Below are 57,316 nucleotides of genomic sequence, written 5' to 3'. Positions count from 1 at the left end.
GAGCAGGTAGGGGTTTTGTCTTTTGTACGGCATTTTTTGTAAGACCCCTCCTACTTATCAATTCAACATTCAGCTGTCTCTTACAGGCGGGGCAGATCCGGCTGGCTCAACTCGCAAAGCCACATCTGATAAGGTTGAGCCTTGATTCACGCTCACCTCAAGGACTTCGCCCATGTCGGCTGTGTCACCTCTTATCCCCGGTTTCATGGTCGTACACGGCAATCGTCTGGACGAACTGCGCAGCCTTGTCGTGAGCTGGATGCGCCTGTACCCACTGCGTCCTCTGGAAAATGAAATCATCCTGGTGCAGAGCAACGGTATCGCCCAGTGGCTCAAGCTCGCGCTTGCTGCGGACGAAGGCCCGGATGACGAGGGCGGCGTAGGTATTTCTGCGGCGGTAGACGTGCAGTTGCCGGGTAGTTTCATGTGGCAGTTGTATCGAAGCGTACTGGGGCAGGACCAGATCCCGTCGTCCTCGCTGCTCGACAAGGCGCCGCTCACCTGGCGCTTGATGCGTCTTCTGCCGCAACTGATTGACCAGCCCCATTTCGAACCCCTGCAGCGCTTCCTGCTCGACGACAACGACCTGCGTAAGCGCTACCAGTTGTCCGAGCGTCTGGCAGACCTGTTTGATCAATACCAGGTCTATCGCGCGGACTGGCTGCAGGACTGGGCGGAAGGCAAGCATCAGCTGCGCAATGGCAGGGGGCTGAGCAGACCTCTGCCGGCAGGCAATTGTTGGCAGGCGGAGTTATGGCGGGCACTGCTGCAGGATGTAGGCTCCGAAGGCATGGCGCAAAGCCGTGCAGGGGTGCATCAACGTTTCATGGAAGCTGCGGCGGCGCTCGACAAGCCGCCGGCAGCGCTACCTTCGCGGGTCATCGTGTTCGGCATCTCTTCGTTGCCTGCACAGGGTCTGGAGGCACTGGCGGCGCTGGGCAGATTCAGCCAGGTGTTGTTGTGCGTGCACAATCCCTGCAGGCACCACTGGGCAGATATCGTGGCGGACAAAGACCTTCTGCGTCATCAATACAAACGTCAGGCTCGCAAGCAGGGCATGCCAGCGGTGCTGGACACCGACAGCCTTCATCAGCATGCACACCCATTGCTTGCTGCCTGGGGCAAGCAGGGCCGTGACTACATCAATCTGCTCGACAGCTATGATGATCCCGCCAGCTATCAGTCGGCGTTTCGGGATGGTCGCATCGACCTCTTCAGCGAAAGCGAGCCACAGCATCTACTGGGTCAGTTGCAGGACGACATTCTAGAGCTGCGCCCTCTGGGTGAAACGCAATCCACCTGGCCACCCGTGGATATCAAGACCGACAAGAGCATCCGCTTCCACGTCGCGCATGGTGCGCAGCGCGAAGTGGAAATCCTTCACGACCAGTTGTTGGCACGGTTCAGTGCCGATGCCGGACTGCGCCCCCGTGACGTGATCGTGATGGTGCCGGATATCGACAGCTATGCGCCGCACATTCGCGCAGTGTTTGGCCAGCTGGACCGGGAAGACCGCCGATTCATTCCCTTTACGCTGACCGACCAGGGGCAGCGCGGGCGAGATCCTCTGCTCATAGCGGTCGAGCACCTGCTCAAGCTGCCGGACAGCCGCTTCCCCGTGAGCGAGATCCTCGACCTTCTGGACGTACCTGCCCTGCGGCGTCGGTTCGCGATTCAGGAGCGTGATCTGCCGACCTTGCGTCGCTGGATCGAAGGCGCAGGCATTCGCTGGGGCCTTCACGCGGCGCACCGCCAGCACCTGGGCTTGCCGATCGAGCTGGAACAGAACACCTGGCGCTTTGGGCTGCGGCGAATGTTGCTCGGCTATGCCGTCGGAACCGGTGTGGGCTGCAGTGATATCGAGCCCTACGACGAGATCGGCGGCCTGGACGCAGCGCTTATCGGCCCGCTGGCAGCGCTGCTGGATGCCCTGGAAGTAGCCTGCCAGCAACTTGATCGCGCGGCCAGCCCGGCCGAGTGGGGTGTGCGTCTGCATCAGATGCTGCAGTTGTTCTTCACTGCCGACACCGAGCATGACGAGTACTTGCTCAACCAGCTCGAAGAGCTGCGTGAAGAGTGGCTGCAAACCTGCGAAGCCGTGGGACTGGTCGAAGCATTGCCGCTGACGGTGGTGCGTGAAGCCTGGCTCGCGGGGCTGGATCAGGGCCGCTTGAGCCAGCGTTTTCTGGCTGGCTCCGTCAACTTCTGCACCTTGATGCCGATGCGTGCAATTCCATTCAAGATCGTGTGCCTGTTGGGCATGAATGATGGCGATTACCCTCGGGCGCAACCACCGCTCGATTTCGACCTGATGGGCAGCGATTATCGCCCCGGTGACCGTTCGCGGCGCGAGGACGATCGCTATCTGCTACTGGAAGCACTGCTCTCGGCCCGCGAACAGCTGTATATCAGTTGGGTTGGACGCAGTATCAGAGACAACAGCGAGCGGCCGCCATCGGTACTGGTCGGGCAACTGCGAGATCATTTGGCCAATGGCTGGAGGCTGGCGGGCGATGAGGCGCTGGACAACTCGGCAAGCGGGGAGAAGCTATTGCATGCGCTCACGCTGGAGCATCCCCTCCAACCTTTCAGCGCTCGGTATTTTCATCAAGGCAACCCGGCTCTTTTCAGCTTTGCCAGGGAGTGGCAGCACTTGCATGCGCAAGTAGCAGCACCTCATGCGCAGTCGCCTCTGCAGGCTCATCGTCAGGATGAGCCGCTGAGCGTGGCTCAGTTGCAGGACTTTCTGCGCAATCCCGTCAGGCATTTCTTCAGCCAGCGGCTGAAAGTCTTCTTCGAGTCGGCGGAAAAGCCTGTGGCCGACATCGAGCCCTTCGTGCTCGATGCGCTGGAGCGTTACACGCTCAGTGACAGCCTGCTCGGTGCCGGCATGGCCAGTGCCGGCGCCATTGCCGAGACGCTGGAAACCCATGCGCGCAAGTTGCAGGGCAGCGGCCTGTTGCCCATGGCCGAATTCGGCACTCGGTTGCGCGAGGAGTTGATCGAGCCACTGCCCGATCTGCTCGAGCGCTACCGTCAGTTGCTCGTCATGTGGCCGTCGCGACTGGACAGTGCCCTGCCGATCACTTTCCAGGCCCAGGGCGTCGTACTGGAGGGATGGCTGGCGGGTGTCTACCAGCGTGAAGACGGCAGCTACCTCAGCGTTTCAACGATTGCCAACGCCATTGGCGGCGTGCGCTCGCGCAAATGGCATCGGCTGGTACGCCCGTGGGTGTTGCACCTGGCATCCTGCGCCGTTGGATTGCCGCTGACCACTGCGGTAGTTGCCAGTGACGATACCCTGCTGCTCGAGCCACTGCCCCTGGACCAGGCTCGGAACGCCCTGAGCGATCTGCTGCTGGCCTGGCAAGCGGGCATGACCCGGCCCCTGCCGGTAGCCGTGAAAACGGCCGTGGCCTGGCTTTCGCACACCGATGAGGAAAAGGCTTTGGTGGCAGCACGCAAAGCGTACGAGGGCGATGGCGTGACGAGTAATGGCGAGCGTCGGGAGGCGATGGCACTGATGCGCCAGTTCACTGATTTCGATGCCTTGATGGACGGGGAAGAATTCGAAGGCTGGGCGCAAGCCTTGTACCAGCCCATGCTGGAGGCGCCCTGGAGATCGGTCGATGACAGGGAGGCTCGCTCATGACATCGCTCGAACGTCCACTGGCATTGGCTTTTCCGCTGCGTGGCAGCCAATTGATCGAAGCCAGTGCCGGCACCGGCAAGACATTCACCATTTCCGCACTCTATCTGCGTTTGATACTTGGCCATGGTGGAGACATCAACGGCTTCGGACGCGAACTGCTGCCCCCGCAGATCCTGGTAGTGACCTTCACCGATGCCGCAACCAAGGAGCTGCGCGAGCGCATTCGGATCCGTCTGGCCGAAGCCGCGCGGTTTTTCCGAAACGAGATAACGGCACCGGATGCGCTCGTCGAGCAGTTGCGCGACGAATTCGAACTTGGCCAGTGGCCGGCCTGTGCCAGCCGACTGGATATCGCTGCCCAGTGGATGGACGAGGCTGCCGTTTCCACGATTCACAGTTGGTGCCAGCGCATGCTGCGCGAACACGCGTTCGACAGCGGCAGCCTGTTCACCCAGAGTCTGGAAACCGATCACAGCGAATTGCTGGGCGAGGTTGTGCGTGACTATTGGCGGCGGTTCTATTACCCGATGCATGGCGCTGCGCTGGATTGGGTACGCGCTCATCTTGGCGGGCCTGCGGCATTGCTTGGCCGGGTGCGGGGGTTGTTCGCACACGTGCAGGGAGATGTCTCGGGCGATGAGCCCGGCGAGCTGATCGAACGCTGCCTGGCCGAGCGTGAGCGAGCCTTGGTCGAACTCAAGGAACCTTGGCCGCAGTGGGCCACCCAGTTGCGTGAAATCTGCCTGCAGGCGGTGGCGGCCAAGGCAGTCGATGGCCGCAAGATGCAGGCACGCTACTTCGAACCCTGGTTTGAAAAGATCACCGCCTGGGCTACGGATCCAAACCAACACGACCTGGATATCGGTACCGGTTTTACCCGCTTGACCCCCGACGGCATGGCCGAAGCCTGGAAAGGCGATGCGCCGGAGCACGCCGGCTTGCACGCGATGGTCGAGCTGCCTGCGGCACTGGCGGCTTTGCCGACGCCTGAGAGCGCGGTTCTGAGGCATGCAGCGCAGTGGATCGGCGCGCGCTTCGAGGAAGAAAAGCGCCGGCGTGCCGAGATGGGCTTCGACGACATGCTGGTGCGGCTGGACCGGGCCTTGCAGAGCGCTGGTGGTGAACAGTTGGCCGAGCTGGTTCGTGAACAGTTTCCCGTGGCCCTGATCGATGAGTTTCAGGATACCGATCCGGTTCAGTACCGCATCTTCGAACGCATCTACCACATCGAGCGAAACGAGCAGGAGACCGGCCTGTTCCTGATCGGTGACCCCAAGCAGGCGATCTACGCCTTTCGGGGTGCCGATATCCATACCTATCTGCAGGCGCGTCGGGCGACCGAGGGCAGGCTGCATACGTTGGGTACCAACTTCCGCTCTACCCAGGCCATGGTCGGCGCGGTCAACCATATGTTCATGCAGGCCGAGCAGCGTGCGCAGGGGCGAGGTGCATTCCTGTTCCGCCAAGGCGATGACAACCCTGTGCCATTTCTGGATGTGCGGGCCCAGGGGCGCAAGGAGTCCTTGATCGTGGACGGGCAGGCCGTACCGGCCTTGACGCTCTGGCATCTGCCCAGCGACCAGCCCATTTCCGGCGTCGCGTATCGCAAGGCGCTGGCCAGTGCCTGCGCGGCGGAAGTCGTGCGCCTGTTGAATGCGGGGCAAGCCGGGCACGCAGGCTTTCAGGTGGAACAGCGCAGGGTCAGCGGTATTCTGCCGGCGGATATCGCCATTCTTGTGCGCGATGGCAAAGAGGCCCAGGCCGTGCGTGCAGAGTTGACCGACCGGGGGGTCCGCAGTGTGTACCTGTCGGACAAGGACTCGGTATTTGCCGCTCAGGAAGCCCATGACTTGCTCGCCTGGCTGAAGGCGTGCGCCGAGCCTGACTCGGAGCGGCAACTGCGCGCTGCCTTGGCGAGCGTCACACTGAACCGGTCTTTGCACGAGTTGGAGCAATTGAACCTGAGCGAGCTGGAATGGGAAGCGCGGGTCATGCAGTTCCGTGGCTATCGAAACATCTGGCGCACCCAGGGCGTGCTGCCAATGCTGCGCCGCCTGCTGCACGATTTCGACCTGCCATTGGCGCTGATCGGCCGTGACGATGGCGAGCGTATCCTGACCAACCTGCTGCACCTGTGCGAACTGTTGCAGCAGGCGTCCAGCGAGCTGGACGGCGAGCAGGCGCTGATCCGTCATCTGAGCGAACAGCTGGCACTTTCCGGCAGCGCAGCGGAGGAGCATATCCTGCGTCTGGAAAGCGACGAGCAGTTGGTCAAGGTGGTGACTATCCACAAGTCCAAGGGGCTCGAGTACGCACTGGTCTTCCTGCCTTTCATCTGCAGTTGCAAACCGGTCGACGGCAAGCGATTGCCGTTGGTTTACCACGACGCGGCTCACCGCGTGCAATTGACGCTCAACCCTACATCCGAACAGGTGGCCTTGGCCGACGACGAACGTTTGGCCGAGGACCTGCGCTTGCTTTACGTGGCCCTGACCCGGGCTCAGCACGGCTGCTGGCTCGGCATCGCCGAGCTCAAGCGCGGTACGACCAAGGAGTCGGTGTTCCATCGTTCGGCCATCGGGTACCTGCTTGGCGGCGGGCAGCCGCTTGCCGATGCAGGCCAGCTTGCGAGTTGGCTGCAAGCGTCGAGTGCAGGGTGCGCAGACATCGTGAGTGTGCCAGTGCCAGAGGTGGACGATAGCCGTTACGTACCCTTGCGCAGCGACGCCGCGCTGCTCAAGGTGCGCCTGCCAAAGCGCAGTGCGCGGGAGAACTGGTGGATAGCGTCCTACAGCGCGTTGCGCATCAGCGACACGTTGGGCGCGGATGATGACCAGGCGCCCGACAGCGCTCTCGAGCAGAAACTGATGGACGATGAGCGCCTGGACGCGCAGGTGCCGCGCGAGGTGCCGGCCACCAGTGGCGACATTCACCGTTTTCCCCGTGGCCCCGGGCCGGGCACTTTTCTGCACGGCTTGCTGGAATGGGCAGGGCGCGAAGGTTTCGCCAGCGTTGCCGCGGCCCCGGAACGTTTGGCCGATAACGTCGCGCGGCGTTGCAGTCGACGCGGCTGGAGCGGCTGGATCCCTACCCTGGACGACTGGTTGCGGCGCTTCATCGACGAGCCATTGCAGCTTGGGTCCGAACGAGCCCCGGTACGCATGGCCGATCTCGACCAATACCAATACCAGATCGAGATGGAGTTCTGGTTCGCCAGCCACAAGGTCGATGTAAGCCAGCTCGATACCCTGGTGCGCCAGTACACGCATCCCGGCGTGCTTCGAATGCCAGCCGAAGGCGCCATGCTCAACGGCATGTTCAAGGGCTTCATCGACTTGTGTTTCGAGCATCAGGGGCAGTATTACGTTGCCGACTACAAATCCAATTGGCTGGGTCCGGATGATGCCGCCTATACCCACGCTGCGATGACCGAATGCATCCTGGCCAACCGCTACGACCTGCAATACGTGCTGTACCTGCTCGCCTTGCACCGCCAGTTGAAGGCGCGGCTGCCAGGGTACGACTACGACGAACACGTGGGCGGTGCGGCGTTCGTGTTTCTGCGCGGCATTGGGGCGCCCAGCCAGGGCATGTACTTCACCCGGCCACCCCGTGAGCTCATCGAGGAACTCGATGCGCTGTTCAAAGGCGGACGCCGTGATGTCCAGGCCGATCTGTTCGAGGAAAGTGCACCATGACCCGCTCGTTTGCCGACCTGCTGCCCACTCCTCTGGATGCACACAGCTTTGCTCAGCTGCAGCCCCGAACACGCACGCCCGACCTGTTGGCGTTGCTCGAGCGTTGGGTAGAGCGCGGTTGGCTGCGTGCGCTGGACAAAGCCTTCGTAGCGTTTCTTGCCGACCTCGACCCGCAGGGCGACCCTCTCGTACTGCTTGCTGCCGCCCTCGCCAGCCACCAGCTGGGGCATGGGCATGTCTGCCTGGATCTGGCGGCGACGCTGCAGGCACCGGATTTTGCCTTGTCCCTGCCACCCGAGGGCGACTTGCAAGGGGGCGTGGCCCTGCTGCCATCGCAGTTGCTTCAGGGCCTGGGTGCCGAGGCCTGGCTGGCCAGCCTGGCGAACAGCTCCTTGGTGGGGGGCGCCGATGACCCTACAGGCAGCTCACCTCTGGTGCTTTCAAGCCAGCGCCTGTACCTGCGTCGTTACTGGGCGTACGAGCGGCGTATCGGTGATGCGCTGCGTCAGCGGCTGGACGCGCGGGAGCCGGTACCGGAGGACCTTGCACAACGGCTGACGCAATTGTTCGGGGTCACCGACGGGGCTCGGATCGACTGGCAGAAACTGGCTTGCGCGCTGGCCGTGCGGGGTGCTTTCAGTATCGTCACGGGCGGCCCGGGAACGGGTAAGACCACCACGGTTGTGCGCCTGCTGGCTCTCCTGCAAGGGCCCGCGGTGGCCCAGGACAAACCACTGCGTATTCGGCTGGCGGCGCCGACCGGCAAGGCAGCGGCGCGACTGACCGAGTCGATCAGCTTGCAGGTGCAGAGCCTGCAGGTGGACACCGCAATCAAGGCGCGTATTCCGACCGAGGTGACCACGGTTCATCGCCTGCTGGGTAGCCGTCCGGGCACGCGGCATTTTCGTCATGATGCAGCCAACCCTTTGCCCTTGGACGTACTGGTGGTGGACGAAGCCTCGATGATCGACCTCGAGATGATGGCCAATCTGCTCGATGCGCTGCCGGCCCATGCCCGGCTGGTGCTGCTGGGCGACAAGGACCAGTTGGCCTCGGTCGAGGCGGGTGCGGTGCTGGGCGACCTGTGCAGCCAGGCCGAGTCCGGCTACTACAGCCCGGCGACGCGCGCCTGGTTGGAGCAGGTCAGCGGCGAGGACCTCGCACGCAGCGGGCTGCTCGAAGGCAACGAGCATGATCACGCCCTGGCGCAGCAGGTGGTCATGCTGCGGCACTCGCGCCGATTCGGCGAGAACAGCGGCATTGGCCAGCTGGCAGCCAGGGTCAATTTGCAGGACGCCGACGGCGCGCGTGCCTTGCTGCAGGAAGGCCAGTATCCCGATGTTCATTGGCTGCCGCTCAAGGGCGAGCACGATGTGGCGTTGCTGCGCCTGCTGCTGGACGGACACGGTCGCGACGCCGACGGACCACAAGGTTATCGACGTTATCTGGAGCAGATCGGTACCTCTCGGCCGCCGGCCGACACGCGTCTGGAAGATCAAGCCTGGGCCACCTGGGCCCGTGGGTTGCTGAACGCGTTCGATGAGTTCCAGTTGCTGTGCGCCGTGCGCAAGGGGCCTTGGGGTGTGGAAAGCCTGAACGCTCGCGCGACCCAGGCCTTGACCCATGCGCGCCTCATTGAGGGTGGCCAACCCTGGTATGAGGGCAGGCCCGTATTGATGACACGCAACGACTATGGCCTGGGCTTGATGAACGGCGACATCGGCATTGCCCTGATGCTGCCCGAGGGTGGCGAGCGCGATCGAATGGTGCTGCGCGTGGCCTTTCCCCGCAACGACGGGCAGGGCGGCATCCGCTTTGTGCTGCCAAGTCGTTTGAATGACGTGGAAACGGTCTATGCGATGACGGTGCACAAATCCCAAGGGTCGGAGTTCGCGCACACGGCGCTGATCCTGCCTGATGCCTTGAATCCGGTATTGACCAAGGAGCTGATCTATACGGGTATCACGCGGGCCAAGCATTGGTTCACCTTGATCGAAACCCGCAGGGGTGTGTTCGAAGAGGCTGTGCGGCGCAGGGTCAAGAGACTCAGTGGGCTGATGCTCGAGTGGAAGTCGTGAGACGTGTGTGACGCGGCTTGCGCCGCTGCTACAGGGGCTCGGTGGTGCGCGAGTGTCCCATCAGCAGTGCAGCGTTGCGGTCGGTGACGTCACGGATGTAATCCCACAGCAGGATGATCCGCTTGAGTTTCCTCAGGTCCTCTCGGCAGTACATCCAGAACTGCCGAGTGATATCGACTTCTTCGGGCAGGACTTCCACCAGGCGTTCGTCCTGAGCGGCGAGGAAGCACGGCAGTATGACCAGCCCGTGTCCTTGGAGCGCGGCGGTGTATTGGGCGATCACGCTGGTGCTGCGCAGCCCGGCGTTGACGTTGGGCAGCAGTTTGTTCAGGTACAGCAGCTCGGAGCTGAAGGCCAGGTCGTCGACGTAGCTGATGAACCGGTGCTCGCTGAGTTGGGCGCTGCTTTCGATGGGGGGATGACGATCCAGATAGGTCCGCGTGGCATACAGCTTGAGCCGATAGTCGCAGAGTTTGCAGCAGACGTAGGGCCCATGTTCGGGGCGCTCCAGGGCGATGACGATATCGGCTTCGCGTTTGGACAGGCTGATGAAGTGCGGCAGCGGCAGGATATCGACCGAGATGGCCGGGTATGTGTCGACGAAGTGGCTGAGCTGCGGGGTGATGAAGAAGCTGCCGAAGCCTTCGGTGCAGCCCATGCGGATATGCCCTGACAGCGCCACGCCGGACCCGGAAACCTGCTCACAGGCCATGTGCAGGGTGCTTTCAATCGACTCGGCCGAAGCGAGCAGGCGCTGCCCTTCGGCAGTGAGGACGAAGCCTGTGGTCCGCGACTTCTCGAACAGCAGGGTACCCAAGGCATTTTCCAGCGAGCCGATGCGCCGCGATACGGTGGTGTAGTCCACTCCCAGGCGCTTGGCCGCGATGCTGGCCTTGCGCGTACGAGCCACTTCGAGAAAGAACTTGAGATCGTCCCAGTTCAGGCTGCTAAGGTCTTTTTGCATGTTGGACCGGCTTTATTGTGAGTTCTTGTTAGATGTTTGCAGCATCTATACTCCATCGCAGAACCGTCTCGCCACAACAATAAATACGCGGAGGTCATCCATGAACGTGTCCGTTCAACCGAATGCCAGCAAGATCGACGATGTAAAACTGCTGATCGATGGGCAGTGGGTCGCCTCGACCACCCAGGAATGGCGCGACATCGTCAATCCGGCCACCCAGCAAGTGCTGGCGCGGGTGCCCTTCGCCACGACCGACGAGGTCGATGCCGCAGTAGCCGCCGCGCAGCGTGCGTTCAAGACCTGGCGCCTGACGCCACTGGGTGCGCGCATGCGCATCATGCTCAAGCTGCAGGCATTGATCCGGGAACATTCCAAGCGCATTGCGCAGACCTTGAGTGCCGAGCAGGGCAAGACCATTGCCGATGCCGAGGGCGATATCTTCCGCGGCCTGGAAGTGGTCGAGCATGCCTGCTCCATCGGCAGCCTGCAGATGGGCGAGTTCGCCGAGAACGTCGCCGGTGGCGTCGATACCTACACGCTGCGTCAGCCCATCGGTGTGTGCGCGGGAATCACGCCGTTCAACTTCCCGGCGATGATTCCGCTGTGGATGTTCCCCATGGCGATCGTCTGCGGCAACACCTTCGTGCTCAAGCCTTCGGAGCAGGATCCGCTGTCCACGGTCCAGCTGGTGGAGCTGGCATTGGAAGCAGGCGTGCCGCCCGGTGTATTGAACGTGGTGCACGGTGGCAAGGACGTCGTCGATGCGCTGTGCACCCATGCCGACATCAAGGCGGTGTCGTTCGTCGGTTCGACCGCTGTCGGCACCCATGTGTATGACCTGGCCGGCCGGCATGGCAAGCGCGTGCAGTCGATGATGGGCGCGAAGAACCACGCCGTGATATTGCCGGACGCCAACCGCGAGCAAACGCTCAACGCCTTGGTCGGCGCCGCCTTCGGTGCAGCCGGGCAACGTTGCATGGCCACATCGGTCGCCGTGCTGGTGGGCAAGTCGCGCGAGTGGATTCCCGATATGAAGGCGCTGGCGCAGAAGCTCAAGGTCAACGCTGGCAATGAACCGGGCACTGACGTCGGCCCGGTGATTTCCCGCCGTGCGCTGGAGCGCGTGACGGCCTTGATCGACAGTGGCGTCGAGGAAGGCGCGACGTTGGAACTCGACGGTCGCGGTGTGCAGGTGCCTGGCTACGAGCAGGGCAACTTCGTTGGCCCGACCTTGTTCAGCGGTGTCACCACGGACATGCAGATCTATACCCAGGAGATTTTCGGGCCGGTGCTGATCACCCTGGAGGTGGATACCCTCGACGAAGCCATCGCTTTGGTCAATGCCAACCCGTTCGGCAACGGCGTGGGTTTGTTCACCCAGAGCGGCGCTGCGGCGCGCAAGTTCCAGAGCGAGATCGACGTAGGCCAGGTAGGTATCAACATCCCGATTCCCGTGCCGGTGCCGTCGTTCAGCTTCACCGGGTCGCGCGGTTCCAAACTTGGCGACCTGGGGCCCTACGGCAAGCAGGTGGTGCAGTTCTACACGCAGACCAAGACGGTCACGGCGCGCTGGTTCGACGATGACAGCGTGAACGACGGCGTCAACACCACCATCAACTTGAAATAGGGCATTGCCATGAACATTGCTTTCATAGGCCTGGGCAACATGGGCGCGCCCATGGCGCGCAACCTGCTCAAGGCAGGCCACACGCTGCATGTGTTCGATCTGAACCAGGACGTACTGGCGGAATTGGCGCAGTTGGGCGGCCACGTCAGTGCTTCGCCCAAGAACGCCGCTGCCCAGGGCGAACTGGTGATCACCATGTTGCCGGCAGCGGCGCACGTGCGCAGCGTCTACCTGGGTGAGGAAGGCGTGCTTGCTGGCATTCGCGCGGGTACGCCAGCAGTGGATTGCAGCACCATCGATCCGCAGACTGCGCGCGATATCGCTGCCGCAGCCTCCAGGCAGGGCGTTGATCTGGCCGATGCGCCTGTGTCGGGTGGCACCGGTGGCGCTCAGGCAGGTACCTTGACCTTCATGGTCGGTGCGTCGGCGCAATTGTTTGGCCAGCTGCAGCCGGTGCTGGCGCAGATGGGGCGCAACATCGTCCATTGTGGCGAGGTCGGCACCGGACAGATTGCCAAGATCTGCAACAACCTGTTGTTGGGCATTTCCATGGTCGGCGTGTCGGAAGCCATGGCATTGGGCAATGCCCTGGGCATCGACACACAGGTGCTGGCGGGCATCATCAACAGCTCTACCGGGCGTTGCTGGAGTTCGGACACCTATAACCCCTGGCCGGGAGTCGTCGAAACGGCGCCTTCTTCACGTGGATACAGCGGCGGGTTTGGTGCCGACCTGATGCTCAAGGATCTGGGGTTGGCCACGGAAGCGGCCAAGCAGGCACGCCAGCCGGTGATTCTGGGCGCCGTGGCGCAGCAGTTGTATCAGGCGATGAGCCTGCGCGGCGACGGTGGTCTAGATTTTTCGGCGATCATCAAGGCGTATCGAAACTGATGCAAAACGCCTCTCCGTTCAAGTTTTAGGAATCGTCTTATAGGCGTGAAGTCATCAGGCGCGTAGTTTGCCCTCGATGAAACTCAAGCACTTTCTGCACCTGCCGGACTCGACCTTCTCCACACCCAAAGCGGCGCGCAAACTTCTGCAATTGTTTGCCGCCGCGCTGGTGTTGGGGACGTTCATGGGTGCCTACGGTTATCTGCGCGGGGCCTTCAACGATGAGGTCAGCCTGCGCCGCAGCTACATGAACGCAGCTGTTTCCGATGCGCAGAGTTTCTTTGTCAGTCGTCAGGCGTTGCTCAGGTCCTTGGGATTGTCGACGGTACGCAATGTGGTGCAGCCTCTGGCCAATTTCAACGAGGTGCCTACTGAGGAAACCCATATTGCATTGGGTGAAGGCAGCAGCAGTTGGAGCCTGTGGTTGACCAAGCGCATGCTTGCCTACCTTCAGCAGAGCCGGGTAAGTTTGCTGTACGTAGGCCAGGGCAAAGGGGTCGCAGCCGATCGACTTTACAGCGTGAGCGATACACCTTCATCGGTACCTGTTCATATGCTGCAGCGACTCTATGAACTGGACAATGCCGGACAGGCGCAGGGCGAGGCGCTGTGGCTCACTGACTCTCGCATGATGGATTCGCCACTCTATATTTTTACCCGCCTGGACGAGCGCAGCCCGGCCTCGGGCTGGCTGGGCCTCGAGGTGGAAGTACCGGCTCTGATGGACGCGCTGCGTCATGATGAAGCCGGTGACTTCATGCTGCTCGACAGCCAGGGTCAGTTGATCTTTACCAGTGCTTCGGGCCCAGGTACGCGCGAGGCATTCAATCTGGCCCAGGCAGCCAGTGCGTTTGTCTTGACCGGTGCGCAATGGTTTCCAGATCACCTGGCTATCAGAAAACAGCTCGGTTATTCGAATTGGCAGATCGTCTACAGCCTGAATCTGCGCTCGCTGCTGCCCGCGCTAGGCAGCCGCCTGGTGATCTGCCTGCTGGTGTGTCTGGGCGTGTCCGGTTTGATGGGCTGGTTGGTGTACCGCATCGACCGACGCCTGATCGTTCCGGCGGCCAACCGCATCGAGGCGCTGGTGGAAAGCGAGGCGTTCAGCAGCGCGGTGATCCGCATCGCGCCGGTTGCACTGTGCGTCCTGCGCCGCAGCGATGGTCGGCTGGTGTTGCAAAACCGGCTGGCGGAGCAGTGGCTGGGTTTGGCGGCCGAGAGAGAGCAGTTGTGTCACGGTTGGATCCGCCGTGCTTTCGATGAAAATGACGGAAATGACAGCGACGAGATAGAACTGGCTGACGGCCGTCATCTTTACCTCGGTTTTGCGCCTACCCGCTATCAGCGCGAAGAAGTGCTGATCTGTGCCTTCAGTGACATCACTGCACGCAAGCAAGTGGAACGAGCTCTGCACCAGGCGCGGCGCTCGGCCGATGCGGCCAACGAGGCCAAGACGCTGTTCCTTGCCACCATGAGCCACGAAATTCGCACCCCGCTCTACGGCGTGCTGGGTACCTTGGAGTTGTTGGCGCGTACCGAACTCAACGCCCAGCAGCATAACTACCTGCAAGCGATCGAAGGCTCGTCCGCCAACTTACTGCAACTGATTTGCGACGTGCTTGATGTGGCCAAGATCGAAGCCGGTCAGCTGTCTCTGGAACTCACCACGTTTTCGCCCGTGCAACTGGTTCGCGAGGTCATCCACAGCTATGCCGGTGCTGCGCAGGGCAAAGGTCTGCACTTGTACAGCAGCATCGATCCCTCGATCCCGGATTGGCTTAGCGGTGATGTCACGCGTCTACGGCAGGTGTTGAACAATCTCTTGAGCAACGCTTTGAAATTCACGGACAGCGGACGCATCGTGCTCCGCGTGCATGTGGCAAGCAGGGACGATGAGCGCACGTTGCTGCGTTGGCAGATCGTGGACACCGGGAAAGGGATCAGTGCCGATGATCAGAAGTATCTGTTCGATGCGTTCTTTCAGGTCAGCGGCAATGCCAATGTCGTCGCCGGTACGGGGCTTGGCTTGTCGATCTGCAAGCGTCTCATCCATTTGATGAACGGTGACCTGCGGGTGGTGAGTGAGCCGGGTCTGGGTAGCAGCTTTGCCTTTGATGTGCCTCTTGTACGGGTGGATGAGCCTTCGAGCCTGACCCCGTACGTGCCACTGATGGCCCAGAAGATCTATGTTGTTTCCCGTATGCACGATCTGGCCGAGAACATCTGCGGATGGCTTCAACGCTGGGGTGCTCGTGCCCAGGTGGGCGGACCCGCCGCCGGCGAGGTCGCGGCAGGTGCTGTGATGGTTGAGCTGGATGCGGCACTGGAATCCCCTGGCCTGATGCCTTCCTGGCAAGGGCCGCGGGTGATCGTCTGTCCCATGGAACTGACGCTCGATGCGCCGATGTCGGGGATCTGGCAGGCCAACCTGAACAATCTCGAAGAACTCAGGGAGGCGGTGTCCCGTGCCCAGGGACAGCAACGCAGGGAATGCGCTGGTGCAGGTGAAACGCCGCCTGCGCTTGAACTCAATCTGCGCGTGCTGGTGGTAGAGGACAACGTGATCAATCAACTGATTCTACGAGATCAATTGCAGGAGCTCGGCTGCGAAGTCGTGCTGGCCTGTGACGGTCTGGAAGCGCTGGCGTTGTGGCATGCAACGAGTCTCGACCTGGTATTGACCGACGTCAACATGCCACGCATGAACGGCTATGAACTGGCCAGCCAGCTTCGCCAGCGCGAGTGCACGTTGCCGATCATCGGTGCCACTGCCAACGCCATGCGCGAGGAGGGCGATCGCTGTCTGGCGGCAGGTATGGACCAGTTCCTGATCAAGCCGGTCACACTGCGAGCTCTGCATCACGCCCTGCAACCCTATCAGCGGAGAATGGTTTGAACGCCTATCGGGTACTGATCGTGGAAGACCACCCTTTCCAGCATGAGTACCTGTTGAATCTGTTCAAGGAGGTGGGTGGCTTCGAGGTGCACGCGGTCTGGGACGGGTCGGCTGCGCTGCAGTGCCTGGCCACCCATCACTATGACCTGCTGCTCAGCGACTTGATGATGCCGGGTATGGATGGCGTACAGTTGATTCAGCGATTGGCGGGCGTGACCAGGCCACCGGTGCTGGCACTGATGAGTGTCGCGTCGCGCCGTATGCTGGTGGGGGCCGGGTTGGCCGCGCGCAGTATGGGGCTGGACGTCGCCGGGCTGATTTCCAAGCCGGTTCAGGCTCCGGCCGTGCTGCGTCTGCGCGAGCATCTGGATAACAACAGCCAGGACATCGGTAACCACCCCTTGAGCGAGCGTTCCCAGCCGCCAGCGCACAGTCTGGAGACTGTGATGGCGGCGCTGCATCGAGGTCAGATACAAGCCTGGTTCCAGCCCAAGAAAAGCCTGTGTGACGGGCGCATCGTGGGCGCCGAGGCATTGGCACGCTGGCAACATCCCGACTACGGCGTGCTGATGCCGGGTAACTTTATGGGCATCATCGAGGGCTCGGGTCTTGAGGAAGAGCTGTTGTGGTTGACCTTGCGTCACACCCTTCAGGCCCAGCAGCAATGGCGCCTCCAAGGGTATGAGATGCCCGTGTCGATCAACCTGCCAACCCACCTGCTCGATCAGCATGATCTGGCCGATCGCCTGCACGCTTATGTCGTTGCCCGCGATGCCAGGCCACAGCAGATTGTTTTCGAGCTGCTGGAGACCTCGACCACGCGCCAGTTCGGGGATTATTACGCAGGAGCTTGTCGCTTGCGGATGAAAGGCTTCGGCCTGGCTCAGGATGATTTCGGGCAGGGTCTAAGCTCGTATTTCAACCTGGTTTCTACGCCTTTCAGCGAACTCAAGATCGATCGTTCGCTGGTGCATGGCTGTGCTGACAGCGAGCACTTGGCAACGGTGTTGCAGAGCATCATCGAGCTGTGCAGCAAGCTGGGCCTCAATGTCGTGGCCGAAGGTGTGGAGACTCAAGCCGAGCTGGTGCTGCTGCGGCGCATGGGCTGTGCTCAAGTCCAGGGTTTTCTGATTTCACCCGCAGTGGCCGTGGGACGTTTTGCTGCCATGTTGGTGGAGGATGGCCCTCCGCCAGCACTAATCTGACCACAGCGAGTCCGATGTCCATACAGCCTGCTGAAGGGTCGCCTGCTTCAGGCTTTTCTGGTCGTACCCACGACGCGGTCCCATGCCTTGCACCAAGGCTTCGATGGTATTGATGATGAAGCATGCAAGCTTGCGTCTGGGCGCGCTGGCGCTCAGTTCCCAGCGGTTGAACAAAGGCTTGCTGCTATTGGCCGGGCTGACGTTGCTGCTCACCAGCACCAGCTATTGGGCCATTCACCGGCTGGTGGAAGCAGAGCAGGAAAAGGTCGAATTCCACTTCGCCCGGGTCATCGAGAATATCCACGAGCACGAGGCCTTTCTGCGTAACGTGGCCAGCGCGTACGACCGTACCAATCGCGGCCTGCTCCCCGATGTTCAACCTGCCAGCCGCAGGGCACTGGGCAGCGACGACGCCCGCAGCCTGTTCCAGGGTCGCGGCTTGCCGTTGTCACTGCCATTTACGTTGTCCCATGGGCGCCAGCTGAGCCGCACCGACACCCACGGTGCCTTTTCCCTGGGTACGCAACTCACGGACTACTACAGCACCTATTGGTCAGGCTCCTACTATGCTTCGCCCCAGCTGTTCGTTTTCGCACCGGCCGGACAGTTCGATATCGCCATACCGGGTATCGATGGTGTGCGCCAACGCTTGCCATTGCAGCAAGCACACTACCTGACCATTGCTGGGCGTCTGCGCGATCAGTTGCAGCCTCAGCGCGCATTGCTCGGCGGCGGCGTCGTACGCTGGTTGCGTGCTCCAGCCGCGCTGTACCCAACGACCAAGACCTTGGTGGCGACAGTGGGCGTGGATCTGCCTGCCGACCTGATGCCATCGCGCCAGGAACAGGGCCTGACCACCATCGTGGCCCTATTGGACATGGGCCAGATCAACGAGATAGAGCGGGTCCTGCGTCGGCCGGTCTACAATCAGTTCACCTTGATTTCCCCTCAGGGCGAAGTGCTGCTCGGTAGCCTGGGCGACGATCGGCAAGCGCCCATGGGCCTGAGCATCGGTGGGCAGGGTCTGCGCTTCAAGATGGCAACCGAAGGAGGCGCGCACTGGACGGCGCTCTACGCCATCAGCTACGAGGACTTTCTGCGTTACGCGAAATGGCCGTTGATCGGTCTGGCGCTGACCATGCTGCTGGCGTTGGTGGTGGGCTGGTGGATCAATCGCTGGTACCGGCTGGAGTTCGTGCAGCCCGCGCAGCGGGCTCAGCAGCGGCTGCTGGAGAGCGAGGCGTTCAGTCGAGTGATGATGGACAACGCTCCGGTAGGACTCAGCGTGGTACGTCGCGAAGATCACCAGGTGCTGCTGGAAAACCAACGGGCACGGGAATGGCAGGGTACCGCGCAGTTGCTCGAGTTGCTGGATCTGGGCGAGGTGTCGGCAACGCCGGGCGAGGTTTGGCTGGAAGTCGACGGACGCCATCTGCAAGCGTATTTCGTGGCCACCCGCTACCAGGGCGAGGACGTGCTGCTGTGCGGCTTCAACGACATCACCCGGCACGTCGACGACGCCCAGACCATGGAGCAGGCGCGCCGCTCCGCCGATCAAGCCAGTGAAGCGAAAACGCTGTTCCTGGCTACCATGAGCCATGAGATCCGCACGCCACTCTACGGTGTATTGGGCAATCTTGAATTGCTGGGCATGACCCAGCTTAACAGCCGGCAGCGGCAATACCTGGAAGTGATCCAGGGCTCGTCGACGGTCTTGTTCCAGTTGATTAGCGACGTGCTCGACGTATCGAAGATCGAGTCCGGACAAATGGCCTTGGAAGTTGCACCGTTCAGCCCTCGCACATTGGTGCTCGAGGCCGTGCAGGGGTTCACCGCTGCGGCACAGAACAAGGGCTTGCAGCTCCAGGAAGAACTCGATCCTCAGCTGCCCGCCCACGTCAGGGGGGATGCGGGACGGATTCGGCAGATCGTGCACAACCTGTTGAGCAACGCTATCAAGTTCACCGACTCGGGGCGTGTGCTGATGCGTCTGGTGGTGACCGAACTGACTGCCGAGCATGTGACACTGCAGTGGCAGGTGTCCGATACGGGCGTCGGTATCGCGCCCAAAGCGCTGGACGATCTTTTCAAACCCTTTTATCAGGTGTCCGGGCGCGACCAGACCAGCGGAGCAGGTTTGGGGCTGTCGATTTGCGCACGCCTGAGCGAGCTGATGGGAGGTAGCATGCGCGTAGTCAGCGAGCCCGGTCTGGGCAGCAGTTTCTCGTTGCTGCTGCGGTTGCCGATCGTGGCGGGGGAGGTCGCTCCGGAGCCTGTCGAAGAACTGTTGGGGCTGTCACTGCCGGGCGCCGCTTTGCGAATTCTGGTGGTGGAAGACAACCCCATCAATCAAGCCATTCTGCAGGAACAGCTGGAAGCCCTGGGGGCTCACGCAATGGTGGCCGAGAACGGCGAGCGAGCTTTGCAGGTCTGGGCCGTACAGCCGTTCGATCTGGTTATCACCGACGTCAACATGCCGCGCATGAACGGCTACGAGCTGACCCGCGAGCTGCGGCGCATGGGCGTCAAGGTACCGATCATCGGTGTGACCGCCAATGCCATGCGCGAGGAGGGCGAGCGCTGCCTGGCGGTGGGGATGACGGCGTGGGTGGTGAAGCCGTTGAGCCTGAACATGTTGCGCGCTGCGCTGCTGGCTCATTGCAGGGACGAGCGTATCGACGCCACCACTCGAATCGACGATACCGCCGACCTGGATGACTGGATCGAATTGTCGCCTGCCATGCATGACCTGCTGATTCGTACGCTGGACGATGACATCAAGGCAATCGAAACGGGGCTGGCGCTGGGCGATGCCACCGATGTACGGCAGCGGCTGCACAGCCTGAGCGGCGGGCTGGCAACCCTACGTGCCATGGCCTTGGCGCGGACGTGTGGGCAGTGGGAGCATGCCCTGCAGGAGGGGCCGCTGGACGCTCGCATCCGTAGCGGTATCGAGGCTTTGTTGGGACGTCTTCGTAGCGTGGCTTCAGCCCTGACAACTCAGTCATGAACAGGCAAGTTAATCATTGCAAGGAACATGACTCATGCACGAAATGAACGTCGTCATCGCCGATGATCATCCGATCGTTCTGGTGGGCGTGCGCGAGATGATCCAGCGCAACCCAGGCTTCACCGTAATCGGTGAGGCGGTCAGTTCCAGTCAACTCATAGCGCAGTTGGAGCAGCATCGGCCCGATGTCCTGGTAACCGACTACAACATGCCTGGGGATGCGCTCTACGGCGACGGGTTGAAGCTGATCGAATACGTGCTTCGCCGCTTCCCCGACACCCAGGTCCTGGTGCTGACCATGGTTTCCAACAGCCTGATTTTGACTCGTCTGCAGGAATTGGGCGTGGCGGGAGTGATCCAGAAGAATTACCTGCACGAAGAGATTCAGAAAGCCTTGATCGCCCTCAGCGCGCGACGCAGCTACAAGGCACCTCCCATTGCGACGACATCGGTCACCGCCAACAACCAAGAGGTCGACAAGCGCTTCGCCAGTCTGTCAGTCAAGGAAATGGAAGTGTTGCGGCTGTTCGTGGCCGGGTCCAGCGTTGGCGACATAGCGCGTCAATTGAACCGCAGCGTCAAGACCGTCAGTGCGCAGAAAGTGGCCGCGATGCGCAAACTCGAGGCTGACAGCGACCAAGCTTTGTTGACCTATTGCATCAGGGCCGAGCAGTTCGAGTAAAGCAGGGGCTGCTGGGCTTTGCCCGCCGCCTGCAGTCTCGACCGAATGATGACCAGTGCTGTTGAAAAGTACTATTGATACGTAATGGTGAATTGCATCGACGCATTGGCTTTGCCTGGCGTTACTTGATTGGCGGTCTTGTAATACGCGGCCTGCAATGCAATGGAGTGGTCGCCGCTGGAGTTGTCAACGGAAATACGATGTGCTTCGCCGAGGCTGACGGCTGTGTTGTCTTGATCACTGATCTGGATGCCAACACCGGTTGCGCCACCCTCGTCCAGGGCCAAAATACCCTGTTTGGCATCAAATGCAGGTTTGATCGGGTCAAGCTGGTACGAGATCCCGCTGAAGCCCGCCGGGCAGTCCTTTAACACGATATTGAATCCCTTCCGGCCAGTGGTGGAGCCTATATTGACGAGACGACTCATGTATTGCTTGCCCAGGTCGACATTGACCGAAGGGGTCTGACAGCTGCTTTCCATCAGCGCGATAGCATTGGATAGCTTGAACGCAATGACGTCGTCAGTGTCGACTTTGACGGTGCCCAGTGTACCGGGATCAATACTGCCCTTCTTGATATCGCCGGTTTTATAGATATAGACCTCCCACTGCGAGACGCCGAAGTTGTAGCGTGTATTGGCGTACAAAGTACCCGGCAACGCGACGCCACCATTGCGTAGTATGCGATAGCCCATTCCCGAGTCGCCCAGCGCGTGCATCGGATTACTACCCGTGCTACTACCGACTGCGTTGACGAATCGCCAGCTACCGCCCGTTGGGCAAGTGAAGTCGGGGCCGTCGGTGCTTTTACTTTTGGCAGATTTGTAGATTACCGAACCGATAGCCGTGCTCTTGGGGACCACCAGCTTGTCCGGCACAGTGAACGTCAAGTTGCCAGATGACCCATAGATCAAGCATCGCGCCGAGGCGCCTTGGGTTGCGAATGCGAGCAACAAGCTGGTCAGTGCGAGCGCGACTCGCTTTGATGCGGGTACAGGGATTTTCATCTTTACTCTCTCGATCGGCTGTGTGGCGCCCTGAGGGCGCCCTGGTCGGCAGGCTCATTGCAGGGTGCAGGGACTGTTCAGCAAGACGTATCCGCTGGCAGGCAAAGCGCCTGCGTCAGGGAGGACGTAACGGGTACGGCAGCTCTGCATGCTCTTGCTGCCCCAGCTGATCAGCAGATCACCTTGCTGCTGGCGGGTACGGATGAACGCCCGCCCGCCCTGACCGACCATGGTCAGGTAGTGCCCCTGAGCATCTTCTACCTGGGCACCCATGGGCACGCTGTTGCCATCGTTACGCGTGACGTGCAGCAGCACCGGCGTGCCGGAAATGGTCGGGTATTGGACCAGGCTGATCGCACCGAAGCGCGGCGCGATGGACTGCGAGGTGGTTTCTAGTTCCACCGAGTCCGAAGTCCCCTTGGGGTCGATGGAGATGTCGTTCTGGCGATAAGGCATCAGACCTGCCACCAGCGCGTAACCTTTGTCGTTGACGACCGCGTTCGACGTGTTGTCGACCTGCGCACCACCCGCGCCTTTCGCCTCGATCAGCGCCATGGTTTCACCCTGCTCGGAGCTGAACGTCACGCCGCCGGCGTGGGCGACCAGGCTGCCACTGGCACCGACGTTGGTTTGTTTGTAACCGTTGCCCGCGTTCACACCGGCACTCACTGTGGTGGTCTGCGCTCGGTACTGAACCGATGAGCCGCCGCTGTTGGTGGTATGGCCCTCATTTCTGTCGGCCGAGCCATAGACGTTGTAGCTCAACTGATTGCGCTCGCCAGCACTGCCGCCCACGTTGACTTGGGTGTTGCTGCTTCCGGTGTCGTCGTAGCGCAGGGTGGTGCTCAGGTAGTTGGAGCGCGTGCGTCCGAATGGGATGTTCACACCTACCATGTACTGGGTCTGGAAAGCGCCACCGTAGTCACGCGTGCGGCTGGCGCTCAGGTTGAGCGAACCCCAGTCGTATCCATTGCTGTAGCCGGCCTGGTAAGTGACATTGCTCCTTTGGTCGCTGTTCCAGTAGTTCTGCGCGGAGCCGGTGAAGTACACGCTGCCACGCTGCTCGCCGAGTGGTTGGTTGATGTTCAACTGAAAACGGCTGCGCTGGCGCAATGACGAGCGGCTGTCGTGACTCTGAAGTTGGGCGTAATCACTGAAGTTGAGGTAGCCCTTGCTGGAAAAGCGATAGGCCGCCACGGTGAAATTGGTCTGTGTGGCATCCACCAGTTTGCTGTAGGTCAGCCGATAGCTGCGCCCGCGCATGGTGGTGTCGATCCCTTCGTGGGTGGGCGCCAGGTCACTGGCTCGTGACTCGGTGACGTCCAGCGCCATGGCCCCCCACGGGGTACTCCAGGCGGTCCCCGCCTGCACAGCCAGATAGCGCTGCGCGAGGATGCTGCCGGTGTAGGCGCTCCAACGGTCTGACACGCCTCGCTGATAAGAGCCCTGAATGAAGTCCGGATTGCTGCTCAGGTAGTCGTCGCGATACTGCCCGGCAGTCACGTTGAAGCGGCTGGTGCCGGGGCGCAGCAACTGGGCCACCGAAGCAAACGGGACCACGAAGGAGCGCGTGCGCCCATCGGCCTCGGTGATGGTGACCGAGAGGTCCCCCGAATAGCCGGTGCTGTAGAGATCGTCGATGACGAATGGGCCCGGCGCCACGGTGGTTTCGTAGAGAATGCTTTCGCCCTGGCGAATCGTGACTTTGGCATTGGTGTCAGCCACGCCGCGTACCGGTGGCGCAAAGCCGCGCATGGAGTCCGGCAGCATGCGATCGTCGCTGCCGATCTGAATACCGCGAAAGGGCACACTGTCGAACAGCCTGCCAGGTGTGTAGTACTCGCCCAGGGTCAGTTGCGATTTCAGACCGGTCAGGTCGCGCTGCACATAGCTGCTGGTGGATTGGTAGCCGCTGCGCGACCCACCGTTTGCCGAAGTGCTGTAGCTGTAGGCACCATTGTGGCGCAGCCGCCAGTCCCCCAGATTGATACCTGTGTTGAGCCCCAGGTACGACTGGGTGCTGCTCACCCCGCGGGTGTCACTCTGGTACACATTGCTGTTGTAGTTGGCGAAGCCTGCGTTGATGCCTTTGTCCCAGCTCTTTGGATCGACATAGCCACGCGAAACACGCTTGAGGTACGCCTGGGCGATGGTCAGGTCCGCGCGCAACTCGCTCATGTCGACCTCCACGCCGATGTCCGCTGCCAGCCGTGAGAGCTCTACACAGTTTTCGTCGGCCAATAGAGTGGGCAGGTTGGCCTGATCGGGAAGGGCGTCGACGTTCAGCCCCCAACGCTCGAGCTCATCGAGCCTGAAGCAGAAGCGTGGCGCTGCTTTGCCCCGCTCTTGGGTAACGACCAAGGGATCACGACCCTGCCAGCTGCCATTGAGGTACACATCGACTCGGTAGGTACCGGGCGTCAGCGGGTTGCCGTTCTCGAAAGCCGAGACGTCCAGTGTGCGACCTTGGCTATCAGTCATGAAGGCGGGATTGAAATTGATGCGCTCGGCATCATCGGCCCATGCCGTGCAAGGTGTGGCAAGGGCCACCAGCAAAACGCAAGCATGGGATTGCGGTGCCGCGAAGTGGGCACGCAGGCGAATGATTTCAAACATGAGTAGGCGTCCTGAACAGGCCTGCTACATGACAGCAAGCGACCAAGGCTCAACCGACGTGGCTGGCGTTATCGAAGTGATGAGGTAGGGCATGGCTCGGTCGAAGAGGCTGGCCTCAACGTGTGAGACGGGTTTCGACGGACTTGGCGGCGCCGTAGTCGTTGAGCCATTCATAGCGAACCATTGCATTGCCCCGAGGCAGGCTCTGCAGGCCCGGCAAGCGGAATTCGTAGGTGTCATGGGGGCCGATCATGCCGCCCTTGCTGGTGTAGGTCTGGTTGCCGACTACCAGCTCGATCTTGTTGTAGGAGGCACTGAACGCTGTAGGGTTTCTACCGCGCAAGGCGAAGCCTTTGCCGTCAGGTACCAGGCTCCAGGTAATTGCCGCAGGGGTGTCCTCGGCAAAACCTTTCAAACCCTCTGGGCGGAAGAACACCTTGATGCGTGAGCGGTAGGCCAGCTGCACGAAGTTGCTGTCTGCGCTTTTCGGCAGAGGCGGTACATCCAGCACGTTCAGCCAGAACACCGACTCAACATCTTGGGGCAGCCGATCTTGGGTGTAGGTCATGCGCAAGGTTTGCGAACGCTGAGCTGCAATGCGTGCAACAGGAGGCATCAGCAGAAACGGTGCATCTGCCTGGTCGGCACGGGATTCAGGGTCGCCGCGGTCTACCCATGCTTGAACGAGGGCTGCTTCGTTGCCAGCATTATCGAGCTTGATGGTGATTTCGCGCTCCTTGGCCGGGTACACCACGCGAGTGCCAGCGATCACTACATTGGCCATGGCAGGTGTCGAGTCGGCCAGCAGCAATACGCTGAATACCGCGCTGGCGGCGCGTACGATAAAAGAAGTTTTCATAGGCTCGGCTCGAAAGGCGCTCGCAGCCAGGCTGCGAGCGCTCAAGATCAGTTGTAGTCCATGGAGAACTGCACATTTGAGGTGACCTTGCCCGGTGTGGCTGCCGCAGTGGCCGCGATGTATTGGGCATAGAACTGCAGGGTCGACGCTTCGCTGGAGATCGCAGTGGAAAGCGATCCGGCGTTGGTCTGCAGGTTGACCGGTGCGAAGTTGGCGTTGAGGATCTGGATCTGTGCGTTGGAGCCATCGGCAGTCTGGTTGACTAGGTTGCCGGTAGCCTCATCGACGGCAGCGCCTTGCTCGAAGCGCACCAGAGCTGTAGCGCCGGTGCACTTGGTCAGCGCCAGCGAGAAGCCTGTACGGCCAGCGGTCTGGCCTACAGTGGCCAGCGAGGAAGCGGCAACGCGCGGCATGGTAACGGTCTTGCTGGTAGTACCCGTGGTGTTACCTTCGATGGCGCAGGTCTGGTTGCTGACTTCACCGCTGAAGTTGATGGTGCCGTCGGCGGCCGATGCGTTCAGCGAGGCGCCAAAGGCCGCAGTAGCGGTGAGCGCGATCAAGACTTTTTTCATTATCAAATTCTCGTGGTTGGACCATCAGAACGACCGATAGCAGGCGATGTGCCAGGGCTCAGGCCTCTGAGGGACGCAATCATAGAATTCACATGGACCGTCCAGAATAAGACGATTCTCAAAACCGTATTCGATGAAGCATCAAGGTCGATGAACGGGCGTGTCAGCCATGATCTGGCAGCGGATGGGTAGGGGTAGAGATGTGCGCCTCGACGTCCTCAAGTCCTCTGAAAGAACGCGCTCCATGCATTTTCAAATGCTTGCAAGACGACTAGACTCAAAAGCTGAAACGATTCACTGATCGGCCTCATAACTCCAAGAAAGGTCTACCTCCATGAAACTGCTTCCCCTCGCCTGTGCCATCTCCGCACTCACCCTCAGCGCCCACGCTCTGGCCTGGAACTTCGTGTTGCTGGACAGCGACAAGCCTGCGCAGAACCAGCGCATCACCAGCGAACAGTTGGGCGTCAAGCTCGACAAGCCGTTCTCCATCACGATGCGCACCCTGCACGGGGGTCGCCAGGAAGGTGTCAGCCTGATCGACATTGATAACGGCACCATGAAGCTGACGCTGGTGCCCACACGGGGCATGAACGTGCTCCACGCCCAGGTGGGCGACGCGCGCATGGGCTGGGATTCGCCCGTGAAAGAAGTGGTCAATCCGGCCTTCATCGAGCTCAACGGCCGGGGAGGCCTGGGCTGGCTGGAGGGCTTCAACGAACTGGTGACGCGCTGCGGCTACGAATGGGTCGGCCATCCGGGCATGGACAACGGTGAGCTGCTGACCCTGCACGGTCGTGCCGCGAACATTCCGGCCAGCAAGGTCACGGTGCACATCGACGAGGCGCCGCCGTATGCGATTCATGTGCGTGGCGAGCTGCAGGAGCAGGCCTTCAAGAAGGTCGATTTCACCGCGCAGACCGAGCTGGTGACCGAACCCGGGACGGCCCGTTTCGTGCTCAACGACACCTTGACCAACAACGGCGACTACCCCAAGGAATACCAGGCGCTGTATCACAGCAACTTCAGCACACCGTTCCTGGAAGAGGGCGCGCGGTTTGCGGCGGCGGTGAAGCAGGTGTCGCCTTTCAACGACAAGGCCAAGGCTGATCTGGGCGATTGGCAGACCTATCGCGCACCCACCAGGGACTATGACGAAACCGTGTACAACGTGGTGCCCTATGGCGATGCCAAGGGCGACACGCTGACCGTGCTGCACAACAAGGCCGGCAGCCTGGGCGTGGCGGTGGGTTTCAACGTCCAGCAGTTGCCGGTGTTCTCGTTGTGGAAGAACACCGACACGCAAGGCCAGGGCTATGTGACCGGGCTGGAGCCGGGCACCAGCTTTTCCTATAACCGCCGTTACCAGCGGCCTTTGAATCTGGTCCCGACCATCGAGCCCAAACAGCAGAAGCACTTCAGCATCAGCTACAGCCTGCTGGCGGACAAACCGGCCGTGGACAAGGCGCTGAAAACCATCCAGACGATTCAGGGCGAGCGCCAGACCGAAGTGCGGCAGACGCCGCTGGTGGACCTGACCAAGGAGTAGCAACAGCGTTGGCGGCAACCGAACAGCCTTGCTCCGGCCAGGGCGCGTTGCAGCCAACGAAAACGCAACAATGGCCATTCATTCGTGACTCTCAAGCAAGAGAGATTTGCGCACTGCCCGCTTACTCCCTGCGGGCAAGGCCTCTAGACTGCGCCCATCGATATTTCTCGCACAGTCAACGAGGCCACCTTCATGAAAAAGATTCTTCTGCTCAACGGCGGCAAGCAGTTCGCCCACTCCGACGGTCGCTACAACCAGACCCTGCATGACGCCGCCGTGGCCTACCTGGACCGCGCCGGCTTCGACGTGAAGCAGACCTTCATCGACGGTGGCTACGACATTGCCGAGGAAGTGCAGAAATACCTCTGGGCCGACGTGGTCATCTACCAGATGCCGGGCTGGTGGATGGGTGCGCCGTGGACCGTGAAAAAATACATCGACGAGGTGTTCACCGAAGGTCATGGCAGCTTGTATGCCAATGACGGCAGGACGCGTTCCGATGCCTCGCAGCGATATGGCAGCGGTGGCTTGCTCAAGGGCAAGCAGTACATGATTTCGGCCACCTGGAACGCGCCGCAGCAGGCGTTCGACGATCCGGCCGACTTCTTCGAGGGCAAAGGCGTGGACGCGGTGTATTTCCCGTTCCACAAGGCCAACGAATTTCTCGACATGACCGCTTTGCCGACCTTCCTCAGCGTCGACGTGATGAAGATGCCGAACATCGACAACGATGTCGCGCGGTATCAGGCGCACCTGGCCAAGGTGCTGGGCTGACGGCACGCTCGCCAGGGGCGAGGATTGGTGTATGTTTCGCAGGTCCTGGTAGATCCGATGAGGCCTGCGTTGAAATCTCGATCCGATGAGCTGCAAGTCTTCGTCGCCGTCATTCAGAGCGGCTCCATTTCTGCCGCCGCCGAGCAGTTCGGCCAGACCCCTTCGGCGGTCAGCCGTACCTTGTCCAAGCTCGAGGCCAAGCTGGACACCACCTTGATCAACCGCACCACGCGGCGCATGGACCTGACCGAAGAGGGGCGGTTTTTCTTCGAGCAGGCCAAGGAGATCCTGGCGCGCATGGATGAGTTGGAAGAGCGCTTGGCGCTGCGTCACCAGACGCCGGCCGGGCGCTTGCGCATCAATGCCGCGTCACCGTTCATGCTGCACGCGATCGTGCCGTACGTGGCGGAGTTTCGTCAGCGCTACCCGGACATTCTGCTAGAGCTCAACAGCAATGATCTGATCATCGATCTGATCGAGCACAGCACCGATGTCGCCATCCGTATCGGGGTATTGGCCGACTCTACCCTGCACGCCCGGTCGCTGGGTTGCAGCCCGCTGAACATCCTCGCCAGCCCCGGCTACCTCGAGCGCCACGGCGTGCCGGAAACGGTCGAGGCCTTGAGCCAGCACGTGCTGCTGGGCTTCACCCAGACCGAAACGCTCAACCACTGGCCGTTGCGCCATGCCGAGGGCGATCGACTGCAGATCCAGCCACGCATGGCGGCGTCCAGTGGCGAAACGTTACGGCAGCTGGCGCTGGAAGGGCAGGGGATCGTCTGCCTCTCGCACTTCATGACCCACGAAGACATTCGCCAGGGCCGCTTGCAGGTGGTGCTGGCCGATGCCAACAGCGGTTACCGCCAGCCGATCAATGCGGTGTACTACCGCAACTCACAGCTGGCATTGCGGATTCAGTGCTTTCTGGACTTCATTCAGGACAAGTTGGCGGCCTACGCCTGCTGAAGCGGCGGGGGATGGATTGCGCCGCTTTCGATACGCCGCTTACCATGACGGCTGATCGCCATTCCCGGGACTCATCATGAAGCGCATCGCATTGCTCGCCGCCCTCGTCACTCTGGCCAGTTGTTCCAGCAAGGGGCCTGACGACGGCAGCCTTGGCAACGAACAGGCGCAGGACATGTTCAAGGAGGCGATGTCGCAGCCGCCCGTGCCGCAGAGTGTGCTGCGCAACGGTGATCGCCTGAGCTTCATGTTGCTGCAGCCCAAGACCGACACGTCGCCGTTCGGCTTTTTGCTGCAAGTCGAGGCGGCGTGTTCCAGCCCCAGCGCCAGCCTCATCTATCTGGACGGGGTGAAACGCATCTATTTCGCCAGCCCCGATGGCAAGTATGCGCCGGCCCGTCCGATCCCGGCTGCGCAGGTAGCGGCGTTGAATGCCAATCCCGCTTTCCAGCGCGCCTGCGCCGCCACTCCCCAGCCCGATTGGCGAGTGCTGTTGGGCAAGGGCGATGAACAATGGGTGCTGATCGACCGTAACAGTTTGGCTACCGTCGAGGGGCAGTTGCAGTTCTGGGCGGCCTACGACTCGCCGACCATCGGCCACGATCAGCCACACAACGCGCCCTATGCACAGAAACGCGAGCGCTATGCCCTGGACTGCGCCAAGCAGACGTTCAGCCTGCTGGCCGGGTATGACCTGGATGAGCACAACACGGTGACCGATGGTGGGGTGTTTTTCGAGCCCAAGACTTACAACGTGAAGGACAGCGACCCGGATTATCGACGGGTGTTCGACGCTGCCTGTGGCAAGCCCGAAGGCCTGGCCGGATTGCCGGCGTTCAGGCCGCGGAGCAAGGCCCCGTTGGTGCTGGCCACCCCGCGCGTGCAGGCGCCGGCGCTGTCGGCGGTCAAGCAGTTGAACATGCCGAAACCGGCAAAGGTGCTGAAACGGGTAGTGGAAACCGGTACGGCCCATCTCAAAGGGCAGAGCGCACCGTTCACCGAGGAAAAATCGTTCAGCCAGGACAAGGCGTCGGGGTTGCTCTCGGTGCGCACCAAAGGCAGCAATTTCGAGGGGCAGGCGGTGAGCTTTCGCGGCTTGGTCGCGTTGGCCCAGCAAACCGTCTACAGCGGCGAAGCGCCGATGGTGGACAACGTCGGTTTGAATGCCATTGCGTTCAGCGGGGACTGGAAGAACATGCCGGTGGGTGCGCAGCTGGGCTATGTGACCGATGGCAAGATGAGCAACAGCGTGGTCGGCGAGTACGGCAAGCCGCGTCAGGCGTTCGACTGCCGTGTCGAGCAGCAGTTGCCCGCGACCCAGGTCAATGGCCGCCTGAGCGGTCAGGCGAAGAAGCTGCGCTGTGCGCACCTGGAAGACAACCTCAAGCGGGTGGAGACGCTGTATTACCTGGAGGATTACGGGTACTTTTTCCGCGCGGGTGTGGACCCGAACGCGTTCTTTCATGAAGAGCGGGTGTTGAAGGAAGTGGAGTGAGCGGGTTGGATCGTGTTGCGGCCGGACGCGGCTTGCGCCGCTGCTACAGGGGATCGGTTTCTGTAGCAGCGGCGTGAGCCGCGTCAGGATGTGAGCGTGCTTTCTTAGACGCGGAAATGGCTGACCATCATCTGCAACTGATTGCCCAGGCGTGCCAACTCGACGCTTGAGGCGGCCGTTTCTTCACTGGCGGCGGCCGTCTGCTCCGATACATCACGCACGTTGATGATGCTGCGGCTGATTTCCTCGGCAACCGAGCTTTGCTGTTCGGCTGCAGCTGCAATCTGCTGGTTCATCGCCTGGATGCTGGACACCGTGCGGGTAATGTTCGCAAGCGAAGTGCCGGCGCGGCGTGTCAGCTCGACACTGCTGTCAGTCAGGCCACGGCTGCTCAACATCACGCTGGCCACCTGTTGCGTGCCCATCTGCAAACCGGCCACCAGACCTTCGATTTCCTCGGTGGATTTCTGCGTACGCTGGGCCAGGCCGCGAACCTCATCGGCCACCACGGCAAAGCCACGTCCGGCCTCGCCTGCGCGGGCCGCCTCGATGGCTGCGTTGAGGGCCAGCAGGTTGGTCTGCTCGGCGACTGCCTTGATCACGTCCATGACGCTGCCGATCTTGTCGCTTTCCTTCTGCAGAGCATTCATCGCTTCGGTGGAACGACGGACTTCGTCGGCCAGTTTCTCGATCTGCGCGATGGCTTCGCCCACCACCTTGTCACCTTCACGCGCTTCGTCGTCAGCGGTGGTGGCGGCCACCGAGGCCTGTTCGGCGTTGCGCGCCACTTCCTGAACGGTCGCGGTCATCTCGTGCATGGCGGTAGCGACCTGATCGGTCTCGACCTTTTGGTTGTTGACCCCGGCACTGGTCTGTTCGGTGACGGCGGATAATTCCTCGGCAGCGCTGGCGATCTGGGTGACGCTGTCGCGGATGCCGCCGATCAGCTCGCGCAGGGTTGCGCCCATGCGCTGGATGCCTTGTTGCAGCACGCCCAGCTCGTCCTTGCGGGTGACTTGCAGGTTCTGACTCAGGTCGCCGCCGGCAATGCGCTCGACAACTTCCAGGGTCTGCTGCAGCGGGCGGGTGATCTGGCGGGTAATGATCCACGCGGCAAGGATCCCGAAGATCAGGGCCAGCAGCGCGGCGCCGATCTGATAGCTGCGCGCTTCGGCGCTTTCGGCATCGCGTCGCTGAATCTGGATCTTGTACAGCTCGTCGCTCAGGCGAACGATTTCGGCGCCTTCCACGGTCATCTCGGCACGCGCCGTAGCGATGTTGGCGATTGCCGCCTTGAAGCCGGCGACTGCATTGCGGTAGTTGCCCAGCGCGGCGTTGAGTTGCTGGAAGCGAGACTGCTCGGTGGGCAGGCGGGCGGACAGCTGCTGCAGCTCGGCCACGGCGCGGTCCATCTGGGCGAAGGCGGCCTGTTCGGATTTTTCATTGACGTTGCTGGTATAGGCGAGCACGTCGTAGCGCGTCTGCTGGATCAGTTCACGGACGCGGGTAATGGCCTGGAATTCGTCGAAGCGCAGGTCGCCGTCGGGCACTGCAAGCACCGCCTGATTGATCTGGTTGACCAGCTCGGTGGCAGCCGTCGCCGTGGCGGTCATGTTCTGCCGCGCGACATTGCTGGCCTTGTAGCCGTCGCGCATCTGGTTCAACGACTTCTGATACGCGTCGATCTGCTCGGACTGGGCCTTGAGGCGCTGCAGGTTCTCGGGGCTCTTGAAGCCGTCGATCAGTTTCTTCTGCTGGGTCTCGAAGGCGTCCAGTTGGGTCTGCACGGTTTGCGCAGATGCATCATCGCCGTTGGCCAGCATGTATTGCAGGCGCACGATGCGCAGCTTGGTCAGGCTGTTGTTCAGTTCGGAAATGTCGCTCATCCAGTTGCTGCGCTGGATCAGGCTGCTCAAGCTGGTCCAGCCGGTCAGCGCCAGCAGCGCGGTCAATACCAGCACCAGGCCAAAGCCCAGCGCAAGTTTTCGGGTAACGCTGATATTGCCGAACCAGCCGTTCATAAATGTGCTCCTGACAGTAAAGGATCAGACCTGGACGACCGTCGTTGTGGTTATGGGTGGTCGCCATGAAAAGGTCTTCTTGATCCCCCCATATCGGCACCTCGTCGCAGAGCTGAAACAAAAAGTCGGATCACCGAGGCAAAAAAAAACGGCGCGATCGAGATCGCACCGTCTGGTTGTTGCGGCCGCTGCATCAAGCGATCGGCTGCGAACTCCACTCACCGTTTACCAGGCGTTGCAGACCCAGCGGGTTGGCATTGCGCAGCGCTTCGGGCAGCAGCGCGTCCGGGTAGTTCTGGTAGCAGACCGGACGCAGGAAGCGGTCGATCGCCAGGGTGCCGACAGAGGTGCCGCGCGCATCCGAGGTGGCTGGGTAAGGGCCGCCGTGGACCATGGCGTCGGACACTTCCACACCGGTCGGGTAGCCGTTGACCAGAATGCGGCCGACTTTCTGTTCCAGCACCGGCACCAGCCATTGGTACTTGACCAGGTCGGTGGCCGGTTCGCCGATCAGGGTGGCGGTCAGCTGTCCGCGCAGCGATTGCAGCGCGGTCTTGAGCTCGGCATCGTCGGCGACTTCGATCACCACGGTGGCCGGGCCGAAGACTTCTTCCTGCAACAGTTCGTCGCCATCGAGCAGCAGGCTCACATCAGCCTTGAACAGTTGCGCCTGAGCCTGTTGGCCTTCCTGCGGGTTACCGGCCAGGTGCGTGATACCTTCATGGGCCAGCAGGTGTTCGACACCTTTGCTGTAGCTGCGCAGACCACCGGCATTGAGCATGGTTTGCGGCGCCTGGGCAGCCATCTGCGTTTGCAGCTGCTCGAGGAAAGCGCTGAAGGCCGGCGAGCGAACGCCGATCACCAGGCCCGGGTTGGTGCAGAACTGGCCACCGCCCATCACCACGGACGCCGCCAGTTCCTTGGCCACGGTTTCGCCGCGGGTGGCCAAGGCGTCCGGCAGCAGGACGACCGGGTTGATACTGGACATTTCAGCGAACACCGGGATCGGCTGGGCACGCTCGGCGGCCATTTTGCACAGCGCATTGCCGCCGTTCAGCGAGCCGGTGAAGCCGACCGCTTGAATGGCCGGATGCTTGACCAGCGGCTCGCCGACGCCGGCACCGAAGATCATGTTGAACACGCCCTTGGGCATGCCGGTCTTTTCTGCAGCACGGATGATGGCGGTGCCGACCAGATCGGCTGTCGCCATGTGCCCGCTGTGGGCCTTGAATACAACCGGGCAACCCGAGGCCAGCGCGGCGGCGGTGTCGCCACCGGCAGTGGAGAACGCCAGGGGGAAGTTGCTGGCGCCGAACACGGCAACCGGGCCGACGCCGATGCGGTACTGGCGCAGGTCGACGCGCGGCAGCGGCTTGCGGTCGGGCAGGGCGAGGTCGATCCGGGCACCGAGGAAGTCGCCACGGCGCAGTACTTTGGCGAACAGACGCATCTGGCCGCTGGTGCGACCGCGTTCGCCTTGGATGCGGCCGGCAGGCAGGGCGGTTTCCTGGCAGACGACTGCTACGAAATCATCACCCAGCGCATCGAGTTCGTCAGCGATGGCATCGAGGAATTCAGCGCGGCGAGCAGGGCTCAGCTGGCGATATTCCAGGAAAGCGTCGTCGGCGGCCTGGCAGGCGGCGTCGACTTCGGCATCGGTGGCCTGGTAGAAGCTATAAGGAAGCGCCTCGCCAGTGGTGGCGTCGACACTCTTGAGTTTGGGCTCGCCACTGGCGCTGCGGTTGCCGCCGATGAAGTTGTGACCGAGGATGTTAGGCATTGTTGTCTCCGTGTCCTGTGGGCGGGTTGTTAACAGACATCATACAACTTGAGCATATACCGGGCAAGTTGCCCCCCGAACCCCCTACTGTAGCAGCGGCGCGAGCCGCGTCGGTGGTCTATGCGGTGAATCAGGCAGACCGCGGTAAGCCACATCGGCATTCGCGCCGAAAGGAAGCAAATAGCCAGCACGCAAGGTAGCGGCGAACAGGGCCTTGGAGGTAAGGTGAGCAATGGTGCATCAATGGCGATCATGCGCGTCGCCCCATGAAGAGAACGAGAGGCCATGCCGCCCATTCCCCTGCTGATCTGCGATGACTCGAACATGGCCCGCAAGCAGCTGCTGCGCGCCCTGCCAGCGGATTGGGACACCACCATCACCCAAGCGGTGAACGGTCGCCAGGCGCTCGAGGCCATTCGCGAGGGCAAGGGCGATGTCATGTTGCTCGACCTGACCATGCCCGACATGGACGGTTATCAAGTCCTGGCAGCACTGCGTGAGCACGGTTTGCGCTGCAAGGTCATCGTCGTCTCCGGCGACGTGCAGGATCAGGCCCTGCGCCGGGTACGCGAACTCGGTGCGCTGGCCTTCATCAAGAAGCCGGCCGAGCCCGACGAGTTGCGCCGAGTCCTGCTCCAGGCCGGCCTGCTGGAAAAGACTACCGGCGGCCCCTTGCGCGGCGGCAGCGACAGCACCATCCACATCGGCTTCATCGACGCTCTGCGCGAGGCCATCAACGTTGCCATGGGCCAGGCTGCTGCCATGCTGGCCAAGGTGCTCGGCGTGTTCATCCACTTGCCCGTACCCAACGTCAACCTGCTCGAAGCCAGCGAGTTGCACATGGTCCTGGCCGACGTGCAGAGTACACAGCCGATCACGGCAATCTGCCAAGGCTTCATCGGCGGCGGCATCGCCGGTGAAGCGATGCTGATCTTCCACGACTGCGACATCGCCGACCTGGCTCGACTGATGAACCGCAGTGCGCTGGACTACTCCGACCAGGAAATGCTTCTGGACCTCTCGTCGGTCATCATCGGCGCCTGCCTCAGCGGCCTGGCCCAGCAGTTGGACGTGATGTTCTCCCAGAGCCATCCGCACCTTCTCGGCGACCACGGCGCGATCGACGACCTGATCGAAGTCGGCAGGCACCGCTGGAAAAAGACCCTGACTGTCGAAATCAGCTACGCGCTGGAAGGCCACTGCATTCATTTCGACTTGCTGTTGCTGTTCACCGAAGACTCGGTGCAGTTGCTGCGCGACAAGCTCGACTACCTGATGAACTGAGCCATGAACAGACCTATCGAACTGGACGAATTTCACTGGCTGCTGGCGATCACGCAGAGCATCGACGTTGGCGTGGTGGTGCTCGACAGCGACTACCAGGTGCAGGTCTGGAACACCTTCATGGAAAACCGCTCCGGCGTGCAACCCAAGGACGCCATCGGCCAGGCCTTTTTCAGCCTGTTCCCGGAGATCGACCGCGAGTGGTTCCGCAAGAAGGTCAGCAGCGTGGTCACCCTCGGCACGCCGGCCTTCACCATCTGGGAACAACGCCCGTACCTGGTGCGCTTCAAGAACTATCAGCCGATCACCGGGCACGAAGCGTTCATGTACCAGAACACCACCATCCTGCCGTTGCGCTCCACCAACAGCGAGATCAAGCACATCTGTGTGGTCATCTACGACGTGACCGACGTGGCCACCAATCGCCGTCAGTTGCAGGCGTCGAACCTGCAACTGCAGAAGCTTTCCAGCACCGATCGCCTGACCGGGTTGTACAACCGTGGTCACTGGGAGGAAGCACTCAAGGTCGAGTACGCACGACACGGGCGCTATGGCCACGCGACCTCGTTGATCATGTTCGACATCGACCACTTCAAACGGGTCAACGACACCTATGGCCACCAGGTGGGCGACCAGGTCATCCAGCGCGTGGCGCAGGTGCTGCGCGCGATGGTCCGTGACTCGGACATCGCCGGACGCTACGGCGGCGAAGAGTTCGCCGTGCTGCTGCCGGACACCGACAAGGCGGGCGGTGCCATATTGGCCGATCGCCTGCGGTTGGCTATCGAAGCCGAAGTGGTGGAGCACGAAAGCGGCCCGGTGCGGTTCACCATCAGCCTGGGCGTCGCCGACCTGGGCTACCCCAGCAACGAGCACCAGCAACTGATCGAATGGGCCGACCAGGCGCTGTACGCCTCCAAGCGCGGCGGCCGCAATCGAGTCACGGTCTACGAGCGGCCCTGATTCGATCGATCCAGGCCGGGCGAAGCGTTCCGCCTTTCGTCTCAGCATGTGAGAGCATGAGCGCGCTGGTTCCACCGGTGCTTGCTGCCTGCCACCCCGGAGCGTAAACCTCGGGTATCGACCTCGGCAGGAAGTCCCATGTACCCGCTCATTTCCCACGTCGACAGCGACACCTCACTGCCCGACAGCGCCGATGTGGTGATCATCGGTGGCGGCATTGTCGGTGTGTGCACCGCGTTCTTCCTGGCCGAACGGGGCGTGTCGGTGGTGCTGGTGGAAAAGAGTGGCATCGCCCATGAGCAGTCGTCGCGCAACTGGGGCTGGGTGCGCACCATGGGTCGCGATGTGGCCGAGGTGCCGTTGGCTATCGCCAGTCTCAAGCTGTGGGACGGTTGGGCGGCGAAGTTGCAGCACGACACCGGCTTCACCCGCTCCGGCATTCTCTATGCCTGCGAATCCGCCGCAGAGCTGGCGGCCAAGGTGACCTGGCTGGATCAGGCGAAACCGCTGGGCATCGAGGCACAGCTGCTCGACAGTGCGCAGATTCAAGCCCGCTTGCAGGCCAAGGTGCCGTCCTCTTGGACCGGTGCGCTCTTCACTGAAAGTGACGGTCGCGCCGAGCCGGACATCGCCACCGCGGCCATCGCCGAAGGCGCCCGAGTACGCGGCGCGAAGCTGTTCGTGCGCTGCGCCGCGCGCAGTGTCGAAACCTCGGGCGGCAAGATCAGCTCCGTGGTTACCGAGCTGGGCGAAATCAGATGCAACAGCGTGGTGCTGGCGGCCGGTGCCTGGTCGAGCCTGTTCTGCGGCAACCTGGGTATCCGCCTGCCGCAGCTGCGGGTGCTGGGGTCGGTGATGCGCACCGCACCTTTGCCAGGCGGCCCGGAGTGCGCGGTGGCGACCGAGAAGGTCTCGTTCAGAAAGCGTGCCGATGGCGGCTATACCGTGGCTCTGCGCAACGCCAACGTCGCGGCGCTGGTACCGGACAGCTTTCGCTACCTGCCCGATTTTCTGCCCATGGTCAGGGCTCACCACCCTGAATACCGCCTGCGCGTGACCCGCCAGAGCTGGCAGGAGCTCAACACGCCCCGGCGTTGGAGCAATGCCCAGGCTTCACCGTTCGAGACACAGCGCCTGTATGACCCCAAGCCGGTGGATGCCTACCTCGACCAGGCTTTGAGCATGCTTGCCGAGCAGTTTCCGATCTTCGCCCAGGCCCGGATCGAGCAGCGCTGGGCCGGCTTGATCGATGTCACGCCCGATATCGTGCCGGTGATGGACCAGGTGCAGAGCCTGCCCGGTTTCTACCTGGCCACGGGCTTCTCCGGGCACGGTTTCGGTATCGGGCCGGGCGCTGGGCATTTGATGGCGGACCTGATTACCGGCAGCGCGCCTTTAGTCGATCCCGCGCCGTTTCGTTTCGCTCGGTTCGCCCGATGACACGCTCATATTCAAGCCCCGAGCCGTTGCGCGATGCGGTCCGCTTCCTGGCGCATGGCTTGCACCAGCCGCTGCTGATAAAGCGGGGTCATGCGCACACTCGGCAGGGCGCAGCTCAGCGCGCCCACGGGGGCCGCGTCGGCGTCCAGGATCGGCACCGCCACGCCGGTGTGCAGCGGCAGCACGCGATCGGCCAGGCCACAGGCGTAACCCTGTTGGCGCACCTGCTTGAAGGTGGAGCGCAGGGCGCTGTCGCTGATGGCGTATTCGCGCAGCAGGCGCGGTGCGTTGTGTTCCAGAATCTGCGCGCGTGCCGCAGTGGGCAGGTGGCTGAGCAATGCCAGCGAGCCCTGGCCGACGCCGCTGAGCACGCGCGCGCCCACGCAATCGGCAAAGCTCTGGGTAGGGTTGGCTCCTTCGTGCAGTTCCAGGCACAAGGCGTAGTAGCCATCCTGAACGAACAGAAAGAAGCTGTCCTGGAAGGTTTCGCACAGGCGCAGCAGGGCTGGGCGGGCGAGCTCGCGCACGCCGCCGGTGTTGCCGGCCTGGGCACCCAGGCTGAGCAACTGGTAACCCAGGAAGTAAGGCCCGCGCAGCCGTGGCAGGCGCACGAAGCCGTAGGATTTCATCGCCTTGAGCAGCCGATACAGGGTCGCGCGGCTAAGCTGGGTATCGGCGCTGAGTTCTTCGATAGTCGCGCCCGGCGCGCCGTGTGCGGCAATCGCCTGAAGAATGTCGAAGGAGCGGTCCAGCGTTTGCGTGCCCTGGGTCGTGCAGCGCGGCAGACGAGCTGGGGATGAGTCGGTTTGGGGCATGTGTGGCTCTCCCTGGAAACGACAATGGCCGAACCCGCACCGAGCACAAGGCTGGGTCTGGCAGGCACGGCAAGTGCAGTGCAATATCCGGGCCCTCACGGCCCTTCTCACCACGATCCATAGGGATGACAGCAACCGATGCCTGGACCTCGCGTAGTACCTGTACAGGGCGATGAACACCTGCCGGACCGAGTCGATGTGGTGGTGATCGGCGGCGGCATCGTCGGTGCATCCACCGCCTTGGAGCTGGCCGAACGCGGCCTGAAAGTGGCCTTGTGCGAAAAAGGCGGCATTGGCCACGAACAGTCGAGCCGCAACTGGGGCTGGGTGCGTATCTCGCGCCGTGATCCGCGCGAGCTGCCGTTGATGGCCCATGCGCTGAACATCTGGAACGACCTGGCCGCGCGCATCGGCAAGGACGTCGGCTACACCCGCGCCGGCATTCTCTTCACCTGCGCGGATGATCAAAGCTACGCCGAACACGAGCGCTGGAAGGCCAACCTGGACGAGTACCCGGTGCGTGCGCGGATGGTCTCGGGCACCGACCTGGCCGGCTTGCTGCCCGGTGTCGCGCGGCTACCGATCAAGGGCGCGCTGTACACCCCCGACGACGGTCGTGCCGAGCCGCAGCAGGCGGCCCCGGCGATTGCCGAAGCGGCCCGGGCCAGGGGCGCGGTGATCCTCACCGAATGCGCGGTGCGCGGCATCGAGCGTGCGGCGGGCCGGGTCAGTGGCGTCATCACCGAGCGTGGCCCGATCGCCTGCACGTCCGTGGTGCTGGCCGGCGGCGCCTGGTCGAGCCTGTTCTGCTCGCCATTGAAGGTGCACCTGCCCCAGCTCAAGGTACTCAATTCAGTGATCCGCACCACGCCGCTGCAGGGTGGTCCGGAAGCAGCCATCTGGGCGATGGATTTTGCCGTGCGCAAGCGTCAGGACGGTGGCTACACGGTTGCCTCTGGCCACGAGAACATTGCTGACATCGTACCCGACTCCTTTCGCTACGCGCGGCCGTTCTGGCCTGCTCTGCAGCAGGAACACAAGTCCCTGTCGTTTCGCCTGGGCCAGCGTTTCTTCCAGGAAGCGGTGCTGCCCAAGCGTTGGGCGCTGGACGAAGCCAGCCCCTTCGAATACCGCCGCGTGCTCGACCCGGTGCCGTCGATCCGCCAATCCAACCGCGCCCTGGCCAGCCTCACCCGCGCCTTTCCGGTGTTCGCCAACGTACGGATCGCGCAGCGCTGGGGCGGCATGATCGATGTCACGCCCGATGCCGTGCCGGTGATCTCGGCCGTGGAGGGCGTACCTGGCTTTTTCATCGCCACCGGATTCTCCGGTCATGGCTTCGGCATCGGCCCGGCGGCCGGGCGGCTGATGGCCAACCTGGTCACCGGCGAAACCCCGATCGTCGACCCGCAAGCGTTCCGTCTCTCGCGCTTCACCGACGGCTCCAACCCACGGCCCATTTCCGGATTCTAGAGCCACCCGTTCACCCGACAATACCCTTCAGAAGCTCGTCCGAACGAGCCCGGGTCCAGCGTCCCTGACGCTTTCCAGCGCCTGCCACCTGCCCTTTCTTCCTCACAGTGGGAGCTTCAGCATGTCGCAACGCGATGACTCGGATAAAAGCAACGCTCTGTTGAACCCAACCCGCCGCCAGGCGCTGGCCATGGCCATCATCGGTGCTGCGGGGACTCTGCTGCCGTTGGGCCGCAGCAGCCAATCGTTCGCGGCCATGGCCGCGCCGCCGTCCGGGCAGGTGATCATCGGCCTGTCCCAGGAGCCCACGGTGTTCAACCCGCACATGCCGCACATCGAGGTGGATGACGGCATCCACTGGAACGTGTTCGACCCGCTGTTCGGCATTGCGCCCACGGGCGAATTCGTCCCGGCCCTGGCCACTGAAGTGCCAACCGTGGCCAATGGCGGCATCTCCGCCGACGGCCTGCAGTGGAAGATCAAACTGCGCAGCGACGCCAAATGGCACGACGGTCGGCCTTTCACCGCCGATGACGTGAAATACACCCTGGAACTGATCGTCTCGCCGAATTTCCGCAGCGGCCGCCGCGCGGGGCATGACCTGCTGCGCGACATCACCGTGGTGTCGCCCACCGAAATCCACTGGCGCATGGAGAAGTCCTACGCGCCCTACGCGTCGATTCTGTCGTCCACGTTCATGCTGCCCAAGCACATCCTCTCGGCTGCCGCCGACGTCAACACCGCGCCGTTCAACAATGCGCCGATCGGCACCGGCCCATTCAAGTGGGGCACGCGGGTGGCGGGCGACCATATCCAGCTCAAGGCCAACCCGGACTATTACGGCACCAAACCGCAGCTTGAAAGCGTGATCTTCAAGTACATCCCCGACCTCACCGTGCTCTACACCCAGTTCAAGACCGGCGACATCGACGTCACCGCGATGCAGGGCATCACCCCCGACCATTACGAGGAAGCCAAGGACCTGGCCGGGCGCACCGTGGTGATCCTGCCGGTGGCCACCATCGAGTCGGTAACGCTGAACATGGAGCGCCCGCAGTTCAAGGACCCCGTCGTGCGCCAGGCGCTGTACATGGCCATCGACAAGAAGACCATCATCGACGAGCTGTATTTCGGCCTGGTGCTGCCCACCGAAACCTACATGCCGCAGCAGTCGGCCTACTACAACCCCAACCTGCCCAAGCAAAGCTTCAACATCGAAGCGGCCAGCAAACTGCTCGATGACGCGGGCTGGAAACCCGGTGCCGGCGGCATTCGCGAGAAGGGCGGGGTGCGCCTGTCGTTCACCAACTCCACCACCGCTGGCAACCAGATCCGTGAACAGGCACAGCAGTTCATCCAGCAGACCTGGCTGGCCATCGGCGTGGAAATGAAAATCTCCAACCTGCCGCCCGCCGTGATGTGGGGCGAGTACTGGGTGCAGTCCAAATTCGACTCGGTGATCGTCGGCAACAACTTCCTCACCGGGGCCGACCCCGACACCCGCGACTACTTCGGTTCACAGTCGACCAATGCCAAGGGTGGCGCCGGGCAGAACAACTCGCAGTACGTCAACGCCAAGGTCGATGAACTGCTGGCCCAGGGCGCCTCCATGCAGGATGTAGCCCAGCGCAAGGCGGTGTACGTGCAGGTGCAGGACCTCATCCGCCAGGACCTGCCCATTCTGCCGCTGTTCCAGTACACCTACGTGCGCGGCTACAAGTCGGGCCTCAAGGGCTTCACCGGCAACATCAACCTGCGCATCGAGCCCTGGAACGTCAACACCTGGTCCTGGACCTGAATGCACGCCCACGCCTGGCCGCACGGCCGGGCGTCGTTCGTACCGCAGAGGATCTGACGCATGCCCAACTACATTCTCAACCGCCTGGGGCAGAGCGCCGTGGTGCTGGTGCTGGTTTCGCTGATCGGCTTCATGGTGCTCAACCTGGCCCCCGGCGGGCCCATGTCGCAATTCGCCCTCAACCCCGGCATGAGCCAGGCCGAGCTGGACCGCATCGCCGAGCAACTGGGCCTGAAGCGGCCGCTGCTGGTGCAGTACATCGACTGGTTCAGCCACCTGTTCGTCGGCGACTGGGGCCACTCGTTTCGCGACGGCCGCCCGGTGCTCAGCGTGATTGCCGGACACCTGCCCGCGACGTTGCTGCTGATGGGCACCTCGACCGTGCTGTCGATCGTCATCGGCACCTGGGTTGGCGTGCTTGGCGCGGTGCGTCGCTATTCGGTGTTCGACACCCTGGCCACGGTAGGTGCGATGGTGGCGCTGTCGATTCCCACCTTCTGGTTCGGCCTGGTGGCGATCTTCTTTTTCTCCCTGCACCTGGGTTGGCTGCCGGCCGGCAACATGTACACCATCGGTGACCAATCCGTGGGTGACTACGCCATTCATCTGGTGCTGCCGGTGCTGGTGCTGGCCTTGGTCAACGTGGCGATCTGGAGCCGCTACATGCGCTCCGCCACCCTGGACGTGATCGATCAGGATTTCGTCCGCACCGCCCGCGCCAAGGGCGTGCCCTATCGCCGGGTGCTCACCCACCATGTCATCCGCAATGCGCTGCTGCCGATGATCACCCTGGCCGGGCTGCAGATCCCGACCATTCTCGGTGGCGCGCTGGTCACCGAAACGGTGTTCACCTGGCCTGGCATGGGCCGGCTGTTCCTCGACAGCCTGGGCTACAGCGACTACCCGGTGATCATGGGCATCCTGATGTTTTCGGCGGTGCTGGTGCTGTTGGGCAACCTGCTTGCCGACCTGTTGATAGGCGTCGCCGACCCCCGCGTGCGGCTGGCCTGAAGGAGTACTGCCGATGACCACTGCCACTCGCTACCTGCCCGCTTCGCCCCGTTGGGCGTGGCTGGCCAACCCGACGTTGCGCCGTTTCATGCGCCACAAACTGGCCGTGCTCGGCGTGGTGATGATCACCGTGCTGGTGCTGGCCTGCGTGTTCGGCCCCTATCTGCTGCACTACAACGACCTGACCATCGACATCCGCAACCGCTTCGCGCCACCGCTCACGGGCAATCACTACCTGGGCACCGACGCCCTGGGCCGCGACACCGCCGCGCGCCTGCTCAACGCGGGACGCATCTCGCTGATGGTGGGTTTCTGCGCCATGCTCATCAGCATCGTCATCGGCACCCTGATCGGCGTCATCGCCGGTTACTACCGCGGCTGGGTGGGCGCCGGCCTGATGCGCTTCGTCGATGCCTTCCTGTCCTTTCCCAGCGTGTTTCTGGTGCTGGTGCTGGCAGCGTTCACCAAGCCCAGCCCGATGATGATCACCCTGATCATCGCCGTGACCAGCTGGATGGAAATCTCGCGCATCGTCGAGGCTGAAATCCGTTCGCTGCGCGAGCGCGACTTCACCTTGGCCGCACGCATGATCGGCGCCAGCAACCGCTGGATCATGTTCCGCGAACTGATGCCCAACGCCATCGGCCCGATCATCGTCGCGGCCACCCTGACCATCGCCAACGCCATTCTGTTGGAGGCGTACATCAGCTTCCTCGGCTACGGCATCCAGCCACCGTTGCCCAGCTGGGGCAACATGCTCAACGCCGCCCAGCAGTACCTGGGCAAGGCGCCCTGGCTGGCGATCATTCCCGGGCTGGCCATCACTCTCGCGGTGACCAGCTTCAACTTCATCGGCGACGGCCTGCGCGACGCGCTGGACGGCAGGAGCGACCTGAAATGAACGCAGATGAAAAGATTGCCGTGGCGCACCTCAACGTCGCCTTCCGCAAGGGGGCCGGCTACGTCCCTGTGGTGCACGACATCAACTTCACCATCGGCGCCGGCGAAACCCTCGCCTTGGTGGGTGAGAGCGGTTCAGGCAAGAGTGTCACCAGCCTGGCCATCATGAAACTGCTCGCCGAGGCGCCGAAAACCCGTATCGACGGCAGCGCCATCGTCGCCGACCACCACGGCAAACCCATCGACCTGGTAGCCATGGGCGAGCAGCAGATGCGCCACGTGCGCGGCAATCGGGTGGCGATGATTTTCCAGGAACCGCTCACCTCGCTGAACCCGGTGCACCGCGTGGGCGACCAGATCGCCGAGGCGATCCGCTTCCACCAATCGCTGAGCAAGGCCGACGCCCGTGCTCGTGCGCTGGCACTGCTGGAGCAGGTCGGCATTCCCGAGCCGGTCAAGCGCCTGGACTGTTACCCGCACGAGCTGTCCGGCGGCATGCGCCAGCGGGTGATGATCGCCATCGCCCTGGCCATGGAGCCGGACGTGCTGATCGCCGACGAGCCCACCACGGCGCTGGACGTCACCGTGCAGGCGCAGATTCTCGACCTGCTGCGCAGCCTGCAGAAGAAGAGCGGCATGGCCATCCTGTTCATCACCCACAACTTCGGCGTTGTGGCGGAAATCGCCGACCGGGTCATGGTGATGTACGCCGGGCGTATCGTCGAACAGGGCAGCGTCAGCCAGGTGCTGTCCTCACCGCGCATGCCCTACACCCGCGGCCTGCTGGCCGCCGTGCCGCGCTTCGAACAGGCCGGGCTGGCGCAGGGTGAACTGGGCACCATCGCCGGCTTCGTCCCCGACCCCAGCTCGCCGCCCAGCGGCTGCGCGTTCCACCCGCGCTGCGCCTACAGCATCGCCGGCCGCTGCGACAGCCAGGCGCCCGATCTCGAAGAAATCGAACTGGGCCATGACCTGCGCTGCGTGCGCTGGCGCGAACTGCCCGTCGAACACGGAGGTGCACGATGAAAGAACGTCCCCTGATCGACGTCGTCGGCCTGAAAAAACACTTCCCCGTGCGCAAGACGTTTCTCGCCAGCCGCCGCGACCGCGACGACAACCTGGTGCGCGCGGTGGATGGCGTCGACCTGAGTATCGCCCGTGGCGAAGTGCTGGGCCTGGTGGGCGAAAGCGGCTCGGGCAAGAGCACCCTGGGCCGCAGCCTGATGATGCTCGACCCGCCCACCGACGGACACATCGTCTTCGACAACACCGAGATCACGCCCTTCAACGACCGCCAGCTCAAACCCTATCGCAAGCGCATGCAGATGATCTTCCAGGACCCCTACGGCTCCCTCAACCCGCGCATGAGCGTCGGCGAAATCCTCGCCATGCCCCTGCGTTTCCACAACCCTGAACTCGATGCCGCCGGGCGCCGCGAAAAGGCCGGGCAGGCCCTGGAAACCGTCGGCCTCGCGGCGCAGTACCTGGACCGCTACCCCCACGAATTCTCCGGCGGCCAACGCCAGCGCATCGGCATCGCCCGTGCCCTGACCCTGGAGCCCGAATTCATCATGGCCGACGAGCCGGTGTCAGCTCTCGACGTATCGGTCCAGGCCCAGGTGCTGAACCTGTTCGCGCGCATCCGCCGACAGATGAGCCTGACCATGCTGTTCGTCACCCACGACCTGGCCGTGGTCGGCCACATCGCCGACCGCGTCGCCGTGATGTACCTGGGCCGCATCGTCGAAATCGCGCCCACGCGAGAATTGTTCAGCAACCCGCGCCATCCGTACACGGAAGCACTGATGTCGGCGATCCCCATGCCCGAACCGGGGCAGCGGCGACAGCGGATCGTGCTACAAGGGGATATCCCGAGCCCTATTTCACCGCCTTCGGGATGTGCGTTTCGCACCCGCTGCCCTTACGTGCTGCCCGCCTGCGCACAGGATCGGCCACTGTTGAGGGAGGTGGGGGTGGCGCATGGGGTGGCGTGTATTCGGGATGATTTGGAGTTGGTTTCGCCGCTCACCGATCACGCCAGCCCGAGCGCCTCGACGACATCGCTGGCCAGCACCACCTCGGCGTACTCGCTGCCGAGTATCGCCAATGTCAGATCATGAACGGTCCCCGCATCCCATACGGTCCCATCCGCCCCCGTCACGGGTACCGCGGTAGTGGCGTCCGAGGGAAGGGTGATGCTGTAACCCAACGCCTTTCCTGCGCGAACGGTGGCATCCATGCTGTTGTGGATAACCACGCCCGTCAGCACGAAACGCTTCACCTGCATGGCCTTGAGCAAGGTATCCAACTCGGTACCAATGAACGCACAGTTCTGCTGTTTGGTGATCACCGGTTCGCCGTCTAGTGGGGCGACTTCCCGCTTGATGCCATTCCACGGCCCGTGAGTGTGGTACGTCGATGTGGGCGTTGGTTCATCGTGCTTCACGTGCATCACCGGCCAACCATTCGTACGCCAAAGCTGCAGCAGCCGCTGAATGGTTTCCAGGTAGCCAGGGTTGCTTTTGCCATTCCACTTCGGCTGGTCGATGGCGTCTTGCACGTCGAGGATGATGAGAGGGATGGGGTTGGGCTGGTCGCTCATGGAAGGCCGTTTTATCGGAAAAGAATGGGGTCAGTGTGCGGTAAGGGGCAGGTGGCTTCAATGGGCGGTGGGAAATGTGGGGGCGTGGCAGGCGTATCTGAAACAGCTATGATCTTCAGCGCCGCAGGCCTGTGCACGCGCGAGTGATCCTCGGGGTGTGGATCCCGTGCGCCGCATCATTTCCATGAGGAAAGCCAATGAGCGAGAACAAGACCGCTACCGACATCGACTGGATCGATCCTGATGATGCTCCGGAGCTGACCGACGCCTTTTTCGAGCGTGCCGACGAGTACGTAGGTACTCGAGTGATCCGCCGTGGCCGGCCCAAGGCTGGCATTGTGCGTGAGCGTATTTCGATCCGTATCGAACTTGCCGTGCTCGCTGAGTTCCGAGCCTCCGGGCCCGGTTGGCAAACGCGCATGAATGCGGCGTTGGCGGACTGGCTCAAGACCCATGACCCTTCGGATGTGCAGAGTTAACGGCGGGTTTTCGTAGTGGACGTCGTGGCCATGTCTAGCTTCTTACGGATGAGCTTGTAGTTCTGCTGCTCCGTTCAGGACGCCTTTCCCGGCTCTACCGGAACAGACAACCGCTCAAACAGCGGCCTCATCACCTGCCCCGGAGAGGGGATGGGATTGGCCAACGGCTGATCATGTGCGCTGTTCTCCTGCGTCCTGACGCCGATCACGATGCTGTGGTCAGGCTGCTCCTGTGCATAGGCCGTGTAACCGTTATCCAACGGGTGGATTCTTTCGCCGGGTCGTACACCGGGGTAATTCGGAGCAGGGTGAAAATCGGCGATCACGGCAGTCGTTCTGATCGCCGACAGCACCCAAGGCTGATAACTGTCAGTGAAGAACGAATAGCACGCAACCAGCACCATGCCAGCTGCAATAGCGCCTCCGGAGTGGAACAACGCCATAGCCGGATTGAACTGAGGAGAGTAATTAACGCCGAAGATTTTCAGGAATGACGCACCCATCTGAATAGCCGCAAAAACAACCACCGCAATACCTGTGACTGCAAGCAGCAGCAGTCCACCAAGGAACAGCAAAAAAGCCACCACCGCCATCCACGCCGGTATATAGAACAGCAACGCCAGCAGGCCGACCGTCAAATCAAAAGACTGCGGCGGCAAGCCCAATGCTTCGGAAACAGCAAAGCGCGACAACCCGGTTGCGACCAGCAGTGCCAACAAGTGCAACAGAACGATAGGCGTCTTGTACAACGGCTTATGCCATTTCTTACGCATCCAGCGGGCCACTGGCAGACACCACATGATGAAGCCCGCAATCATGAAGCCAGCAGCAATCATGCTGGTTACATCCAAAGCGGCCGTGCCCCAGCTTCTGGACAGTAACAAACCCAAGAAGACTAGAACTATCGAAACCATATAAAGCCGATGTGCCATTGAAGTGGCCGCGTACTTGTCCTTCAACCATTGCATATCAGTACCTGAAACCTTACCCGGGGGATCGATGACGATTGAGTCACAGGACATGGCCAGCTGTTGGCCACCCTGTCCGATGCGGCCTGAGGGTGTTTTTCCTACCAAGCCAGCAAAAGGGGGGCAATCCTAACAGGGCTGTTTTCCAAGAGAAGGGCGGGGCAATAACTCGAAACTGAAATGGTGTGACGTGGTAGTTAGCCAAGCATTACGCGCATACAACGCACTGCAGTGCATCGACGCGCTGGGCGTGGACCAGGAGTTGCTCCTGCATCATCCACGCCCATAAACATCACCCGTTAGAAATCCACCGTCCCGGAAAACTTCACCAGCCGTGGCTCACCCTGGGTCAGGTAGCCGCCGTTGGCCGAGGCCCAGTAGTTCTTGTCGGTGATGTTCTCCACGTTCATGCGCAGGGTGACCGCCTTGCGCTCGACCTTGAAGGTGTAACGCGCGCCCGCGTCGAAGCGGTTCCAGGTGGGCAGGCTCAGAGTGTTCGCCTGGTCGGCATACTGCCCGCCGGTGCGCAGGGCACGGGCGTTGAGTGCCAGGCCGTTCAGCCCCGGTACATCCCAGTCCACCGTTGCATTGAGCTGGAACGTCGGCACGCCGATGGCGTGGTTGCCGTCGTTCAAGCCGCCCGCTGTGTCCTCAAGTTCAGACTGCAGGCGCGTACCGCCGGCCATCAAGCGCAAGCCTTCCACCGGCTCGCCGAACACACTCAACTCGACCCCACGGTTGACCTGCTTGCCATCGCGTACATACACATTGACGGTGCCGCCACCGGGCGCTGCAAAGCTCTGCGTGAAACCATCGGTTGGCCGCTCGATGCGAAACGCCGCCAGCGTGGCACCCCATGATTGCTTGTCCAGCTTGATCCCGGCTTCCACCTGCTTGGTGCGCCCCGGCGGAAACGCCTCACCCACGTTGACGACCTGACCCGACGCCGTTGGCCCCGCCGACAACCCCTCGATACGGTTGGCAAACAGCGACACCGACTCTACTGGCTTGTAGACGATGCCATACACCGGCGTGGTGATCGCCTCGTCGTACATGGAAGTGCGCGAGCCGCCGACACCTGTGGTCGACTCATAGGCATAGTTCTGCACCAGCAACTGCTGGCGCCGCAGCCCGGCCGTCACCAGTACCTTGTCGTCGAAGAAACCCAAAGTATCCGACACCGCCAGGCTGCGGTTGCGCGTCTTGCCGGTGATGCCTGGGTCGCTCATGTCCCCGGCTGCGAAGCTCACTGCAGTCGGCTTCGCCAGGGAGGCGGTGTTGTAGATATTGGTGGTACCCGTGGACTGATAGAACTCATAGGCATTGCGCTGCTCGGTCCAGATGCTCGACGCGCCCAGGCTGATCTGATGGCTGACCGGCCCGGTCTGCAAGTTGCCGTTGATCCCGGTCATGAACGTGGCGTTGTCTTCGTCGTGCGGAATCTTCGATCCGCCGATGGTCGCCGCGCCCGTGTTCGAATTCGTCAGTACCGGCGTGCCGTACACACCGTTCTCACGCGTGTGCTTCGCGCCACCCGCCACGTAGGCCGTCCAGTCCTCGTTGAGGTCCCACTCGCCACGCAACATGCCGAAGGTGTCCTCGGTCTGGCTGTAGGTCCAATCCTGGCCATAGTTATGGTTGGCATCCGGCGCCCGCGGAATGCTCGTGATCGTGCCCAGGCGCACCGAGTTGCGCAGGCTGTTGATGCGCTGCTTCTGATAACCAAAATCGCCAGACAGGCGGAAGTTGTCACCCCGATAATCCAGCCCCAGCGTAAACAGCTTGGTGCGCTGCGACTCGTCGTCGATCGCCGTATCACCCTCGCGCTGCGCCAGGTTCACCCGCGCACCGAAACGGTTGTCCTCGCCGAACCGCTGACCCAGGTCCAGGTGCTCGCCCACGCGGCCATCGGTACTGATGTCCTGCGTGTAACGCCGGATAGGCTCATCACCCGCCCGCTTGGGCACCAGGTTCACACTGCCGCCCAGCCCGGTCCCCGTCGGGCTTACGCCATTGATGAACGCGTTCGGCCCCTTGAACACCTCGACCCGCTCCACCGCATCGGTGGAAATGATCTGCCGCGGCAACACCCCATACAACCCGTTGTAGGAAATGTCATCACTGGACAGCGGCAAACCACGAATCACGAACACCTGTGCCTGGTTGCCGAAACCGAACGACTGACGCACCGACGGATCATTGAGCAACACATCGCCCACGTCCTCCGCCTGCTGATCTTCGATCAGCTTCGAGGTGTAGCTGGTCAGCGTGAACGGCACATCCATGTTGTCCTGGTTGCCCAGCACACCCATCTGCCCACCGCGTGCGACTTGACCACCGGCAAACACATCAGGTGAAGCGCCCTTGGTGGTTTTGTTGGTTTGCGCGTCGATCGACGTGGCATCGAGCACGAGAGCGTCCGCCGCGTGGGCGCCGATGCTCACAGAGCAGCACACCGCCAGAAGAGTAGGGCGAGAAGGAAAACGAAGGACCATGGAAGGATTTCCGACGAAGATAGAAGTTAAGGGGCGCCTTCCTGGCAGGTGCGAATGAATCTCAGTCGAATATCCTAGCAAGAGTTTCACAAAGCGTTAACGATTTTTTAAGGGATTTTTCACACGGCACTATGACGGTGCAGAGCAGGAGCAACGTCTAAAGAATGGCAAAGGGTTACCGATAGTTAGTTCAGTGATGGTGTTTCTACCTTTGTCTGGGAAATGGAATTCAAATGAGCCTTCAAGACGACCTGCTCGACGAGCCCATAGCGCCGCGACCACGTGTTCAGCAACGTGTACATCCGGGGTGGTGGTGTTGGCTGTTGGTGCCAGTGGTGGCAGTGGGGATGAACTGGTCGCGGATTGCGGCGTATCTGGAGCCGGCGCGCACGGCTCCGATGCCTCAACCGGTTGAGCGGTTGGAACGGCCCGTTGTTGAACCTGCGCCTGTATCTGCTCCCGTTGTGCGAGCAGTGGCTCCAGCTGCGCCAAAAAGCCTGCAGGAGTGCATGGGCGCGGACAATGCGATTAGTGATCAGACGTTGCGCTGTCGGTATGGCGATGCGCCTCGGCCAGCGCGGGAGGAACGAGCCGTGCAGGGGATGGTGTCGGCGCAGTATCTGGCGGAGTACAAGGCGGGGCAGGGTACTCAGCCGGTTCGGCGCGCTGGTAGCAGCAGTAGCTCTGAGTCGCACCAAATACTCGGTTGGGACAGGAAGAATTCATACACCGCTTCATGGAGTGTCAGCGATAACCGGGTGGATTACGGTAGCGTGTGCAGCGGTTACCGGACTGGATCGATTGAATACCGCGAGTGCAGGAAAGGCGCGAAGCAGTGGTTCAAAGAGCAGTGCCGTTCAGAGCGGAATCCGGCACTGCGGGAGCGGTATTGTTCGGCGGGTTCGGGGTTTAGTCCGATGGGGTAGGACCCTTCTTTGCAAGCAGTGTCACGAGCATAAATACAAAGAGGCTTGTGGGTCGTGAAGGAGACTTGCCTGAACTCCCCCAAGCATTGCCGCTCTATCCACAATCACTCACACTTCCAGCCCTATCCCCTTGGACGTCCCCCATGCCAGTTGCCTCCCCCAATACACTGGCTCCTGTCCCGCCCATGATCGGCGGCGGAGAAATGGGGGACCTGGTGCGCGACACGGATTGGTCCAGCACCGCATTGGGCGATTACCGCTCATGGCCTGCATCCCTGCGCACTTCGTTGTCGCTGGTATTGAACACCAAAGGCATCGCAGCCCTTTACTGGGGGCCCCAGCAATGGCTGCTCTACAACGACGCCTACGGCCTGGCACTTGGCGATCGGCATCCCGCCGCGTTCGGTCGCCCGATGCCGGAGGTGCTCACCGATATCGCCCCGGTGCTTAGCCCCCAAGTGGCACAGGTGCTCGCCACAGGCGATGGTTTCTCCATAGAGAACCTGTCGATGATGATGCAGCGTCATGGCCAACAGGAGGAGACCGTATGGACATACAGCTTCTCGCCTGTGCAGGGCGAAAGCGGCGGCTATGAAGGCGTTCTGTTGCTGGCCTCTGAAATGACTCAGCAAGTGCTCGCCGATCGCAAACGGGACCGCGCCGAGCACGAACGGGCCCAGGCTCTCCTGCGCCTGAGTGAGCTCAACGCCGGGCTTGAAGAAGAAGTCTCCCGCCGTACCGCTGACCGTAACCGACTCTGGCTGCTGTCGGCGGACATCATGCTGCGCTGCACTTTCGACGGCGTCATCACTGCGGTCAACCCCGCCTGGACCGACCTGCTGGGATGGCAGGAATCCGAGTTGATCGGCCTGTCGCTTTTCGAACTGATCCACCCCGACGACCTGGCGCACACCCAGCAGGGCGCCAGTCTGTCCGCTGATGGCCATGCCTACGCCCGGTTCGACGACCGCTACCGCCACAAGAACGGCAGCTACCGCTGGATATCCTGGTCGACCCAGCCAGACGAGCAGCAGATCAACGCCGTGGGCCGCGACTTCACCGCCGAGCGGGAGAGCGCCAACGCCCTGGCCGCCGCCGAGGAGGCCCTGCGTCAATCGCAGAAGCTGGAAGCCATCGGCCAACTCACCGGTGGCGTCGCCCACGACTTCAACAACCTACTGACCGTGATCAAGTCGTCGACTGACCTGCTCAAACGGCCTGATCTCTCCAACGAGCGACGGGCGCGCTATGTCTCAGCCATCGCCGACACCGTCGAACGAGCCGCCAAAGTTAACTCGCAACTGCTTGCCTTCGCCCGTCGTCAGGCATTGCAACCAACGGTGTTCGCACCTGCCGAGAACCTGCGGGCCCTGGCCAGTATGATCAAGACGCTGGTGGGCGCCGAAGTGGAGCTGGTGATGAAGATCCCCGAACATAGCCACTTCGTGATCGCCGACCCCTCTCAGTTCGACATGGCAATCGTCAACATGGCCGTCAACGCGCGTGACGCCATGGTCGGCCAGGGGCGCCTCATCATCCGAGTGGGCCCAGCTAGCCGGGGGGCCGAGTCTGGCGAACAGCCTCAAGTGGTGATTTCGATGACCGATACCGGCAGCGGCATCGCGCCGCTGCACCTTGGCAGGATATTCGAGCCCTTTTTCACCACCAAAGGCGTGGGGCAGGGCACGGGTCTGGGCCTGTCGCAAGTGTTTGGGTTCGCCAAGCAATCGGGTGGCGAGATCACCGTGGACAGTGAAGTCGATCAAGGCACCACATTCACACTCTACCTGCCCCAGGCATCCGAGCCGCGCGAGCCACGGAGTGTCGAGGCGACCCATGAATTGGTACACGGACACGGCACCAGTGTATTAATCGTCGAAGACAACCCTCAGGTGGGCGCCTTTGCGATGCAATCACTGTCGGATTTGGGCTACCAGCCAGTCCTTGCCATCAATGGACAGGAAGCATTGACCGAGCTGGCCCGAGACGCCAGCCGATTCAAAGTGGTGTTATCCGATGTGGTAATGCCGGGGATGACGGGTATCGAGCTGGCCCATGAGATTCGACGACGATACGAAGGATTACCTGTAGTGCTGACATCGGGATACAGCCATGTGCTGGCAGAGAAGGGAACTGATGGATTCGAGTTGTTGCATAAACCGTATTCAGTGGAGCAGTTATCGCGCCTGTTGTGTGGGGCGGTGTGTGCACATCGCTCGAAGGTGACCTGAGCTAGCATCGCCTTCCAAAAATCACTCCAGCTCAATCCCGGCACTCGCCACCTTCACCGCCAGGCTCGCAAAGAATATACACCCGATCAAACGGGCAAAAATCTCCAGCGTTTCGCACACATCCGGATCTTCAAACAGCACAGGCCGCGAATCGATCGCGCAAAGCGCTCCGTACAACCGGCCATCAGGCAGGAAAATAGGCACGCCTACATAGCTGTCCAGATCATAGGTCTTGACGATCAGTCGTGAGGCGAAGCTCTGGTAATGGCTCACTCTCGGGATCAGCAACGGCGCAGGATCCCGCTGAAACTCGCTGCAGATCGTGTCTTCCAGCGGAAAAGCCTCACCTGCAGCAATTCCCAGGTCAGCTGAGTCGTGCACAGAGCAGATCACCAACTCAGCGTCGCCAAATTTGGTGATCGCGGCGAAACGCATGTTGGTGAGCCGGGTCACCAGACGCAGGATGTTGGTGGTGGCTTCGATTTCAGCAATGGCTGCGCGTTCTTCCTGGGAAAGGAGGCTGGGAGGGTAGTCGAGTGCCATGGGGTACCTCGTCGTTTTGGGGAGTTTGCGGCCTGTGATTGAGGTTCTGCAAGGGGGGAGATGGAGCGATGTTGTGACATAGGCGCTATGCAGCCAAAACCGAGCATTCAGGTACAAAAAAGCCGTTGTGCGCTACGCAAGGTGCCTGGTTTGTGAAGCTTGTTTGGGCCGGGGGGATTTGAACCCCCGTCCGGCTCTGGTAAGGTGCGGTTCTGAAAGCTGAAGCTGCCATTTTCCTGTCATTTATTGCCTTTGTGCTACTTGAAGATCGCCTTCGTAACGGCTCGCACGCTGCGGTGCGTACCTGCGACAAGGCTTCAAGCTGTACATTGTGGTGTGTGTCAGGTATAAGCCACTGGGGCTAGGCATGTGCCTTTTTTGCTTTTAGACCGGTATGGAGACGGGCCACAATGTCGGATAGTGATGATAAACCAGTAAGTAAGAATGTCACTACAGTTTTTCCTGCTGGTTTTAGATTAGGGAAAAGTGGCGATAACCTTGTTTTAGAATTTCTAGATGACCGAGAATCTCATCTGGATGTAACCTTTTCAGGGGCGCTGACGCCTGAAATACTAATTGATTTAACTCAGAAATTTCAAAATTTTTTGAATGAACTCGATGAAAAGTAGTACTTTCCTGTCTAAAGTTATTTCCCGGAATTTGCTAGATTCGGGGGTTAGCAATTATCGCCAGCTGGATATGTCAGTCTCTGCGGCTCCGCGCCAAAAGTTTCCGATTTGGATCGAGGTGGATGAAAAACAGGTTACGGCAAAAAGTTATTATACCATTGAGTCCTATAAACGCCCTTCGTCTACGTGTGAATCGGGAATTTGGGACTCTTGGAATAAATTGATGCTCGATATGCTTCAAAAGCATGCTGGCCTATTTGAGTCCCGTGTTTATAGGGCATCAGATCTTCGAGATTTGTTTGATGACATCCCTTCCAATTATGTGCTTCGGTCTCGACTTCACTTAATAGAGTGTGAGCTAGAGTCCGACGACGACGCTGCGCCTATAAATGTAAAATCACTATTTTGTATGCTGAGATTTCTCCCGCTTTTAGAAGAGAAGCACCACGAACTAGCATTTTACCTGGATGACGATAGCGGGCAGCTAGGAGTTTCTTTGGTAGGGCACCTAAAAGGTGGGGCAAAGAAGACCCTTGATCTCGTTTTTAAAGATGATGGAGAAATTTTCTTCACATTTATGGAGGGTGGTGAGGGCTTTTCAAGAATCTCAGGAAACTCTTACCTCACAGATTATTTAGTCAATTCTTATAAATTTAGGAAATTGATAAATATTTTCGATTATTAAATGGGTGATTTATGTTTTACCTCGACATGGAGTCAGCACTGCCATCTACTCGTGAAGCGCAGCAGCCAAGTAGTAATGCTTATGCTATCTGGAGATATCTATCTCATTACAGATACAAAGTGCAGGCCGGGGTACCTACTGCCAAACCTTCCGCGTTCAGCATTAGGCGAGAGCCCGATGGCACTCCTAGAGAGCCTAGCGCTTCCCTTTTCGAGTTAAGTGGTCGGAGCACGTGTAGCGAACAGAATGCTGTTTGCCTGATGGAGCTTCTTATTACGACAAAAAACTTTAACAACGTTGATGATCGGGATGCATCTGGTTCCTTAAAGTTATCTGACGTTAACGAGCTGGTCAAGGATCCTCGAGCTTTTAGTTTGCTCCAAACTCCAAACCAGAAAGCCGGACCGCTAATTCATTGGGATCTAACTTATGAGGCTGATGATAGAACGGATGCTATGCGCCTCGCTAAAAGTTCGTTGGCACACATTTGTAAGGTTTATGTGGCTGGGGGTACGGCTGCTAAAAATTTAGGGCTTAGGGCTCCCCTCCAAATCAGTCACGCTAAGTAAGTTCAGTGGAGAGTCAAATCGAACTGCTCCTAATTAGAATGTCTACTTTAAGTTCTCGCTGTTTTGGTATCTTCTATACGCGCAAACGCTAGTTCGGCTTTTGTGCCCGCGGTACTGTCTGCGGAAGGCATCCAATGGCCATAGACCCTGGCAATCATCGTCCAATCGGTATGCCCCATCTGCTTCGCCACCCACATCGGGTGCTCACCAGCAGACAGCATCATCGATGCATAGGTATGCCTCGTTTGATATGGCCGTCGGTATCGAACGCCTGACTTCTTCATCGCCGGCATCCACATGGTCTTCCGGATCGGCTGATCACCAGCCCAACGCTCGAGCGTACGAGGATTCTGAAAAATCTCCCGGTCGGCTAGGAACGTGTGAGCTTTTTGGGCTTTAAGCGCCTCCAGCGCGGGACGTAGCAGCTTGACGCTGCGTCGACCGGCAGAGGTCTTCGTCATTTCCGCGACACCGCCTGCGGCTTGGGTCATTGCCTTGCTGATAACTACCTCACCTCGAATCCAGTCGACGTCTCCCCAGTCGAGCGCAACCAGTTCGCTTGTACGCAGGCCCGACCACAAAGCGAACTGCACCAGGTTCCGGGCCTGACCATTGAGCGCGCTCAGGATTGCAGCCTGTTCATCCGCGCTGAATGGGTCCACGTCATCGTCCTTCGGCGGCGCCTCCTTGCGGGAATACGTCCAGCCGGCCAGCGGGTTGACCTCTAGCAGCTCCTCGTCGCATGCGTCGTTAAGGGCCGAACGCAGGCAGCTTTGGATATTGCTCAGCGTCTTGTTGCTTACCAGGAGGCTATCTAGCCAGTCACGCACGATCTTGCGCTTCAGGTCGACCAGTAGGTGATCGCCTAGGGCCGGAACAAGCCGAAGCTCGACCATTTTCCTGTAGCCTTCGAAGGTACTGCTTGCGATGTGTTTCTTCTTCGCATCGAGCCACCTGGTCAGAAATCCATTGACCGTTTCTCTGCTCGCCTCTGGCGCGAATTTCGCAGCCCTGGGCGAGCCCGGGAAGGTAACCGAGTAGTCGAAGTGTCCGATCGATATCGCGTGCTCGATCGCCGCTTTGTGCTGCTCGGCCTTCTTCAGATTAGTGGCGGTGGGCTTGAGCGTGATGCGCTCACGGCACCTGACGCCCCGATACATGAA

39 protein-coding genes and 1 pseudogene are annotated in these 57,316 nt (G+C 61.3%); 26 read left to right on the top strand and 14 right to left on the bottom strand.

What is annotated here, in order from left to right; translation table 11 throughout:
* The first annotated feature begins 172 nt into the window (after positions 1-172).
* From recC to recD, 3 genes are read left to right on the top strand one after another with little or no spacing between them, the layout of a single operon-like run.
* A complete protein-coding gene (recC, locus tag H7993_RS20425) occupies positions 173-3,652 on the top strand; it encodes an exodeoxyribonuclease V subunit gamma (RefSeq protein ID WP_185795476.1) in 3,480 nt (1,159 codons plus the stop codon).
* A complete protein-coding gene (gene recB, locus H7993_RS20420; RefSeq protein WP_185795475.1) occupies positions 3,649-7,350 on the top strand; it encodes an exodeoxyribonuclease V subunit beta in 3,702 nt (1,233 codons plus the stop codon). Before recC ends, recB begins: the two co-directional genes overlap by 4 nt.
* On the top strand, positions 7,347-9,428 hold the full coding sequence (gene recD, locus H7993_RS20415; protein WP_185795474.1) for an exodeoxyribonuclease V subunit alpha: 2,082 nt from the start codon (positions 7,347-7,349) through the stop codon (positions 9,426-9,428). The genes recB and recD overlap by 4 nt, the downstream gene beginning before the upstream one ends.
* Before the next feature lie 28 nt (positions 9,429-9,456).
* Here the strand turns inward: recD and H7993_RS20410 are convergent, their stop codons facing one another.
* A complete protein-coding gene (locus H7993_RS20410) occupies positions 9,457-10,392 on the bottom strand; it encodes a LysR family transcriptional regulator (protein ID WP_122480251.1) in 936 nt (311 codons plus the stop codon).
* 100 nt (positions 10,393-10,492) lie between these two features.
* On the opposite strand from H7993_RS20410, the gene H7993_RS20405 reads away from it, so the two are divergent.
* From H7993_RS20405 to H7993_RS20380, 6 genes are all read left to right on the top strand, one after another.
* Positions 10,493-12,019 (top strand): CoA-acylating methylmalonate-semialdehyde dehydrogenase, encoded by a 1,527-nt coding sequence (locus H7993_RS20405; RefSeq protein WP_122480250.1) that lies wholly within the window; start codon positions 10,493-10,495, stop codon positions 12,017-12,019.
* A gap of 9 nt (positions 12,020-12,028) precedes the next feature.
* Positions 12,029-12,910 (top strand): 3-hydroxyisobutyrate dehydrogenase, encoded by an 882-nt coding sequence (gene mmsB, locus H7993_RS20400; RefSeq protein ID WP_185795473.1) that lies wholly within the window; start codon positions 12,029-12,031, stop codon positions 12,908-12,910.
* Positions 12,911-12,986: 76 nt separating this feature from the next.
* Complete coding sequence (locus H7993_RS20395) at positions 12,987-15,806, top strand: response regulator (protein ID WP_185795472.1); 2,820 nt, start codon at positions 12,987-12,989, stop codon at positions 15,804-15,806.
* On the top strand, positions 15,803-17,011 hold the full coding sequence (gene pvrR, locus H7993_RS20390) for a response regulator cyclic di-GMP phosphodiesterase PvrR (protein WP_185795471.1): 1,209 nt from the start codon (positions 15,803-15,805) through the stop codon (positions 17,009-17,011). The genes H7993_RS20395 and pvrR overlap by 4 nt, the downstream gene beginning before the upstream one ends.
* A gap of 115 nt (positions 17,012-17,126) precedes the next feature.
* Positions 17,127-20,021: a response regulator gene (locus tag H7993_RS20385; protein ID WP_185795470.1), complete on the top strand. Its 2,895-nt coding sequence runs from the start codon at positions 17,127-17,129 to the stop codon at positions 20,019-20,021.
* A 34-nt stretch (positions 20,022-20,055) separates the two neighbouring features.
* Positions 20,056-20,703 carry a response regulator gene (locus tag H7993_RS20380; protein ID WP_185795469.1) on the top strand — a complete coding sequence of 216 codons (648 nt, stop codon included), beginning with the start codon at positions 20,056-20,058 and terminating at the stop codon, positions 20,701-20,703.
* A gap of 71 nt (positions 20,704-20,774) precedes the next feature.
* Here H7993_RS20380 and H7993_RS20375 read toward each other — a convergent pair whose 3' ends face one another.
* The 4 genes from H7993_RS20375 to H7993_RS20360 form a co-directional block, all read right to left on the bottom strand.
* Positions 20,775-21,710, bottom strand: a complete 936-nt coding sequence (locus H7993_RS20375; protein WP_185795468.1) for a fimbrial protein — start codon at positions 21,708-21,710, stop codon at positions 20,775-20,777.
* 54 nt (positions 21,711-21,764) lie between these two features.
* Positions 21,765-24,326, bottom strand: a complete 2,562-nt coding sequence (locus tag H7993_RS20370; RefSeq protein WP_185795467.1) for a fimbria/pilus outer membrane usher protein — start codon at positions 24,324-24,326, stop codon at positions 21,765-21,767.
* Positions 24,327-24,441: 115 nt separating this feature from the next.
* Positions 24,442-25,185 carry a fimbrial biogenesis chaperone gene (locus H7993_RS20365; protein WP_185795466.1) on the bottom strand — a complete coding sequence of 248 codons (744 nt, stop codon included), beginning with the start codon at positions 25,183-25,185 and terminating at the stop codon, positions 24,442-24,444.
* Between the two features lie 47 nt (positions 25,186-25,232).
* Positions 25,233-25,757, bottom strand: coding sequence for a fimbrial protein (locus tag H7993_RS20360; RefSeq protein WP_185795465.1), 525 nt, complete (start codon positions 25,755-25,757; stop codon positions 25,233-25,235).
* A 334-nt stretch (positions 25,758-26,091) separates the two neighbouring features.
* Here H7993_RS20360 and H7993_RS20355 point away from each other — a divergent pair, with 334 nt between their 5' ends.
* The 4 genes from H7993_RS20355 (at position 26,092) to H7993_RS20340 (ending at position 30,541) form a co-directional block, all read left to right on the top strand.
* Entirely contained in the window at positions 26,092-27,306 is a 1,215-nt protein-coding gene (locus H7993_RS20355) for an aldose 1-epimerase family protein (protein WP_185795464.1), read from the top strand.
* A gap of 192 nt (positions 27,307-27,498) precedes the next feature.
* The gene (gene mdaB, locus H7993_RS20350) at positions 27,499-28,080 is read left to right on the top strand and encodes an NADPH:quinone oxidoreductase MdaB (RefSeq protein ID WP_122480247.1); all 582 of its coding nucleotides are present in this window, start codon (positions 27,499-27,501) and stop codon (positions 28,078-28,080) included.
* Between the two features lie 69 nt (positions 28,081-28,149).
* Positions 28,150-29,046, top strand: a complete 897-nt coding sequence (locus tag H7993_RS20345) for a LysR family transcriptional regulator (RefSeq protein ID WP_185795463.1) — start codon at positions 28,150-28,152, stop codon at positions 29,044-29,046.
* A gap of 76 nt (positions 29,047-29,122) precedes the next feature.
* Positions 29,123-30,541 carry a hypothetical protein gene (locus H7993_RS20340; RefSeq protein ID WP_185795462.1) on the top strand — a complete coding sequence of 473 codons (1,419 nt, stop codon included), beginning with the start codon at positions 29,123-29,125 and terminating at the stop codon, positions 30,539-30,541.
* Positions 30,542-30,645: 104 nt separating this feature from the next.
* Here H7993_RS20340 and H7993_RS21030 read toward each other — a convergent pair whose 3' ends face one another.
* The 3 genes and pseudogenes from H7993_RS21030 to H7993_RS20330 all read right to left on the bottom strand — a co-directional run bounded on the left by H7993_RS21030 (position 30,646) and on the right by H7993_RS20330 (position 34,342).
* Complete coding sequence (locus H7993_RS21030) at positions 30,646-31,359, bottom strand: methyl-accepting chemotaxis protein (protein WP_425312042.1); 714 nt, start codon at positions 31,357-31,359, stop codon at positions 30,646-30,648.
* 141 nt (positions 31,360-31,500) lie between these two features.
* Positions 31,501-32,427, bottom strand: a pseudogene (locus H7993_RS21025) (methyl-accepting chemotaxis protein); the annotation flags it as partial.
* Between the two features lie 328 nt (positions 32,428-32,755).
* On the bottom strand, positions 32,756-34,342 hold the full coding sequence (locus tag H7993_RS20330; RefSeq protein ID WP_185795460.1) for an aldehyde dehydrogenase (NADP(+)): 1,587 nt from the start codon (positions 34,340-34,342) through the stop codon (positions 32,756-32,758).
* Positions 34,343-34,627: 285 nt separating this feature from the next.
* Between H7993_RS20330 and H7993_RS20325 the strand changes: the two genes are divergently transcribed.
* The 3 genes from H7993_RS20325 (at position 34,628) to H7993_RS20315 (ending at position 38,029) form a co-directional block, all read left to right on the top strand.
* Positions 34,628-35,626: a response regulator gene (locus H7993_RS20325; protein WP_122480242.1), complete on the top strand. Its 999-nt coding sequence runs from the start codon at positions 34,628-34,630 to the stop codon at positions 35,624-35,626.
* 3 nt (positions 35,627-35,629) lie between these two features.
* Positions 35,630-36,589, top strand: a complete 960-nt coding sequence (locus tag H7993_RS20320; protein ID WP_185795459.1) for a sensor domain-containing diguanylate cyclase — start codon at positions 35,630-35,632, stop codon at positions 36,587-36,589.
* A 138-nt stretch (positions 36,590-36,727) separates the two neighbouring features.
* Positions 36,728-38,029 (top strand): NAD(P)/FAD-dependent oxidoreductase, encoded by a 1,302-nt coding sequence (locus H7993_RS20315; RefSeq protein ID WP_185795458.1) that lies wholly within the window; start codon positions 36,728-36,730, stop codon positions 38,027-38,029.
* Between the two features lie 11 nt (positions 38,030-38,040).
* Here the strand turns inward: H7993_RS20315 and H7993_RS20310 are convergent, their stop codons facing one another.
* Positions 38,041-38,844: an IclR family transcriptional regulator gene (locus tag H7993_RS20310; protein ID WP_185795457.1), complete on the bottom strand. Its 804-nt coding sequence runs from the start codon at positions 38,842-38,844 to the stop codon at positions 38,041-38,043.
* Between the two features lie 138 nt (positions 38,845-38,982).
* On the opposite strand from H7993_RS20310, the gene H7993_RS20305 reads away from it, so the two are divergent.
* The 6 genes from H7993_RS20305 (at position 38,983) to H7993_RS20280 (ending at position 46,146) form a co-directional block, all read left to right on the top strand.
* A complete protein-coding gene (locus H7993_RS20305) occupies positions 38,983-40,317 on the top strand; it encodes an NAD(P)/FAD-dependent oxidoreductase (protein WP_185795456.1) in 1,335 nt (444 codons plus the stop codon).
* 121 nt (positions 40,318-40,438) lie between these two features.
* Complete coding sequence (locus H7993_RS20300) at positions 40,439-42,115, top strand: peptide ABC transporter substrate-binding protein (protein ID WP_122480236.1); 1,677 nt, start codon at positions 40,439-40,441, stop codon at positions 42,113-42,115.
* A gap of 60 nt (positions 42,116-42,175) precedes the next feature.
* Complete coding sequence (locus H7993_RS20295; protein WP_185795455.1) at positions 42,176-43,126, top strand: ABC transporter permease; 951 nt, start codon at positions 42,176-42,178, stop codon at positions 43,124-43,126.
* A gap of 13 nt (positions 43,127-43,139) precedes the next feature.
* Positions 43,140-44,027, top strand: a complete 888-nt coding sequence (locus H7993_RS20290) for an ABC transporter permease (RefSeq protein WP_122714788.1) — start codon at positions 43,140-43,142, stop codon at positions 44,025-44,027.
* Complete coding sequence (locus H7993_RS20285) at positions 44,024-45,052, top strand: ABC transporter ATP-binding protein (protein WP_185795454.1); 1,029 nt, start codon at positions 44,024-44,026, stop codon at positions 45,050-45,052. Before H7993_RS20290 ends, H7993_RS20285 begins: the two co-directional genes overlap by 4 nt.
* The gene (locus tag H7993_RS20280; RefSeq protein ID WP_185795453.1) at positions 45,049-46,146 is read left to right on the top strand and encodes an ABC transporter ATP-binding protein; all 1,098 of its coding nucleotides are present in this window, start codon (positions 45,049-45,051) and stop codon (positions 46,144-46,146) included. Before H7993_RS20285 ends, H7993_RS20280 begins: the two co-directional genes overlap by 4 nt.
* Here the strand turns inward: H7993_RS20280 and H7993_RS20275 are convergent.
* Positions 46,059-46,628: an isochorismatase family protein gene (locus H7993_RS20275; RefSeq protein ID WP_185795452.1), complete on the bottom strand. Its 570-nt coding sequence runs from the start codon at positions 46,626-46,628 to the stop codon at positions 46,059-46,061. The genes H7993_RS20280 and H7993_RS20275 overlap by 88 nt on opposite strands.
* A gap of 197 nt (positions 46,629-46,825) precedes the next feature.
* Here H7993_RS20275 and H7993_RS20270 point away from each other — a divergent pair, with 197 nt between their 5' ends.
* Positions 46,826-47,107 (top strand): BrnA antitoxin family protein, encoded by a 282-nt coding sequence (locus tag H7993_RS20270; RefSeq protein ID WP_185795451.1) that lies wholly within the window; start codon positions 46,826-46,828, stop codon positions 47,105-47,107.
* Between the two features lie 74 nt (positions 47,108-47,181).
* On the opposite strand, the gene H7993_RS20265 is transcribed toward H7993_RS20270, so the two are convergent.
* Positions 47,182-48,075: a hypothetical protein gene (locus H7993_RS20265; RefSeq protein WP_185795450.1), complete on the bottom strand. Its 894-nt coding sequence runs from the start codon at positions 48,073-48,075 to the stop codon at positions 47,182-47,184.
* Positions 48,076-48,374: 299 nt separating this feature from the next.
* Positions 48,375-50,570 (bottom strand): TonB-dependent receptor, encoded by a 2,196-nt coding sequence (locus H7993_RS20260; RefSeq protein WP_185795449.1) that lies wholly within the window; start codon positions 50,568-50,570, stop codon positions 48,375-48,377.
* Between the two features lie 1,069 nt (positions 50,571-51,639).
* Here H7993_RS20260 and H7993_RS20255 point away from each other — a divergent pair.
* Positions 51,640-53,727 (top strand): ATP-binding protein, encoded by a 2,088-nt coding sequence (locus H7993_RS20255; RefSeq protein ID WP_185795448.1) that lies wholly within the window; start codon positions 51,640-51,642, stop codon positions 53,725-53,727.
* A gap of 21 nt (positions 53,728-53,748) precedes the next feature.
* Here H7993_RS20255 and H7993_RS20250 read toward each other — a convergent pair whose 3' ends face one another.
* Complete coding sequence (locus tag H7993_RS20250) at positions 53,749-54,270, bottom strand: GAF domain-containing protein (RefSeq protein ID WP_185795447.1); 522 nt, start codon at positions 54,268-54,270, stop codon at positions 53,749-53,751.
* A gap of 410 nt (positions 54,271-54,680) precedes the next feature.
* On the opposite strand from H7993_RS20250, the gene H7993_RS20245 reads away from it, so the two are divergent.
* Together H7993_RS20245 and H7993_RS20240 are read left to right on the top strand one after the other, a co-directional pair.
* A complete protein-coding gene (locus tag H7993_RS20245; RefSeq protein WP_185795446.1) occupies positions 54,681-54,899 on the top strand; it encodes a hypothetical protein in 219 nt (72 codons plus the stop codon).
* On the top strand, positions 54,889-55,584 hold the full coding sequence (locus H7993_RS20240; RefSeq protein ID WP_185795445.1) for a hypothetical protein: 696 nt from the start codon (positions 54,889-54,891) through the stop codon (positions 55,582-55,584). Before H7993_RS20245 ends, H7993_RS20240 begins: the two co-directional genes overlap by 11 nt.
* A 616-nt stretch (positions 55,585-56,200) precedes the next feature.
* Here the strand turns inward: H7993_RS20240 and H7993_RS20235 are convergent.
* The coding region (locus H7993_RS20235; RefSeq protein ID WP_244647104.1) for an Arm DNA-binding domain-containing protein at positions 56,201-57,316 on the bottom strand (1,116 nt) is incomplete at its 5' end.

The organism is Pseudomonas baltica (assembly GCF_014235765.1).
Taxonomy (GTDB): Bacteria; Pseudomonadota; Gammaproteobacteria; order Pseudomonadales; family Pseudomonadaceae; genus Aquipseudomonas; species Aquipseudomonas baltica.
Note: the sequence above shows the minus strand (reverse complement) of the source record. Positions and strands in the feature narration are given on the sequence as shown.

Coding starts and splice junctions, on each gene's coding strand:
- recC (WP_185795476.1), top strand. CDS start 173: ATGTCGGCTGTGTCACCTCTTATCCCCGGTTTCATGGTCGTACACGGC.
- recB (WP_185795475.1), top strand. CDS start 3,649: ATGACATCGCTCGAACGTCCACTGGCATTGGCTTTTCCGCTGCGTGGC.
- recD (WP_185795474.1), top strand. CDS start 7,347: ATGACCCGCTCGTTTGCCGACCTGCTGCCCACTCCTCTGGATGCACAC.
- H7993_RS20410 (WP_122480251.1), bottom strand. CDS start 10,392: ATGCAAAAAGACCTTAGCAGCCTGAACTGGGACGATCTCAAGTTCTTT.
- H7993_RS20405 (WP_122480250.1), top strand. CDS start 10,493: ATGAACGTGTCCGTTCAACCGAATGCCAGCAAGATCGACGATGTAAAA.
- mmsB (WP_185795473.1), top strand. CDS start 12,029: ATGAACATTGCTTTCATAGGCCTGGGCAACATGGGCGCGCCCATGGCG.
- H7993_RS20395 (WP_185795472.1), top strand. CDS start 12,987: ATGAAACTCAAGCACTTTCTGCACCTGCCGGACTCGACCTTCTCCACA.
- H7993_RS20385 (WP_185795470.1), top strand. CDS start 17,127: ATGAAGCATGCAAGCTTGCGTCTGGGCGCGCTGGCGCTCAGTTCCCAG.
- H7993_RS20380 (WP_185795469.1), top strand. CDS start 20,056: ATGCACGAAATGAACGTCGTCATCGCCGATGATCATCCGATCGTTCTG.
- H7993_RS20375 (WP_185795468.1), bottom strand. CDS start 21,710: ATGAAAATCCCTGTACCCGCATCAAAGCGAGTCGCGCTCGCACTGACC.
- H7993_RS20370 (WP_185795467.1), bottom strand. CDS start 24,326: ATGTTTGAAATCATTCGCCTGCGTGCCCACTTCGCGGCACCGCAATCC.
- H7993_RS20365 (WP_185795466.1), bottom strand. CDS start 25,185: ATGAAAACTTCTTTTATCGTACGCGCCGCCAGCGCGGTATTCAGCGTA.
- H7993_RS20360 (WP_185795465.1), bottom strand. CDS start 25,757: ATGAAAAAAGTCTTGATCGCGCTCACCGCTACTGCGGCCTTTGGCGCC.
- H7993_RS20355 (WP_185795464.1), top strand. CDS start 26,092: ATGAAACTGCTTCCCCTCGCCTGTGCCATCTCCGCACTCACCCTCAGC.
- mdaB (WP_122480247.1), top strand. CDS start 27,499: ATGAAAAAGATTCTTCTGCTCAACGGCGGCAAGCAGTTCGCCCACTCC.
- H7993_RS20340 (WP_185795462.1), top strand. CDS start 29,123: ATGAAGCGCATCGCATTGCTCGCCGCCCTCGTCACTCTGGCCAGTTGT.
- H7993_RS21030 (WP_425312042.1), bottom strand. CDS start 31,359: ATGCACGAGATGACCGCGACCGTTCAGGAAGTGGCGCGCAACGCCGAA.
- H7993_RS20330 (WP_185795460.1), bottom strand. CDS start 34,342: ATGCCTAACATCCTCGGTCACAACTTCATCGGCGGCAACCGCAGCGCC.
- H7993_RS20325 (WP_122480242.1), top strand. CDS start 34,628: ATGCCGCCCATTCCCCTGCTGATCTGCGATGACTCGAACATGGCCCGC.
- H7993_RS20320 (WP_185795459.1), top strand. CDS start 35,630: ATGAACAGACCTATCGAACTGGACGAATTTCACTGGCTGCTGGCGATC.
- H7993_RS20315 (WP_185795458.1), top strand. CDS start 36,728: ATGTACCCGCTCATTTCCCACGTCGACAGCGACACCTCACTGCCCGAC.
- H7993_RS20310 (WP_185795457.1), bottom strand. CDS start 38,844: ATGCCCCAAACCGACTCATCCCCAGCTCGTCTGCCGCGCTGCACGACC.
- H7993_RS20305 (WP_185795456.1), top strand. CDS start 38,983: ATGCCTGGACCTCGCGTAGTACCTGTACAGGGCGATGAACACCTGCCG.
- H7993_RS20300 (WP_122480236.1), top strand. CDS start 40,439: ATGTCGCAACGCGATGACTCGGATAAAAGCAACGCTCTGTTGAACCCA.
- H7993_RS20295 (WP_185795455.1), top strand. CDS start 42,176: ATGCCCAACTACATTCTCAACCGCCTGGGGCAGAGCGCCGTGGTGCTG.
- H7993_RS20290 (WP_122714788.1), top strand. CDS start 43,140: ATGACCACTGCCACTCGCTACCTGCCCGCTTCGCCCCGTTGGGCGTGG.
- H7993_RS20285 (WP_185795454.1), top strand. CDS start 44,024: ATGAACGCAGATGAAAAGATTGCCGTGGCGCACCTCAACGTCGCCTTC.
- H7993_RS20280 (WP_185795453.1), top strand. CDS start 45,049: ATGAAAGAACGTCCCCTGATCGACGTCGTCGGCCTGAAAAAACACTTC.
- H7993_RS20275 (WP_185795452.1), bottom strand. CDS start 46,628: ATGAGCGACCAGCCCAACCCCATCCCTCTCATCATCCTCGACGTGCAA.
- H7993_RS20270 (WP_185795451.1), top strand. CDS start 46,826: ATGAGCGAGAACAAGACCGCTACCGACATCGACTGGATCGATCCTGAT.
- H7993_RS20265 (WP_185795450.1), bottom strand. CDS start 48,075: ATGCAATGGTTGAAGGACAAGTACGCGGCCACTTCAATGGCACATCGG.
- H7993_RS20260 (WP_185795449.1), bottom strand. CDS start 50,570: ATGGTCCTTCGTTTTCCTTCTCGCCCTACTCTTCTGGCGGTGTGCTGC.
- H7993_RS20255 (WP_185795448.1), top strand. CDS start 51,640: ATGCCAGTTGCCTCCCCCAATACACTGGCTCCTGTCCCGCCCATGATC.
- H7993_RS20250 (WP_185795447.1), bottom strand. CDS start 54,270: ATGGCACTCGACTACCCTCCCAGCCTCCTTTCCCAGGAAGAACGCGCA.
- H7993_RS20245 (WP_185795446.1), top strand. CDS start 54,681: ATGTCGGATAGTGATGATAAACCAGTAAGTAAGAATGTCACTACAGTT.
- H7993_RS20240 (WP_185795445.1), top strand. CDS start 54,889: ATGAAAAGTAGTACTTTCCTGTCTAAAGTTATTTCCCGGAATTTGCTA.